Here is a 57,671-nt window from a genome sequence, read left to right on the forward strand (position 1 = left end):
AAGGTAATGTTTATTTAGCTGGTCCAATCCAATTAGTTGATCGACCAAAACATGATGAATTTAGTGATTTCCATTTAGATCCAAGTGAAACACGTGAATTATTTAAAGAATTAGGATGGAAAACAGTTGTAGGTTTCCAAACGAGAAACCCGGTTCATCGTGCGCATGAATATATTCAAAAAATAGCACTTGAATCAGTGGATGGATTATTATTAAATCCTTTAGTTGGTGAAACGAAGTCTGATGATATATCAGCTGAAATAAGAATGGAAAGTTATCAAGTTATCTTGAAACATTATTACCCAGAAGAAAGAACACGTCTTGTTATTTATCCAGCAGCAATGAGATATGCTGGCCCACGTGAAGCCATTTTACATGCATTAGTACGTAAGAATTATGGCTGTACACACTTTATCGTCGGTCGTGACCATGCAGGTGTAGGTGACTACTATGGTACATATGACGCACAAGAATTAATTTCACAATATGAAGATGAAATTGGTATTCAAATCTTTAAATTTGAACATGCATTCTTCTGTACAGTTTGTGACAATATGACAACAGCTAAGACATGTCCACATGACAAATCAAATCATGTACATTTAAGTGGAACAAAAGTGAGAGAGAAACTTCGTAACGGTGAACAATTACCAAAAGAATTCTCAAGACCAGAAGTAGCAGACGTATTAATTAAAGGTTTAAGACAAAATTAATTTCTTTAGGAGTGGAATAATGAGCGCGTCAACAAATATTACATGGCATGATTCTGAAGTAACAAAAGCACAAAGACAAGAACGTAACGGTCATAAAAGTGTTGTGATTTGGTTTACTGGTTTATCAGGATCAGGTAAATCAACAATATCTGTAGCATTAGAAAAAGCATTATTTGAACAAAATATCACGTCATATCGTTTAGATGGAGATAACATTCGTCATGGATTAAACTAAAACCTTGGATTCAGTCCAGAAGACCGAAAAGAAAATATCCGTCGTATCGGTGAAGTCGGTAAATTAATGGTAGATGCTGGTGTAGTTACAATGACAGCATTCATCTCACCATATGAAGAAGACCGTAATACAGTTAGAGATATCCTTGAAGATGGTGAATTCATCGAAGTCTTCACTAAATGTAGTTTAGACGAGTGTGAATCAAGAGATCCAAAAGGACTGTATAAGAAAGCAAGAAGCGGTGAAATTAAAGAATTCACTGGCATTAATGCACCATATGAAGAACCATCAAACCCTGAAATAGTCATCGATACAGAAAACGAAAGTGTAGAAGAATCTGTAGAGAAAATCGTTGCATACTTAAAAGAAAATCAATATTTATAAAGAAGTAAGCTCACAACGCTAGTGTTGTGAGCTTTTTGTTTTGTGGTGGAGTGCTTATATATTTAATTGGATAAGTGGATTTCTTTTTGATTATAAATAACCTTAATAAAGCAAATTAAGGTTAAGAACATTATTATTGAAACAGAAAAATATACTAATGAATAATTTCCGTTCCTAAATAATATACCATAGAGTGACATGCCAGCTGGCGTTAATATGTTGACTAATGCTTGGTTAATTGAAAATACTCTACCTTTATATTTATCATCAACTTCTCTTTGCAGATAAATTGAATAAGGAATATTGTTTAATGAAATAGAAAAAACCAATATACCATATATTATAATCATGATAATTAAAGCTTTTGTTGTTCCAATGTTTAATAAAGTTATAATACCTATTGAAAACATAACTATAATTTGTATTACAATTGAAACTATGTAAGAAATATATATTTTTTGTTTAATTGGTTTGATTGAAAAGACAATTGTAGATAGTAACATAATTAAAGGTAAAGTCATTTCTAAAAATCCAAATTGATAAGCTTCTAATTTGAAATATTGTATAGCTATTATAGGAATCCCAACAATAATTGATACTGCTAAAAAATTAGCAATCATAGAGGTTATTATAAAATATAATAAAATTTTCTTAGTCTTTAAATAATTTAATCCCTCTTTAAATAGCAATTTTGAGCTTTTGTTTTCTATATCTGAGCTTCTACTTTTTATTGATAAAAATAATATGCATAATAATGCTATAGTTTCAGTTAAAATATTCAATAATGAAATATTTTTGATGGAAATAATTGTTATTAATAAGCCTCCTATAACAGGTGCAATTATAGTAGAGAATAATTGGATCATCTGACGTAATGATACGATTCTTTCTATATCCTTATCCAAAATCGTTGATAAATTACTGGAAATAATTAATTTTACTCCCCCGTCTGCAAATGAAATAATCCCCATTACAATAATCACAATAAATATGCTAGTTTCATAAAATAGAAAAAATAATATTAGGCTAAATATACTCATAATTTGAAAGAAAAGTATCATTTTTTTATTATTTATTCTATCGCTAATTGTCCCAATAATTGGGCTGCTGATGGTTTTGATAATTGCTACTATAGCTAAACTAAATCCAAATAACTCACTAGAGTGGGTTATAAAAAGGATGTAGAAAGAACAAGCAAAAGCAAAAATTTCAGAACCGAAAGACGAAATAAAATAGAAAAGTAGTAAATTGATTTTTTAGGCATATCAATAAACTTCCTAAATTAAAGGCTATTCAGAATATTCAGAATATAGATATATTATACATTAAAGGTAAAAAAAGTAAAATAATGAATGGCAAAGCTCACAACGCCGGCTAGTGTTGTGAGCTTTTTGATTTGTGGTGGAGTGCTTATAAACAAGTTTGGTGAGAAGTTTTCATAAGAGCGTCAATATTTACAATTTTTATGAGTTTTGTAAATATGCCCCCCGTTATTAGCAGTTCTGGGTAAAGGTGCAAATACTGGAGCCAATAAATATAACAAAAGCGCGGGGTATGCATTGCTACCTCGCGCTTTTGCTTATTTGTCTTCTTGACTTGGTATTGGGAAATACTTATATATCTCTCCAGTTTTAATAGCGTTACTGATATTTGCTAACCATTCATAAAATACTTTTGATTCTTCTAATTGTGTATGAATGGTGATTGCTTCTTCTTTAGTTTCTTCATCGACATCATCTGTGTCTATGATTTTTTGTATCAAGATTTCTGCGTCTTTAACAGAATCCATATTAATAGAAATTTCTCGATCCCATTTTTTTGAGAAAAAGTTATTAAAGAAGATAAAGAAGTCTTTTTCAGCGATGAAATGTTGTTTTCTACTTCCTCTTGTAAATTGTTGTTTGACGAGATCAAATTCTTGTAGTTTCTTAACACCAGCACTCATGCTTGGTTTGCTCATTTGAAGTTGTTCCCGCATTTCATCTAGTGTCATACTACCTTCAAATACCATCGTCCCGTATAAATTTCCGACACTTCGATTAATACCATATAAATCCATCGTTTCTCCAATACCGTTAATCACGATGTCTTTAGCTTGGTCTAGTTGTTTTTTGTAGTTATCTGAACGTACCACTACATACACCTCCAATAGTTACTTAATTGTACCATGAATCCTTTTACATTGTAGTTGCTTTTCCATTACTTGTCTATTTGAAATACATGTTAAAAACAAATCATAAATGGACTTTGGAAATTTGACGCCTTTCATAATTCTATGCTAACATAAAATCTGTAAAGTTCGTTAAATAAAAAATTAACAAAGTTAACGGAGGTATTTTGAATGGGATATATAGAGCATTTATCTAGACGTCAATTTATAAATGGTGAGTGGGTAGAAGCTTCTAATAAAGCGACTCGCGACATTGTGAATCCATATAATCAAGAAGTTGTGATTTCAGTAGCAGAAGGTACAGAAGAAGATGCTGAAAAAGCAATTTTAGCAGCTAGACAGTCATTTGAAGCTGGTGAATGGTCAGGTGAAACGACTGAAAATAGAAGTCGTAAAGTTAGAGCCATTGCAGATTTAATTAAAGAACATAAAGAAGAACTAGCGGAACTTGAAACATTAGATACTGGTAAGACATTAGAAGAATCATATGCAGATATGGATGATATTCATAATGTATTTATGTATTTTGCAGGTTTAGCAGGACATGATGGTGGTGAAATTATTGATTCCCCAATACCTCATTCAGAAAGTAAATTAGTAAAAGAACCTGTAGGCGTTGTAACGCAAATTACACCTTGGAATTATCCGCTACTTCAAGCTTCATGGAAAATAGCACCTGCTCTTGTAACAGGTTGTTCGTTAGTTATGAAACCAAGTGAGATTACGCCATTAACTACAATTCGTGTATTTGAATTAATGGAACAAGTTGGATTTCCTAACGGTGTCATCAACCTTGTACTAGGTAAAGGTTCTGAAGTTGGTGAAGTATTAGCATCTCATAAAGAAGTCGATCTCGTTTCATTTACAGGTGGTATTCAAACAGGTAAGCATATTATGAAACGAGCAGCAGACAATGTAACGAATATTGCTTTAGAACTAGGTGGCAAGAATCCTAATATTATTTTCGATGATGCAGATTTTGATTTAGCGATTGATCAAGCATTAAATGGTGGCTATTTCCATGCCGGTCAAGTTTGTTCAGCAGGATCACGAATTATCGTCCAAAACGATATTAAAGATAAATTTGAAAAAGCTTTAGTTGAACGTGTTAATAAAATTAAAATCGGTAATGGATTTGATGAAACAACTGAGATGGGGCCGTTAATTTCAGGAGAACATCGCGATAAAGTTGAAAAATATATAGAAGTTGCGAAAGAAGAAGGTACGACAATTGCTGCTGGTGGTAAACGACCAGACAGAGCAGACTTACAAGATGGTTTCTTCTTTGAACCAACTGTCATTACAAACTGTGATACATCTATGAGAATTGTACAAGAAGAAGTATTTGGACCTGTCGTAACAATTGAAGGATTCTCTAATGAACAAGAAGCGATTGAATTAGCGAATGATTCTATTTATGGACTCGCAGGCGGCGTATTTACACAAGATATCGCTAAAGCTAATCGTGTGGCTAATAAATTGAAAATGGGTACAGTTTGGATTAATGACTTCCATCCATATTTTGCACAAGCACCATGGGGTGGATATAAACAATCTGGTATTGGTAGAGAGTTAGGTAAAGAAGGCTTAGAAGAATATTTAATTTCTAAACATATTTATACAAATATTCAACCTGAGCCAGTGAATTGGTTTAGTAAATAAATACAACAAAGAAGAACGAGTATATAGGAGGATTTTGAGATGAAGCAATCTTATGATTATATAATTATTGGAGGCGGAAGTGCCGGATCTGTATTAGGTAATCGTTTAAGTGAAGATAAAGATAAGACCGTATTAGTATTAGAAGCGGGTAGAAGTGACTATCCATGGGATTTATTAATTCAAATGCCAGCAGCACTAATGTATCCATCGGGTAATCGTTTCTATGACTGGAAATATGAAACAGATGGCGAACCTCATATGGGCGGTAGAAAAGTAGCACATACAAGAGGTAAAGTACTTGGTGGTTCAAGTTCAATCAATGGTATGATTTATCAACGAGGTAACCCAATGGACTATGAAGGTTGGGGAGAACCTGAAGGCATGGAAACATGGAAGTTTGCGAATTGTTTACCATACTTTAAACGATTAGAAAAAACTTTTGGAGCAGATAAATCAGATCAATATCGTGGTCATAATGGTCCGATTAAATTAAGAAGAGGACCAGCAACAAATCCGTTATTCCAAGCTTTCTTTGAAGCGGGTGTTCAAGCTGGATACAATAAGACACCTGATGTAAATGGATTTAGACAAGAAGGGTTTGGACCATTTGATAGCCAAATTCATAATGGTCGACGTGTTTCAGCATCAATTGCTTATTTAAGACCAGCTATGAAACGTAAGAATTTAACTGTTCAAACAAGAGCTTTTGTTACAGAAATCAATTATGAAGGTAGACGAGCAACTGGCGTAACATTCAAGAAAAATGGTAAGACACATACAGTTGCTGCAGGAGAAGTTATTCTATCAGGTGGAGCATTCAATACACCACAATTGCTTCAACTTTCTGGAATTGGTGACTCTGAACATTTAAATTCATTAGGTATAGAGACACGTGTACACTTGCCAGGTGTAGGTGAAAACTTCGAAGACCACTTAGAAGTATATGTACAACATGCATCTTCTAAACCAGTATCTGAGCAACCAAGTTTAAATAAATTTAGAATGCCTTTTATCGGATTACAATGGATCTTCGGTAGAAAAGGACCAGCAGCAAGTAACCACTTTGAAGGTGGCGGATTTGTAAGATCTAATGATAAAGTAGATTATCCAAACTTAATGTTCCACTTCTTACCATTAGCAGTACGTTATGATGGACAAAAAGCAAATACGAAACATGGTTTCCAAGTACATATCGGACCAATGTATTCTAACTCTAGAGGTAGCTTAAAAATTAAATCTGAAGATCCATTTGAAAAACCTAAATTTGTCTTTAATTACTTATCTACAAAAGAAGACGAACAAGAATGGGTAGAAGCAATTAGAGTTGCAAGAAATATCTTGAAACAACCAGCTTTAGCACCATATAACGATGGAGAAATATCTCCAGGACCTTCAGTACAAACAGATGAAGAAATTTTAGAGTGGGTTAAAAAAGATGCAGAAACAGCACTTCACCCATCATGTAGTGCAAAAATGGGACCAGCATCAGATCCAATGGCTGTAGTTGACCCATTAACAATGAAAGTACACGGTATGGAGAACTTGAGAGTAGTCGATGCATCAGCAATGCCACGTACAACAAACGGTAATATCCACGCACCAGTATTGATGCTAGCAGAAAAAGTAGCAGACATCATTCGTGGTAAAAAACCATTAGAACCAGAAGAAATAGATTACTATAAACACGGCGTTCACCCTAAAGACGCAGGTATTATGAAATAATAGGAGAAGAATGAAGGCTGAGACAGCAATTGTCTCAGCCTTTAGTTGTTATATGGGGGATGCGCTAACTACCATAATTCTGAATAATGGTAATAAGAGAGCTCTAACTACCATAATTCTGAAAAGTGGTAATAAGAACGTGCTAACTACCATAATTCCGAATAATGGTAATAAGAGAGCTCTAACTACCATAATTCTGAAAAGTGGTAATAAGAACGTGCTAACTACCATAATTCCGAATAATGGTAATAAGAGGGGGGTCTAAGGGACATTATTCCGAATTGTGTCCCTAACAGTGTGTCTTACGGACATTTCCCAGAATTCTGTCCCTAATTGTTATTTATTTAAGTGTCTATATAATGTTGCTCTGCTAATGTTTGTCGCTTCTTTAATTTCTTCTAAAGTATATTTCTTAGAATGGTACATTTCGATGGCATTTTTTAAATTAAGATCATTTCGTTTTGGTCTTCCGATAGTCTTACCTGCTATTTTGGCTTTTGCGATACCAGACTTAGTTCTGAATTTAATCATATCGCTTTGAAATTGATTAATTAGATTTAAAATTTTATTAAAATTCATTTGTTCATACTGACTAATTGTTATTTGAGCATTAATTATATGAATGTCCACATTGATTTCCTGGGCAATTGTAATGAGTTCTTCTAATTGATATGAGGTATCTGCAAGAATACATAAATCAGTTATGTATAATTTATCCCCACTTTGTAATTTACTATAAAATAATGTATTTAATTCTTTTCTGATTTCAGTTTGTGCATGAGATTCTTCAATAATTGTTAACGAAAATTTGCTTAACTTTGAATGTTGTTCAGCGATTGTATCATATAATTCGATTGGTCTAATATAACCATAATTCATAAATTTCACCTCAATAGTTTCATAAATGTATACATATGAAACTCTTTTGTTTATAATAGCACTATTGAAAATATATAAAATAGGAGTATGTATAATGATTAAATCTTATATAGAAGAATGGCTTTCTAATCCAGGCAAAAATTTACTAGCTGGTATTGTTGTAGCGCTAGCACTTATACCTGAAGCCATTGCATTTTCTATAATTGCAGGTGTAGATCCAATGGTAGGATTGTACGCTGCTTTTATTATTGCTACGACAACTTCAATAGTAGGTGGTAGACCTGTTATGATATCTGGAGCTGCTGGAGCTGTTGCGCTTATTGTAACACCTTTAGTAAGAGAACATGGTGTCGATTATTTATTTGCAGCAACGATACTCATGGGTATTATACAGTTATTATTAGGAATTCTCAAAATTGGTAGACTCATGAAGTTTATACCAAGGTCAGTCATGATTGGATTTGTAAATGCCTTAGCGATTATGATTTTTATGTCTCAACTTGAGCATATATTTGGTATTTCAATAAGTACATATATTTATATAGCTATTACATTACTCATTGTTTATATTGTACCAAAATATTTCAAAGCCATTCCTGCACCACTTATCGCAATCATTTTATTAACAACACTATATATGGTAACAGGTTCTAATGTAAGAACAGTTGGCGATTTAGGTACGATAACAAGAGCATTTCCGAATTTCTTAATACCACAAGTTCCTTTTAACTTAGAAACATTAGCTATCATTTTGCCGTATTCTTTATCAATGGCAATTGTAGGATTAGTAGAAAGTTTATTAACAGCTAAAATTGTTGATGAAGCAACAGATTCTCATAGTAATAAAAATAAAGAATCTAGAGGTCAAGGTATTGCCAATATCATCGCAGGTCTATTTGGAGGAATGGGTGGCTGTGCTATGATTGGTCAATCTGTTATTAATGTAAAATCAGGTGCAACAAGTAGATTATCAACATTTACAGCGGGTGTCTTCTTAATCATTCTCATCCTATTATTAGGAGATGTAGTTGTACAAATTCCTATGCCAATTTTAGCGGGTATTATGGTGATGGTATCTATTAGTACATTTGATTGGAAATCATTTAAGTACGTTAAACAAGCGCCAAGAACAGATGCTGTCGTTATGATTTTGACAGTAGTCATCGTGTTGTTTACACATAACTTAGCTATAGGCGTTATTGTCGGCGTCATATTTAGTTCTTTATTCTTTGCTACTAAAATATCAAATGTTCATGTACATCAAACAATAGAAAACCATTTTTACAAATATGCATTCACTGGGCAAATATTCTTTGTTTCAATCGATTCAATGATGAATCAGTTAGACTTTTCTATTGAAAATAGTCAGATTGAATTAGACTTTACACATGCTCATTTATGGGATGACTCAGCAGTCAATGCAATCGATTCAATGGTAAAAAAATTCGAAGATAAAAACAATACAGTATTTGTTAAACAATTAAATACAGATAGCAGAAAAATTATTTCCGAATTAAGTCAGCTCAATGAAACGCATTTAACATAAGAAAACAACAAAACAAACCAGTATAAATTCACCATAAAATGGATTTATACTGGTTTTTTATATAAATTATCTTGGTTAAACTTAACATGTACCGCCTTCCCAAATAGTAACGGGGAATATATATTCTTTTAAAGTGTCTTTGTTTTGAATTATGTTTTATCTCGTTTTAAAAAGTATTTAATTCTTTATTAGATAATCAGCTGATGTAAAGAAACGATTAAACCTGTATACTTAAAGCAAATTAAACTTAAATTCTCTAAAGTTGAGGTGTATAAAATGAGTGCAAAAAAATTAACGCTTGAAGAACAGAAAGAGATTGAAATATATGTATTAAAAGTGCGCGATAAATATTTGGAAGAGGAAAATAAGAAAGACAAAAAAGCTTTCAAAAATGCTACATGTAAAACAATTTATGATTTAAAAGGTGATTATCCAGTTAAACAACTGCTACAAATATTCGGAATGCCAAAATCGAATTATTATAATTGGTTGAATCGTGAACCATCAAAAAGAGATATAGAAAACGAAGAATTGAAGAAAGACATTTTAGATATATATCATAAATCTAATGAGACATACGGATATAGACGTATTTATCATTACATTAGAGAAGAATTAGGAAAACCAGTCAATCATAAGAGAATTCAACGTTTAATGAATGAACTTGGTTTAAAAGGTCAATCACATGAAAATAAGAAAGAATAAAGGTACAGGAAGACTGAGAAATTTTATTTAACCCCAATATAAAAAAGGCTCGGACACTAATGAATTGTCCAAGCCTTTTGTTATGTTATTAATTCTTATTGACTGATGCGTCATAGATTGAATCTACTGCGTCTTGTAATCCGCTATTAAATTCTTCTTCTGATTGTCCTGCGAATAGGTCAGTTACTAATGCACGTGAGAAACTTGCGATAAGTCCGTCATTTTCTTTAAGTAATTCATTTGCTTTTTCTCTTGAGTAACCGCCTGATAATGCAACGACACGAACAACGTTAGGGTGTTCGATTAATGATTTATATTGGTTTGGTTTTGTTGGAATTGTTAATTTCAACATAACGTATTGATCGTCGTTTAATTTATCTAATTCTTTCGCGATTTCTTCTTTTAAGATATCTTCAATTTCTTCTTTATCTTTAGCATTAATGTTCACTTCTGGTTCGATAATTGGAACTAATCCTGCTTCGATAATTTGTTTACCAATTTCAAATTGTTGTTCTACAACTTTAGCAATAGCTTCTTGGTTTGCTTCAAGAATGTTTGAACGCATTTTTGTACCGAATACATTACGTTCTTTTGCACGTTGTAATAACTCATCTAAACCAGGAATGACTTTCATTAACTGAACGCCATTTTCTTCATCTGCTAAACCTTTGTCTACTTTTAAGAAAGGAACAATACCTTTTGAAGCTAAGTAGTCAGAAGTATATTGACCTTCAACTTCACGGTCCATTGTTTGTTCAAATAAAATAGCACCTAATATTTTTTCAGAAGTAAAGGCTGGAGATGTTACGATACGTGTTCTCATTTCATGAACAAGTGTAAACATTTCATCTTCGTTGCTGTATTGATTCTCATCAATACCATAATCTTTAAGAGCTTTTGGAGTACTACCACCACTTTGATCTAGTGCAGCTATAAAACCTTTACCATTTTTTATTTTTTCAAATTGTTCTTGGTTCATTTTTTCCACTCCTTTAGATATTTTCAATTATAGTATGATGATTTTTACCATTTATCGCAAGTTATTCAACTTTTAATGATTTTTTAAGAGAGAAAATGTTCAATAAATATGTCGAATTTAAGAAGATTGACGCATGATTATTTCATAAAAAGGTTATACGCATTATGATGTACATTAGGGAGGATTCTCAATGAATAAAAAATCAGCAATATTATTAATAGGTGGCTTAGCTATTGTAGCTTTAGCGGTCGCAGCTTTATTATTATTTTCAACTCAAAAAAGTACATACTACGGGTATATGGAGAATAGTACAACTGCAGAAAAAGTAGTCAGTGAGAAAAATAATGAAGTTACAGAAAATATTAAAATCGAATCAACAAGTGATTTCAAACCTAAAAAAGGTGATTTTGTAAAATTAATTTCAAACGATAATGGCAAAACATTTTATAAAAAAGAAGTCGTCAAACATGATGACATACCACATGGTTTAATGATGAAAATACATGATATGGAAATGTAAGAAATATAAAGTCTGAGACAAATGGTAATGTCTCGGACTTTTACTATTTTATTTAAGAGATACATATAGTAAAATTACATTTAACTTCTATAGAATGTGGGTGGTTAAAGTAATGTTAATCAGAAATAAACAAGAATCAGATGTTGAAGCGATTGCTAAGGTTCATTATGAGTCTTGGTTGACGACATATAGAGGGATTGTCCCGGATAGTTATTTGGATCAATTAACGTTAGCGTCATATATTGAAAGACACCATAAATTTAATGCGCCGTGTATAGTTGCAGAGGTTGATGGAGAAGTGATTGGATTTCTAATGTATGGTAAAGACAAAGATGAAGATACAAGTGATACATGTGGTGAAATTATGGTCATTTACTTACTTGAAGCATATCAACACCAAGGAATAGGCACACGTTTGATGCAAGAAGCGGAAGAACAAATGAAGGATAAATATGATGAATTAAGTCTTTGGGTTTTTGAAGATAATCATCCTACGATTAAATTTTATGAAAAACATGGCTTTAAAAAAGATGGTAAATCTGAAATAAGCGATGTTAGTAAAGAATTAAAAGAAATAAGAATGATGAAAAGAATATGATACATATGGAATTGTGTTTTACGTGAAACGGGCAGATGTTTGATCATTTGCTCGTTTGTTTTTTTAGAAATATTAATTACTTATTCAATTTATTTAGGTTTTCAGAATAGATTTTTAAACAAATCAAAAATTATTCTAAAAAATATGATTAGTATTATTATACTAGGGTAACATATCAAGAAAGGAGGAATTAAATATGAGTAAAATAACAGATTCATTCTTAAATGCTTTAGATAGCATTATAGCATTCATACCAAACTTAATTAGTGCAATTATCTTATTAATTGTCGCTTGGTTAATTGCAGTAATTGTTAAAACAGTTATTGTGAAAGGTTTAAACGCAGTTGGTTTTGAAAAATGGTTAGAGAAAAAGGGGTTAACTGAATCAGGAAGTGGCAAATCAGGGTCTGAAGGCTTAATTCAGACATTTGGTAAATTAGCTTACTTCATTATCTTCTTACTATTCTTACCATCAGTGTTTGATGCATTAAATATGACTTCTGTATCAACACCGATTAAGAACATGATGGGTAGTGTATTAGACTTCTTACCTAGAATTATTGTTGCGATTGTTATATTAGTTGTTGGTTTATTCATCGCAAAAGTATTAGGTACATTAGTTAAAAACTTATTAACAAATTTAAATGTTAGTAAATATAATCACTATGTAAACTTTGGTGAGAATAAAGAAAGTATTGATATTCCTTCAGCTGCAGGCTGGGTAATTTCAACAATCATTGGTTTATTCTTTGTTGTTGAATCATTAAATACAGTTAATTTAGAAGTGTTAAATACAATTGGTGAAGCAATTATTGGATACTTACCATTAGTAATTTCAGCAGCAATTATCTTATTAATTGGTTTCATTGGTGGTAACTTACTATCTAAATTAATTAAAAAATCTACAGGTAACGTATTTGTATCTGAAATCGTTAAATATTTATTAATCATCGTTTCAGTATTTATGACATTAGATCAATTAAACTTTGCTCAAAGCATTGTTAATGTAGCATTCTTACTAATCTTAGGTGCTGTAGCAGTAGCATTTGCTATCTCATTCGGTATCGGTGGTAAGTCATTTGCAGAAAAAACATTATCAAAAATTGAACGTAAAGCTGAATCAAATGACAAATAAAAGATGATTAGAAAAAGCTGAGACATCCGTGTCTCAGCTTTTTTGTGTGGATATATATTGAGTGAGTGAAGGTAAGAGATGAGGCAAGTCATGGCTTAATGTGTGAATAAAGCCAAGAGATCGTTGAAGTCATGGCTTAATGTGTGAATAAAGCCAAGAGATCGTTCAAGTCATGGCTTAAGTGCTGAATAAAGCCAAGAGTTCCATTAAAGTATGTAAGCATACTTTAAATCTTCACCTTTAATGTAGCATTTCTTCTTGGTATTTTTCATAAGTTGCATTATTTTAATAATCAATTTCAAATCCTAAATCTTGAATCATGTCATAATCCATTTGATTTGGTTGACCACCAGTAATTAAATAATCTCCAACAAAAATAGAATTCGCAACCATGAGTGATAATGATTGAAGCGATCTTAAATTTACTTCGCGTCCACCAGCAATACGTATTTCTTTTGTAGGATTAATGAGTCTAAACATACATAGAATTCTAATGCATTTCATAGGTGTTAAGTCATCCATACTGCCAAATTTCGTATCTTTTATAGGGTGTAAGAAATTGACTGGAATACTATCAGCATCTAATTGATTTAATGTAAAAGCCATATCGATAATATCTTCGTCAGATTCCCCCATACCACAAATCACGCCAGAACATGGAGAAATATTCTTTTCCTTCATTATATTTATTGTATTTACACGATCATCAAAACTATGTGTTGTCACAACTTCATCATGAAAATTAGCACTAGTATTAATATTATGATTATATCGGTCTACACCACTGTTTTTAAGGGACTCAGCTTGTTGTTCATTTGTTAATCCGAGACAAGCACAAATCTTAAGTTGAGGATGATTTCTTTTAATTTGTTCAACAGAATCAGTAATGTGAGAAATCTCTTTATCGCTAGGACCACGACCACTCATAACAATACAGTATGTTCCAATTTTATTTTCAGAAGCTACTTTGGCACCATCAACGATTTGATTCTCTGGAATAAGTGCATATCGTTGAGATTTTTGTTTAACATCTCTTGATTGCCCGCAGTAACCACAGTCTTCAGGGCAAATACCACTTTTAGCATTTAAAATCATATTCAGTTTTACTTTCTTACCATAATAATGATGGCGAACTTTATAAGCTTCTTGAACAAGTGTTAATGTATCGATTGATTCATCTTGATAAATTTTTAAAGCTTCATCGTATGTTAAGTGATGCCCATTAATGATGTTATTTCCTAAAGTCATTAAAATTCCCCCTCTATAATTATTAATAGAATACTAATAATATTCTAGATTGTAAACCATAATAAATAAAAGGTTAACAATTAATGCTTAATTGTTAAAATATGGTAGAAATTACAATGAACTAGTGATACCATATATATTGAAAGATTTAAATTATACATAGGGGAGATAAAATGAAGGGGTTTAAATCAGTCATTATATATAGTAGTTTAGCTTTATTGCTTGTAGGATGCGGAAACGAAGAAAGTTCAACAAGTAAAAATAATGAACATAATCAATCAGAACAACAAACAAAAAAACATGAAAATGCAAAGTTGCCAACTGTTGTATTTGAATCTGATTTAACAAATGAAAAATTATCAAAGTCAGAAATACATAAAAGTATTCAACGTTATTTAGATACAAATGAAAGTATTTATAAAGTGACAACAATGATTGAAGAAAAAGTATGGGACGAACAACCTTTAACGAAGAGAGAAGCAGATCAATTAGAAGAAGGTAGAAAACTTTTAGAAAAGAATGACCAGAACTTCTCAAATTATATTGAAAATAATACACTTCCAAAAGGTTATCAAAAAGAAACAATTAGAATCAGTCAGTACTTTACAAGTTATAATCAAACAATTAAAAATTTAGACCAACAAGTACAAAAAAATAGTAGATAAAGCAGAAAAAGGTACCATCTCAACAAAAGATATCGTACCAGATAGTCAAAATGTAAATGGTAGACAACAAGCAAAAATAGAAAAATTCCTTAAACAAATCAATGTGAAGACGAATGCGTTTAAAATGTAAAAGGTTATTTTGAAAGATGGTGGTTGTATGCAGAAGCGATTATTAGAGAATCAAACACTAATAAGAGGAGCAAGCTTGTTTTTAATCTTTGTAATTGGAGCACTTCTATATTCATTTATGTCAGTTCCGAAAATGCTTATTTTCATGGTTCCATTGTTTTATATCAATGGCGCTATTTTGTGATTGGTTAAGAGGTGTGAAAGAAGCCAAGAACATCAAATATTTTATGACCTACAGAGTAATTATAATCTTAATAGGTGTTGTATTATTGGTTCAATATTTTTTAAGTATTTATCGAGAAGAAGTAAAGTATTTATATTTGTTTGGATGGCTAATAATATCATTCATCGCTGACATTATTGAAAATAAATATTTTATAAAACCAAACAATATGAACACGAATTTGGATAAAAACTAAAAGGTTATTTTGAAAGATGGTGGTTGTATGATGAAACAATTAATCAAGAATAGAGAATTATTAACGGTGGTATTTGTATTTCTAATTATCGCCTTAAGTTTATTATTAGGTTTATTTCTAAGTATTGAACAAATATTTATTTGTTTATTTCCAATTTTTATTATTTTTCTTTTATTTAGAGATTGGTTGAGAGGACGAGAGAAAGCAAAGGATTTCAAGAAATTTATGATATTTAGAATAGTTGTAATGATAATATTTTTGGTAATAATGTCATTATACATATTGAGTACGTATCAGAATAATCAATTTACGAATCCGTTATATATTTTTGGTTGGTTTATTATTATAACCATCGCTGACATTATTGAAAATAAATATTTTATAAAAAAAGAATCAGGTAAATAACATTTAAGAAACTCAAAAGGCTGGGACAGTTTGATCTGTCTCAGCCTTTTAAGTATTTTAATATTTCGTCTTTAATTGTTCTTTTTCAATATCAGATATAAATGCATGATCTATCGCTTTAATATTAATGTCTTTCATTTCAGCTATTGATAATAACTGATGGTTGTACAAGAGTTGATATTCTTGGTTTAAGTTTGTATTCGAAACTGTTCTATTATCTGTATTAATATTAAATGGAATGCCTTGCTCTATAAGCTTTCTAATATTAAGTTCTTCTATTGATTGGATTGCTTTTGTTTGTAAGTTGCTCGTCGGACAAATTTCTAATAATGCGTTGTGCTGTTTAATGTATGATAATGCTTGATTGTCTTGAATTGCTGCAACGCCATGTCCTATTCTTCGTGCACCGAGTTCGATTCCTTCTATTATATTATGTATACATCCACATTCACCGGCATGCAATGTTAAGTGGTGGCCAGAATCTGTAGTATATTGAATGGCTTCTTGTATGACTTTTGTTGGAAATGCTTCTTCAGGACCTGCAAAATCAAAACCTACGATGTGGCGATTGGTTGTATTTAATTGATCTATTGATTTAAAAAGGTCAATGTTTGTTTGGTTGTCATGATGTCGCATGCCACAAATTAGCAAATTGACTTTAATATCACATGTATGTTCAGCTTCGATTGCTCCGTTGTTAACGGCTTCTAAAATTTCTTCAATATTTAATCCTTTATCTGTATGGAAAAGTGGCGCAAATCGTATTTCTATGTATTTAATGTTGTCATGATGTGCTTGTTGCGCGACATCGACAACAGCTTTCTCTAAACTATCTTTTGTTTGTAAAACTTTTAAAATGGTGTCGAAAGATTTTAAGTAGTCATCTAAGCTTTCGCAATTTTGGTCTACTTGAATATCTTCTAAATTAATAGATACATGTTGTTCTCGTGCGAGTTGCTGGATTAATTCGATACTAACAGAACCGTCTAAATGACAGTGTAACTCTGTTTTTGCTACTTCGTTTACTGTAGACATTGGGAATATCCTTTCTTTATCTATTGGTATGATTTTAAATATAGTTATATATTATAAACAATTTCAGAAATATCTGGTAGTATTTAGCGTAAATGTGTAGATTTTGTGAGAAAGTTTATGAAAATATTATTTTTTTATATGAAAATTCTTGGTTTCGAAATATTAAAAATGCTATATTTATAGAATATTTTTAAAAATTATAGTTTGAAAATTTAGTACACACATATTAAGAAGAGCCAGACATGAATAATAATTTAAAAAGAGCGTTAACGTCAAGACAAATGCAAATGATTGCTATTTTAATTAGTCATATGAATTTTAGAAAGAGAGAACAAATTAAAGATCATCCATTTAAGATGCCATTCGCGCCGGTCAGTAATATAATCACAATCATTATGATTGTATTAGTTGTCATTGGCATGTTGTTCAATGCTGAAACAAGAATTTCAGTCATGATTGTTTCGACTTTTTTGATAGGCAAAAATATTTCTTGAGAAATATGGCTGTGATAACATTGCATTAAAAAGAATATTAAGGAAGTGTAAGTATGTCTAATCAATCTGCTTTATTAGTTATGGATATGCAAAATGGTATTGTTGGTAGTTTACCTAATTCGAGTGAAATTATCGATAAAAATAAAAAGGCTATCGAAAGTGCTAGGAAACATCAAATTCCAGTCATTTTTGTGAGAGTAGCTTTTTCGAAAGGATTTCATGAAGTGTCGCCTCACAACAAATCATTTTCACGAATTAAAGCAAGTGGACAACAAATGAGTGTGAATGATGCCTCAACTCAAATTATAGACGAACTTGCACCAAATGAAGATGAAGTCGTTGTTACAAAACATCGCTTTAGTGCTTTTACAGGTAGTAATTTAGAAGTGTTATTGCGTGGTATGCAAGTTGATCACCTTATTTTAACAGGTGTTGTAACGAGTGGTGTTGTGTTATCTACTTTAGTTGAAGCGGCAGATAAAGACTTTGAATTAACGGTCTTATCAGATGCGATGACAGACAGAGATATTGAAACACATCAATTTCTAATTGATAAAATTTTTCCTAGGTATGCGGCAGTAACTGAGACATTAGAATAGTCAAATACAATCGTATAGATAGGAGATAATTTTTATGCGTCAAGTTTCGAGTGAGGAAACCTTTAATACGAAACTATATCCTCCAATGATTTTAGGGTCAATATTGAATCCTATCAACTCTTCTATGTTAGCTGTTGCACTTATACCAATAGCACAAGCTTTTAATATACCTTTTTATCAAACAACATGGCTTGTGTCATCGTTATATTTAGCAACGAGTATTGGTCAACCGGTGATAGGTAAACTTATAGATATATTTGGCCCTAGAGGGTTATTTTTATTTGCTACTAGTTTAGTAGGTGTAGCAAGTTTGATTGCGATTTTTACACCATCTTTTTATGGATTAGTATTAGCAAGATTTCTTATAGGTATTGGTACTTGTGCAGGTTATCCTTCAGCAATGTATTTAATCAGTTATGAGGGTAAGCGTACAGGTAAAGATAGTCCAAGTAAAATATTAACAATGTTATCGATATCCAATCAGACGATTTCTGTTATTGGTCCAACAATCGGTGGTTTGTTAATTCACAGTGGCGGTTGGCAAGCAATATTCTTAGTTAATGTTCCGCTTTCCATTCTGTCATTCTTATTTGGATTCTTATATTATCCAAAAGTTGAAAGTACGAAAAAATTAAATGCATTAAAAGAACAGATAGACTTTATAGGTATAACGTTGTTTACCATTACTTTAACAACATGGATGATTTTCTTTATGGAGCCAGATCAATCCATTTTTTATCTATTTATGTACTGAACCCAAAAATCTAAACCTTAATTAGTATATTATTTCAAAGGTTTGTCTCCTGTAATTTTTGGGAGATAAGCCTTTTAATTTTGATTTGATTCTTTCGTTATTATAAAAATCGATATATCGATGAATAGCTTGTTCAAGGTCCTGAAAATCTTTAAATTCTTGGCCATAATACATTTCTTGTTTAAGTAACCCAAAAAAGTTTTCCATAACTGAATTATCTAGACAATTACCTTTTCTAGACATACTTTGAAATATTTTATGGTCTTTTAATAATCTAGTGTATTGTGAATGTTGATAATGCCAGCCTTGATCTGAATGAATCGTTAAACGATGATCTAGGTTTGGACGACGCTTTATCATTTCTTTTAATGGATTGATGACTATATCTAATGTAGGACGACTTGAGATTTTAAAGCTGATAATCTCTGAACTATATAAGTCCATAAAAGGTGATAAATATAATTTCTGACCATTCATTAATTTGAACTCTGTAATATCTGTTACGACTTTTTGAAATGGGAGACTTGTTTTAAATCTACGATTTAATATATTTTGAGCTACTTTACCAACTTTACCTTTAAAGGAACGATACTTACGACCTCTATTTCTTAGTGCTTGTGTAACACGACGATAACCATAGGTATGGTTTGATTCTTCACATATTTCTTTTATTACTTGAATCAATGTTTCATCTTTATCAGCTTTACTAAATTTATTTATCCAATAATAGTATACAGATTTAGCTATTTGAGCGACTTTAAATAAGATACTTAATCGTATATTATATGTTTCATTTAGTTCCTTAATGACCTTTACTATTTCTGATTTTTGCTTCCGTAAATGTCGGTCAAGGCTTGTAACTTTTTTTGATAAGCTATACCTGCCTTTAACGTCTCATTTTCATTTCTAAGTCTTTCAAGTTCTTCACGTTCATTTTCATTTAAAGGTAAATTTTTATTATCTGATTTAGATCGTTTTTTAGTCATAGTGTGAGATCGTCCCTTTTGTTTATTATCTATATCAAGACGACACTTTTCATCAAATTGATGTTGCCAATTGGCAATGATAATAGGATTAATAATTCTAAAGTGATTCGCAGTATCTTGATAAGACAACATATTTTCTTGTCTAAATTTTAAAACAGATAATTTAAATTCGCTAGTATAAACAGTATTTCTACTTTTTATTTCTAAACCTTCTTCTCCAAACTCTTTATATTGATTGACCCAAATCCGAAGGACAGACCAACTTGAAATACCATATTTTAAAGCAATTGTTCTATAACTTTGATGTCCTTCTAAATATTCTTTTACAAGTTTTAGTTTGAATTTAAATTCATATTTTTTCCTCATTAGAATGCACCCCAATATTTTGATTTGTTTAGTTCAAATATTTGGGTTCACATCAGATTTAGCTATTTGAGCGACTTTAAATAAGATACTTAATCGTATATTATATGTTTCATTTAGTTCCTTAATGACCTTTACTATTTCTGATTTTTGCTTCCGTAAATGTCGGTCAAGGCTTGTAACTTTTTTTGATAAGCTATACCTGCCTTTAACGTCTCATTTTCATTTCTAAGTCTTTCAAGTTCTTCACGTTCATTTTCATTTAAAGGTAAATTTTTATTATCTGATTCAGATCGTTTTTTAGTCATAGTGTGAGATCGTCCCTTTTGTTTATTATCTATATCAAGACGACACTTTTCATCAAATTGATGTTGCCAATTGGCAATGATAATAGGATTAATAATTCTAAAGTGATTCGCAGTATCTTGATAAGACAACATATTTTCTTGTCTAAATTTTAAAACAGATAATTTAAATTCGCTAGTATAAACAGTATTTCTACTTTTTATTTCTAAACCTTCTTCTCCAAACTCTTTATATTGATTGACCCAAATCCGAAGGACAGACCAACTTGAAATACCATATTTTAAAGCAATTGTTCTATAACTTTGATGTCCTTCTAAATATTCTTTTACAAGTTTTAGTTTGAATTTAAATTCATATTTTTTCCTCATTAGAATGCACCCCAATATTTTGATTTGTTTAGTTCAAATATTTGGGTTCACATCAGAGATGAGCCAAGTCGTGGCTTAAGTGTCTAATAAAGCCAAGAGATAGCCTAAGTTATACTTCATACCTATATAATCCCCCAACTTTCACACAACTCACATATCTTATTGCCATTATCACCACCATCCAATACCAACCATTCACAAGTGTAAAATTTCAAATTGACTAATCTTGAGTACGATGATAGGAATAATAAAAGACTCTTATCAAGAGTGGCTGAGGGATGTGCCCTATGAAGCCCAGCAACCTTCTATTTGGAAAGGTGCTAATTCACATAAAGTTTGTCTAAACTTTTGAAGATGAGAGGAGGTTTATCTAACTTTCTCTAATTTTTTAGAGGAAGTTTTTTTATTTTTAATTTTATATCGGAAAGAGGCGTCTATACATATGAGCAAATTCGTAAAGTTCGTTAGTTTTATCGGTATTATTTTATTATTAGCTGCGTGTGGAAAGTCTAGTGGAAGTGAAAATACAAAGATTACGGTTGCTGCTTCTCCGGCTCCGCATGGTGATGTCGTTGAACATGCGAAAGAAAAAATGAAAGAAAAAGGTTATGACTTAGAAGTTAAAACAGTGAATGATTATAAAGTACCTAACAAGTTATTAGATAATGATGCAAATCTATTTCAACATGTGCCTTACTTAAAAGCTGAAAAAGCAACACATGGATATAAAATTGAAGAGGTAGGAAAAGTTTTCACAACGCCAATGGGAGTTTATAGTAAAAAACATAAAGATTTGAAACACTTGCCAGATGGCGCAACAATTTATGTGTCTAACAACCCAGCTGAAGAAGGAAGGTTTTTATCATTCTTTGTTAATGAAGGATTGATTAAAATAGATCCAAAGGTGAAAATTGAAGATGCTAAATTTGATGATATTATAGAAAATAAAAAGAATTTGAACTTTAATAACAAACAAGGTGCAGAATTTTTACCTAAAACATATAACAGTGGTGAAGGCGATTTAGTCATTATGAATTCAAACTATGCAATTGATAACGGATTGAATCCAGTGAAAGATTCGATAGCAATTGAAGATAAGTCATCACCATTTGCGAATATATTAGCTGTAAAAGAAGGACATAAAAATGATAAGAAATTCCAAGAACTTCTGAAAGTTCTTCAGTCTAAAGAAATGAAGAAATATATTAAAGATGAATATGGCGATAATGTTATTCCATATGAAAAGTAATCATGCAATGAACCCAGGCATATGTCTGGGTTTTAATTTTATATATTTGTGTATTTATTCACAATGAAATAATATTATAAATCTTTAAAATATATGTTGTAAGCGTTTCCTGTTTGTGCTATATTCAACTTATTAATAAATAGAGTCATCATATGACCACATGAATTAGAAGGGAAATTAATTAAGAAAGTTGGATATTTATGAAAGAAAAAAGAACTAATATAAGATGGTTTTTTGCAATTGCATTCTTTATTATAGGGATTATCGCATATATGGATCGTTCAAACATCTCTATTATCGCTGGACCTATGATGGAAGATTTAAATATGAACAAAGCTCAATTCGGGCTATTAGCTTCATTCTTCTCACTTGGTTATGCATTAATGCAAGTACCTTCAGGGATATTAGCTGAAAAGTTTGGTCCTAAGAAAATGTTAACAATCGCATTATTATGGTGGAGTGCTTTCACAATTCTTACAGGTATTGTGAAAAATCATGGCTTACTATACTTAGTACGTTTCTTATTTGGTGTAGGTGAAGCGCCTATGTACCCATCAAATGCTGTATTTAATAGTTACTGGTTTAATAAGAATGAAAAAGGTCGTGCATCTTCTGCTTTATTAGCAGGTTCATACTTCGGACCAGTAATCGCACCAATTGTTACAATCGCAATTATGAATGCGTTTGGTTGGCAAGCAGTATTCTATATTTTCGGTTTAATCGGTATTGTAATTGCGATCTTATGGGTGATTATCGCTAAAGATTTACCAGAACAACATAAAATGGTAAATGAAGCAGAAAAAAGATTTATTATGGAAACACGTGACGTTGTAGATACAGGTAAAAAAACTGCACCTTGGAATGTATTCTTCAAACGTTTCAGTTTCTATGCAATTGCAGCACAATATTTCGTTGTACAATTTGTCATTACATTATTCTTAATTTGGTTACCAACATATATTCACGAAGAATATCATGTAGAATTTAAACAAATGGGCTTTATCGCTGGTGCACCTTGGTTAGCAATGTTTATTTTGATTATGCTAGGTGGTACAATTTCAGATAAAATTTTATCTACAGGTAAATCTAAATTTGTTGCACGTGGTGTAATCGCAATTTCTGGATTTGTTGTATTCTGTATATCACTATACTTTGCGTTAGCTACAGATAACTTATATATGAATATTTTCTGGTTATCTTTATGTCTTGGTGGTGTAGGTTTATCAATGGGTATGAGCTGGGCAACTGCTACAGACTTAGGACGTAACTTCTCTGGTACAGTTTCAGGTTGGATGAACTTATGGGGCAATATTGGTGCATTATTAAGTCCAATTTTAGCTGGTTTACTAGCAGATAAAATTGGTTGGACAATGACACTACAATTAATGATGGTTCCAGTAGTATTCGCAATCATCATGTGGTTCTTTATTAAACCTGACAATCCTTTAGTAAAAGAAGAAAATGTATAATATTTTAAGGTTCTAAGGCACATTATGTGCTTTAGATTCTTTTTTTATAACGAAAAGTTTAGGTTACCCTAATTAAAATGTTTACAAATTAAATGAATAGGTATATCCTCTTGATATAGAGGTGTTAGACATGGGCAAAAGTTTAGAAGAAATTAATAGTACGTCTCTTTTGATGTTGAAGCAAATGCTTTTAGAAAGTTCCTAATGTATTTAGGTCCTGGTTTGCTTGTAGCAGTCGGATATATGGATCCGGGTAACTGGATTACTTCTATGTCTGGTGGGGCTCAGTACGGTTATATATTATTATTTGTGATTTTAATATCTAGTTTATCTGCTATGCTATTACAAAGTATGTGTGCAAGATTAGGTATAGCAAGTGGGATGGATTTAGCACAAGTTACGGAGCATATGACTAATAAATCTTTAGGCGTATTTGCATGGATTTTAGCAGAATTAGCTATTATAGCAACTGATATTGCTGAAGTAATTGGTAGTGCGATTGCTTTAAATTTACTATTTAACATTCCATTAACTTTAGGGGTAACGATCACAGTATTAGATGTTTTACTTTTACTTTTAATTATTAAACTCGGATTTAGAAAAATAGAAGCAATTGTCGGTGTACTTATATTTACAGTTCTTATTATCTTTATGTTTGAAGTGTATCTTTCTTCACCGGATGCTGGCTCGTTAATGGCAGGATTTTTACCAAGTTCTGAAATTGTTACGAATAAAGGCGCTTTATATATTGCGTTAGGTATTATTGGTGCAACGATTATGCCACATAACTTATATTTACATTCATCAATCGTTCAGTCTAGAAATTATGAAAGAACAGATAAAGGTAAAAAAAGTGCAATTAAATATGCAACAATCGATTCTAATATTCAATTAGCAATTGCGTTTATTATTAACTGTTTATTATTAGTATTAGGCGCAGCATTATTCTTTGGTAGTCATGAAGCTTTAGGAAGATTCTTTGATTTATATGATGCTTTAAGTCACTCTCATGTAGGCGGTGCAATAGGTGGCGCTGTTATGAGTACATTGTTTGCCATAGCATTATTAGCTTCTGGCCAAAATTCTACAATAACAGGTACATTATCAGGACAAATTGTTATGGAAGGTTTCTTGAAAATTAAACTTAAACCATGGGTACGTAGAATCATTACAAGAGTTATCGCAGTTATACCAGTATTTCTATGTTTATGGTTATATGGATCAAGCGATACAAAAATAGAAGATTTATTAATTTTCACACAAGTATTTTTAAGTTTAGGTTTACCATTTAGTATTATTCCATTAATTATGGCAACAAGTAATCCAAACATCATGGGTAATCAATTCGTCAATAAAAGATGGGTTAATATAATATCTTGGATACTCGCAGTTGTTTTAAGTGTGCTGAATATCTATTTAATTGTAGAAACAATATCAGAATTTATGTAGATAATAAAAAGCCAAGGCTGGGACATAATGTAATGTCTCAGCCTGTTTTAGTATCTTGGCAGTAGATGACTGAATTGAAATGCGCTTGTATCAAGCTTTTTCAACTCTAGTCATCCTTGCCGGGGCGGGACTACGAAATCTTTTTTTACAAATCCCTTTTTCTCTGCGTCTATTAATAATTTGATGGGACCTGTCGAATTAAGTGTGATTAACCTTTGTGCCATTTCATCAGGTGGTGTGTCTAATGCTCTAATGACCCAACCTTGTATCATGCCTGCATATGCCGACGCAACGTATTCAGCGACAATATCTTTATCTAATATCATGTCATTTTGAACGCCTGTATCTTCAAAAAAGATAATATATCTTTGATGAATATGATTTTTAAGTAAAATATAGAAATTAGGATAGTGTTTGAACATCGTTTGATAGAAATACGCGTTATGGGATATATGGCTAAAGATATTATTAGCGATATAGAATTGTGATTCGCTAATGCTATGATGTTTTAAATAAAATTTATAAGGCTCTCCGAATAGTAGTTGAAAGTAACTGGATATCGTATGAGATGTTAATACTTCAATTGATGGATAATGTCTATAAAATGTTGAACGATTGATGTCAGCTTCTTCACATAACTGTTTAACTGTTATGGATTGAATGCTCGTTGTATTTAAACATGTTAATAATGCATTCTGAATTTTGTTTCTGGATTGTTTTTGTTTCTTGTCCAAATTGTTCACCTTCTTATGAATGCAACATAATTTGAAAATGTGTTGCTTTTCTCATTTTACACACATTGTTTTTTAAAGTCGAACATTTTTATAATAATAATATGAAAAATATTGGAGGAGAATAAATTGAAACAAGATGCCGAAATGTTGAAAGAAACGTTGTTAAATAATAAACAAAATAGAGTAACTGACGACCAATTTGATTTAAATGCAGCTTTAGAAGAAATTCTTAATTCAGTTGGTTATACGACCGCAGATAGTGGTGGTAACGTTACATTCTATGGTAAAGATCCAGTGTTACCAAGTACATTACGAATTGCCGGTTTAGCAGGGTTAGGTTTGGCGGCTAAATCAGTTGCTTTAGCGCATTTATGGCAAGTCCGAGGCGGCAAAGGACAAGACATTCATGTCGATATTAGAAAAGCATTAAAAAGATTATCACCTTTTTACGAACGAAAATGGGAAACATTAAATGGATTTCCTGCAAAAGGTCAAGAAGATCCACATACACCATTTAGATTTAATTTTTATGAAACGAAAGATAGTAGATGGGTAATGCCATTAAACCCTTATCCAAATGCTAAAGAACATGTATTGGATTTATTAGATTGTCGCGGAACGAAAGAAGCGGTACTAAAGCGATAAAACAGTGGAATGGTAAAGAACTAGAAGAAGCGGGTTCTAAAAAAGGTGTCGTGATGCCGCTCGTACGCTCTGTTGAAGAGTTTGTTGAAGAAGAACAGTTTAAATATATTGCAGAATCAGAACTCATTGAAATTAAGAAAATAGGAGAATCTGAACCGATACCATTCACTGAGAACCCAGAACAACCATTAAGTGGTATAAGAGCACTAGGAATGGGACATGTTATAGCAGGAGCAGGACTCGGTAGAGGTTTAACATTACACGGAGCAGACGTACTCAATGTTTGGAGACCAACTGAGTTAGAAGTAGAAACTATGTATTTAACTTCTAATGTCGGAATGCGTTCAACTTATTTAGATATTACAAATCAACAGTCACATAGAGATAAATTTGATGAATTATTAAGTGATGCAGATATATTCTTCATTAATAAAAGACATGGATTTATGGAAAAATATAATGTGACAGCTGAAGCTTTAGCAGAGAAGAAACCAGGTATCATACATGCGTCTGTTAATTTACATGGACATGCTGGACCATGGTCAGATAGAAATGAAATGGATTTGATCAGACGGCAGGAAGTGTCACAGGTGTCATGAGTTTAGAAGGAACAGATGAACAACCCGCATTGCCACCGATTGTTGTTGTAAATGATTATGTTATTTCATGGTTGTTAGAACTCGGTACAATTAAAGCATTAGATAGACGAGCAGTAGAAGGCGGTAGTTATAGTGTATCTGTATCATTAAGTAAAGTGTCTGCGTATTTAATGTCTTTAGGTATAATTGATAAAGCATATGCACAAGAAGTAGCAAATAGTAATGAAGAACATCGTGCCGTAGCACCAGAACAATTTGAAGCAGAAACACCACTTGGAACATATGTAGGTGTGACAGATCAAGTAGAAATGAGTGAAACACCAGGACACTACGATACAGTCTTGATGGTCAGAGGCTCAGATAAACCAGCTTGGAAGTAGAAATTGGTGGAATTTAGTTTGATTGAGGTGTCGTTAAGGACAGAATTCTGAGAAATGTCTCTAAGAGGTGTTGTTAGGGACAGAATTCTGAGAAATGTCCGTAAGAGGTGCTGTTAGGGACAGAATTCCGAGAAATGTCCGTAAGAGTGGGTGTTAGGGACAGAATTCTGAGAAATGTCTCTAATCGAGCGCCCACCTAATTACCAGAATTCAGAATAATGGTAGTTAGCTCAACATAATCACACAAAAAAATAAGCATATCACTTTTCTGAGTTTCTCAGATTAGTGATATGCTTATTCATTTATATATAGAGTTCTTCAGCTACAAATAGCTTCTATTCTTTGCTTGCACTTACTTTAATATCTGAAGGTCCGGCTAATAATGGTTTCACACTTTTAATAAATTGTTGGAAGTGCTCGCTATTATTATGTGCTTCTATAGCTTCTTGGTTTTCCCAAATTTCATACATTAAATAAGTATTGTCTGACTCAGTTGATTTGAAATGTTCGTAACCGATGTTTCCTGTTTCTTGTCTTGATGATGCTACTAAATCTTTAATCAATGCTTCATATTGTTCAACTGCTTGTGCTTGAACTTCAAACTTCGCATTTATGATTAACATAAGATAACCTCTTTCTCTCTATCAATTTGATTTCTATATTTGAATCATGACAGAAAGCGATAGAATTGTAAATTTTGAAATCTTGGAATTGAAAATTTTATTTGGTTCTTAATTTTGAGTGTCTTATTCCATACGTGAAGTACATGATAATTCCTAAAATAAACCATATAATAAATGCTATCCAAGTTGTTCGTGTTAAGTTTGTCATCAAGTATAAACAGATGATAAAGGATACGATTGGTAATACAGGATATAAAGGTACATTAAAGCCTTCTGATGGTAATGTACGATTTCTTCTTAAGAACAGAACGCCTATTGAAACGGTACAAAATGCAAATAATGTACCGATATTAATTAATGAAGCGAGTTCTGATAAAGGTACAAGACCTGATACGATTCCCATAGATAATGTGAGAATGACAGTATTTTGTACGGGTGTTTGTTTTTGATTCGTTTTAGAGAAGACTTTTGGTAGTAAACCATCTCTACTCATCGCGAATATTAAACGCGTTCCACCATAAGACATGACAAAGATAACAGTTGTCATACCAACGATTGCACCAAGTGACAGGAATCCAGCAATCCAATTTTGATTAATGGATTGTAATGCATAAGCAACTGGCGCACCGACACCTTCTAAATTTTGATAAGGTACGACACCTGTGAGTACAGCTGAAACAATAATGTATAAAATCGTACAAATCGTTAATGCACCAATAATCCGATTGGCATGTTCTTTTGAGGATTTTTAACTTCTTCAGCAGCAGATGATACTGCATCAAATCCAATATACGCAAAAAACACCATTGAAGCACCTGTTAACACACCATTGAAACCAAATGGTAAGAACGGACTCCAATTATCAGGTTTAACGTAAAAAATACCTACTATTATAAAGAGTAGAACAACCATTATTTTAACAATAACCATAATATTATTGATGCGCGTAGATTCTTTTACGCCAATTATTAATAATGCGCCAATAATCAAAATGATAATAAATGCTGGTAAATCAAAATAATGACCACTAGATGGGTCATATGAACCAGATAAAGCTTTTACGACATGGATATTCATACCAGATAATAAGTTAACAACATATGAAGACCAGCCACTTGCGACTGCTGCTATTGCTAAGCCATATTCAAGTAATAATGCCCAACCTAATATCCAAGCAATACCTTCACCAAAAACATAATAACTATATGTATAGTCACTACCAGCTTGTGGAATTTTTGATGAAAATTCAGAATAACATAAAGCTGCTAAACCACAGCCGATTGCAGCGATAATAAATGAAATCATAATTCCAGGTCCAGTTATTGTTGAAGAGATTTCACCAGGCAAGATGAAAATACCACTACCAACAACAGCTCCGACTCCAAGCATGGTTAAATCAAAAGCGCCGAGTGTTTTTTTAGTTTTTTATTTGATTGAGAAGAAAGGAGTTCTTTCTTCTTGAAAAATTGATTCATGTTGCACCTCCGGCAGACAATTATACAGAGATTTGTCTAAAAATTCTATATGTTTAAATAATTCAATTTGTGTAATTTTGTTTTAAAAAAGAATTATTATGTATTTAATTTGAAAATTTAGTGAATTATAAATAAAATATGATAAAAGTTATAAAAAATTAAATTACGAACAGACTGTTTGACTCACTTCATAATCACGTTTAATATTTACAAGCGTAAAGTAAGTAATTACTTTTTATAAATGAGGAGGATAATCCATGAAAAATGAACAAATTGTATTAGCTAAAAGAACTGAAGGTATCCCTCAAGATGATGTATTTCGTTATGAAGAAATAGAAGTGAAAGAACCAAATAATGAAGAAGTATTATTAAAATCAATATATGTTTCTGTAGATCCATACATGAGAGGACGTATGAATGATACTAAAAGTTATACGCAGTCATATGAATTAGACAAACCATTTAACGGCCATATCGTTGCAGAAGTCATTCAATCAAATGCTTCTGACCTTAAAGAAGGCGATATTGTAACAGGTATTTTACCTTGGCAAAAATATATAACAATCAATGAAAAATATGTTACTAAAATTCCATCAACCGAAGTACCGTTATACCTATATTTAAGTGTACTCGGTATGCCTGGTATGACAGTTTATCAAGGACTCTTGAAAATTGGTAAACCTCAAGAAGGCGAAACAGTTGTTGTTTCAGCTGCGTCTGGTGCGGTTGGCTCTGTCGTAGGACAAATTGCTAAGTTGAAAGGCGCGCACGTAGTAGGTATTGCAGGCGGATCAGAGAAAGTAAATTACTTAACTGAAACACTAGGCTTTGACGAAGGTATAGATTATAAGAAAGATGACTTTGCTGAAGCATTAGAAAAGGCAGTGCCAAATGGTATTGATGTATATTTTGAAAATGTTGGCGGTGCACTTTCAGACGAAGTGTTTAAACATTTAAATAAATTTGCACGTATACCAGTTTGTGGTGCAATTTCTTCATATAATCTTAAAGGCGAAGATATTGGACCACGTATTCAACAAACATTGATTAAAAGCCAAGCATTGATGCAAGGATTCATAGTTGCACAATTTAATGAAGATGTTAAAGAAGCAAGTGAACAGTTAGCGCAATGGGTACAAGAAGGGAAAATTAAATCCGAAGTTACAATAGATGAAGGATTTGATCAAATCCCAAATGCATTCCGTAAGTTATTTACAGGCGATAATTTTGGTAAACAAGTTATAAAAGTAGCTGAATAAATAAGGTTAAATCAGTTTAGGGTGAACATATCCTAAACTGATTTTTTTGTGCGCTCATTTAGACGAGTACAATCTGTCAAAAAATGACAAAAATATCCATTTATATATTCCTAAAATTTTGACTAGATGGTATAATTTTGAATTGATAATGATAACGATTATCATTATCAACTTTAAATTACGGGAGAGATGAATATGACAACACAACACGAGCACAACAAGAATCGTTCAACAATCAAGAAGCAACATCATTTTTCTATTAGAAAATTGTCGGGAGGGATAGCTTCTATTGCTATTGGTGCGACTTTATTTTTAGGAGCAGGTCAAACAGCTAATGCAATGGAAGATAAAGTTGATACAGTAAATGAAGCAACGACTGCTACAGACGATAATCAAAGTGAACCAGTTGCGTCAGACGATGCTACAGCTACTGAAAAAGCAGAAGCACCAGCTGCAGAAAATACAGATGATGAAGCTACTCCTAATACTGATGTAGCTGAAGAAAATGAAGTGACTGAAGCGGGAGATACAAACTCAGCACCAGATTCTGAAGAAACACCAGCTTTAAATAAAGAAACGTCAGTAACTAAAGACGAGGAAACATTAACTTCATCTAAAGAATCGAATGAATCAGAAGACAAAGTAGCAACTGAAGAAACAGCTACTGCTCAACCAACACGTTCAACTGCAACAACTGCAGCGACTACTGATAAAGGGAAAAGTACTGTATCTGAAGAAAACGAAGCGCATGACTTTGGATTTATTGTTAAGAAAGAAGCAGAAGATGCAAAATCAGTAATGGATGATTATTTAGAACATCCTTCAAAAGTAAGCCATGAAAATGGAAAAACATATGTGAATTTCACATTATTACACCCTAACTGGTGGAAAATGTTTGAATTATATAATGGTGATGAAAAACTTAATATGACAACATTAGAAGAAAATGATGAAAAGCGTGTTGTTAAAGTTGAAGTACCATCAGGCGTTTCAGAACTTACATCAAAAGTACATATCGTTGTACCATTTATTAACTATGACAACAAATATACAACACGCGTTATTTTTGATGAAGCAGTTCCAGAAGCACCTAAAGTAGAAACAGAATCACCGAAAGAGGAGACACCAAAAGCAGAACCGGAAGCTCCAAAAGAAGAAACACCAAGTGAAGATACAGAAGATCAAGATGAGAATTTAGTATCTGCAAATAAAGAAGGACAAGACTTCGGTTTCATTGTGAAAAAAGAAAAAGAAGATGCAAGATCAGTTTCAGATCGTTATTTTGAACATCCTTCAATAATAAGTCATGAAAATGGAAAAACATTTGTTACTTTTACATTGAAACGTCCTGATTTTTGGAAGAAGTTTGAATTATATAATGGTGATGAAAAACTAAATACTACAATTATAGAAGATACTGAAGAGAAACGTGTTGTTAAGGTTGAAGTACCTACAGGTGTATCAGCACTTACACCTAAATTACATTTATATCTCCCTTATGGTGATACCTATGATTACGATATTACAACACGCGTCGTTTTTGATAAAGCTATTCCAGATGGATCTCAAGTAGCTCCAGAAGCACCAAAATCCGATGCAGAGACTCCAAAAGCAGTTCCAGAAGCACCTAAAACTGATACGGAAACACCAAAAGCGGATCAAGAGCAAACTTCTAAATTAAGAGAAGATATTAAAAATAAAGAAATCCATAATAAGACAGTTGATGGTGAAAAACGACCAATTAACTTTAAAGTAATTAATCCTAAAGATAATTCAGAAATATTCTATTATGCTGCTATGATTAAAGATCCAGCAAATATTGTTTTTGATGGAGATCGACCTATTTTAGAATTACGTGTAGATGCACCTTCTACATGGTTAGAATTTGACTTATTTGATGGCGATAAAAAATTAGACTACGACGTTGTTTCATATGATACTGAAAATGAAGTAGCAACTATTATAGTTAAAGTTAATGAGAACACGAAAGAATTAAACGTAAAAGGAACTGCACTTGCACTAGGTAGTAAGACTGAACATGAGCTTGGTCATATCGTATTTGATAAACCAATTACTAAAGATGCTTCTAATTATGCAACAGCAGATGATTATAAGAAACAAAAAGATAGAGAGAAATATGATAAAGCTATTACTTTAGAAGATAAAGTGCGTGAGCTTGAGAAATTAATTGATAAAGTTTCTGATGATGAAAAACCACAACTTCAAGAAGAATTAAAAGGACTTAAAGATAAATTAGCTAGAGAATTAGAAACTGCGGTTACAGAATTTGAAAAAGCACTAGTTACGAATGTAGATACTTCAAACGCAGAAGATAGAAACTTTAAAGTTTTACACAGTTCTAAAGAGGATCAATCTCATATGGACTTTGAAGTAGAACACCCAGCTAAATTAGTTGAATATAATGGTAAGAAGATGTTAGCCGTTACATTAAAACATGATTCAATGTGGAAAGATTTCCAAGTAGAAGGTGAAGATGGATATAAACGTCCTATTACAATTAGTAAAGATAGTGAAAAAGATACAAGAACAATCTTATTCCCTGTTGTAGAAGGTAAAGATTTCTATAATGCAATCATTAAAATTCATTTAATAACACCACATATTGAATATGAAGGATCATACCATGTAAGAATTAAGGACTTAGGAGATGCAGCTGAAACAGCAACGCCAGAACCAACACCAAGTACAGAACCAGCACCTGCACCAACGTCAGAACCAAGTCCAGCTCCAGATAATAAACAAGAGCCGGCAAAAGATCAGCCATCAACAGCAACACCAGATCAAAAACCAGCTCCAACAACTGATCAAAAACAAGAACCAACAGTTAAACCAGATCAAAAACCAGAGCCTGTTGTTAATGTAAGCACTAAACCAACAACTGAGCCAGCAAAAGATCAAGTTAAAACAAATAAAGAAGAACAAAAATCAGTTGAGCCAGTAGCAAGCAAAGATAAAGTTGAACCAGCAAAACAAGAAGGAAGTAAAGAAAAAGCAGAAACTGAATCAACAAAACAAGAATCAAGTAAAGAAAAAGCAACAACTGAACAACCAAAAGAACAAGCTAAGAAACAAGAAAATAAAAATGAACTACCAAATACAGGTGAGCTTGATAATACACAATATGCATTATTTGGATCACTTATTGCAGGATTAGGTTCATTATTCTTCATTGGTAGAAGAAAAACAAAAAATAGTAAATAAAAATGAGACATAAATAATAGTCTAGTATCATTCCAACAAAGTCATTCATGTGATTTTGTTGGCATTTTTTATGAGCAGTTGTGATGGGAAGTGCAAATAAGGAGTCCAGTAATTACACTTCGGCCGAGTTTTGTAATTAAGGGGGTTCATAGTAACACTTCGTTCGAGTTTTGTAATTATGGAGGTTCATAGTAACACTTCGGCAGAGTTTTGTAATTATAGGGGTCCATAGTAACACTTCGGCAGAGTTTTGTAATTATAGTCGTCCATAGTAACACTTCGACAGAGTTTTGTAACTAACGCCCTCGTTACGAACAAGTTTGGGCGAAAGTGTTCACAAGAGCCCCGTTATGAACAAGTTTGGGCGAAAGTGTTCACAAGAAACTACAACACCGGCAATAATCCACAACACCCGTAGCACCCATAGCACCCATAGAACCTGCAACAACCCTCATCACACTCATTCCCCATATCCTTCCTCATTCTCCATATCTTTCTCCTATAAATTCATCTTGTATATTAATGATATGAGGAGGATAATAATGTTTAAATATAGAAAATGAGGTGCATAAATTGTCAGCAAATAAAGCATATAAACAATTACTACTAGGAATGTTATCACTATTTATTGTCATGGCAATTGGGCGATTTTCGTACACGCCTATTTTACCTTTTATGCAAAAGGCGACTCATTTAACAAACGAAAATGCTGGTTTACTGGCTACGGTCAATTACTTAGGATATTTAATTGGTGCGATGATTCCGACCTTTTTAATTTTTAAAAGTAAAGTAGTAGATTTAAAAATTTACTTAATAATCAATATTATCTCTGTTCTATTGATGGGTGTTACGCAAGGTTTTCTTGTATGGAATATTTTAAGATTCATTGCTGGCATTACAAGTGGTACTGTATTTGTGTTAGCTTCAAATGTTGTGCTCGAGTCTTTAAATAAAGGTGGTAAATCTCATTTATCTGGATTCTTATATAGTGGTGTAGGGATTGGTATATTTTCAAGTAGTATATTTATTCAAATTTATACGGATTATAATACTTGGGCATCAACATGGGTTATCTTAGGTATCGCTTCATTGATACTAGGCTTAATTGTTATATGCTTTATGAAAGAAATTGAAGAACCAGTTAACTTAGAACAAAAGACAATACATATAAATGGTCAAAATAGCGCATTATATACAAAATGGTTTATGGTATGTTTCTCAATTGCTTATTTATTAGAAGGTGCAGGATATATTGTCACAGGTACATTCTTAGTTGCGATTGTTGAATCTATTCCTGACTTAAAAGAGTATGCAGCACTTAGTTGGATGTTTGTTGGTATGGCAGCAATACCTTCATGTGTATTATGGTCTATTTTAGGCAATAAAATTGGATTTATTAAAGCAATATATTTAGCGTTCATTCTTCAAATTATAGGCGTGATTTTACCAGTGTTTTCGCATAATATTATAAGCTTAATCATTAGTTCATGTCTGTTTGGTGGGACATTCCTAGGATTAACGACTTTATTTATGTCGCGTGGTCAGCTCATGAGTGCTATCTCAGGAAGAAATTTAGTCGCTTTACTAACATTTATCTATAGTCTCGGACAAGTTGTAGCACCTTACTTTGCAGGTATTCTTATCGGAAGTTCTAATAACTATATTGGCGCATTGATATTTGCCTCTTCATTATTAATACTCGCTCTTGTCGCAATATTTATGAGCATAAGACCATATCAACCTAAAAGTTAGAGTAGTGCAAATATACATTTTTATAAAGCGTTTACATTTTTGAAAGAATGATTTATAATTAAAACTGGTTATAACCAGTTGGAATAGGAATGATTGAGATGTTAAAAAATACACATTTATATTATCAAGTTTATGCAAAAATTAAAGATAAGATTATTTCAGGTGAATACAAAGAAGGAGACAAGTTACCTTCAGAACGAAAGCTTTGCGATGAATACGAAGTTAGCAGAATAACGATTAGAGAAGCGCTAGATAACTTAGAAGCAGAAAGTTTAATTCAAAGAGAGCATGGTAAAGGGTCTTTTGTATTAGGTAATCAATATAATCAGAAGATGAACAATCTATATAGCTTCAAAGATGAAGTTGAAAAAAGCGGCGACAAAGCAAGTACAAAGGTAATAAGTATTCAAAGAGTAAAGCCTAGTATTTATATTCAAGAAAAAATGCAGCTCAAATCATTTCAAGAAGTGTATGAACTTAAAAGGTTAAGATTAGCCAATGATAAACCGTTAGTATTTGAGACTAGCTACTTACCTTTAAAGAATTGCGAAGGGTTAGATCGATTTGATTTTAATGAAGTATCATTATACGAAACATTAAATACGCATTACCAAATTCAAATCAATCATGCTTATGAAACATTAACAGCAAAAAATATAACTAAAGAACAAGCGCAACATTTAGAAAAACATGTTAATGATCCATGTATGTTTATAGAAAGATATAGTTTTGTAAATGATGAGATTATTGAGTACACAGAGAGTGTTGCAAGCGGTAAAGACTATAAGTACACAGTAGACTTAATATAGTCTTTATATATACAAACTGGTTATGACAACATTACCAATATTGGAGGGGAAAGTATTGTTAAACACAACGGACACATATTCGGAGATTAAACAACAACCTGAAATGTGGCAATTAACAGAAGAAATTATTAAAGATATTAAATCAGATTTTGATGAATTTATTAAAGATATAGAGAAAAATGCAACTGGGAAGTTAAAGGTACTATTTACGGGTGCAGGGTCATCAGCGTATGTCGGAGATATTTTAAGAACAGCAATTGATACGAAACATCTGCCTAAGTGGGATTTTGAATCTGTACCAACGACACACTTTGTTACGAGTCCTGAAGCGTATATAGATTCAGAAACGACGTATTTAATTGTGTCATTTGCTAGATCTGGTAATAGTCCTGAAACGAAAGCCACGATTGATTTAATCGAGCAATTATCAGATAACGTACATCATCTATTTATCACAAATAATAAAAGTGGTTATTTAGCAACAGAAGAAAGTTTAAAACATGTTTTTAAAGTGATTCTGCCTAAACAAACAAATGATAAATCGCTAGCAATGACATCAAGCTTTTCTTCAATGCTTGTAGCAGGTTATTTATTATTTAATGGATCGATTACGAATGGCTTTTATGATACTGCAGACTCGCTATTTGATTATTTGGAAGAACTAGCAGATCAAACATTACAAAAATCATTTGAAAAAGTATTTTACGTAGGAACTGGTTTGTTAGGTGAACTTACTAAAGAAGTTAGCTTAAAATTAAACGAACTAACAGGCGGTCATGTTGAGATTGCTAGAGAAACGACATTAGGGTTTAGACATGGTCCTAAAGCAGGACTAAAGAAAGGGTCTATTTTTATATTGCTTAGAAGTAATGAAATGTATAAACGTGACTATGAAAGTGATTTGTTGCATGAAGTAAATAAAGTTAAAGATAAGTATCAGTTGCTTGTCTTAGATGGTCAATCTTCAGAAGAAAGTACACAAATACCGAATATTGAGGATTATAACGACTTTGAAATAGGGCTGATTTATTTAATGTTTGGTCAATTACTAGCAAGCAAAAAATCTATAGAACTTGGCTTGAATCCTGATAATCCGAGTCCAGATGGCTTTATCAATCGTGTTGTTAAAGGGGTAACAATATATTCATATAGCTAAAGGGTGAGAAGAATGATTTTGACCAATACATTAAATCCATCTATCGATATCAGCTATCAAGTTGAAAGTCTTGAAATTGGGGCGGTGCATAGACCAACGTAAATGATTAAAAATGCTGGCGGTAAAGGTATAAATGTAACGAAAGTTCTAGATGATTTAGGTGCAGACGTGATAGCTACAGGTTATTTAGGTGGAACGAATGGACAGTGGATTCAAACACAACTCGAACAAAGAAATATTCAGCTTCAATTCATAGATATAGAAGATAATACAAGACAGTGTATTGCCATTAACGATGGTGAACATCAAACGGAAATTCTTGAAGGTGGACCTGAAGTATCAGAAGCATCGCAAGCGTTGTATCTTAAACAATTGGAGGATATTGCGCATCAGTACAAAGTTGTAACCATCAGTGGAAGCACACCTAAGTTAATGAATCAGTCAAAGACTGCATATATGATTAAAATTTTAAATACATTAACGAATAGTTACAACATTGTCGATATAGATGGACAATCGTTAAAAGGAATTTTAGGACAGAATGCTCATATTTATGCGATAAAGCCTAACCAATCAGAATTTGAAGACTTAGTTAATCAGAAGGGGTTAAGTCACCAAGACATTATCAAGATTCTTAAAACAAATCAGTTGTTTAAAGATGTGGACGTATTTGTAACGCTTGGTTCTGAAGGTGCGATTATTAAATTGAAAGAGACGATTTACAAAGCAACTTTACCAAACATAAATGCGGTTAATCCTGTAGGTTCAGGAGATGCTACTGTAGCAGGTATCGCTTATAGTATGAAGCATGATTTAGATCCTGTAACGACAATTCAAACAGCTTTAGCGTGTGGTACATCAAATGCGATGAAGGCTGCAACGGGAAAAATCATTCAACAAGAAGTGGATGATTTAATCAAAAAAGTGGGAGTGGAGAAATTAGGATGACAAATAAAGATATTAATAAACTCGTCGATGACAAAGGGATATTCGCTGCAATTGCTGTTGACCAAAGAGGGGCACTCAAAAGATTACTAGGTGAACAAGGAACGGATGACAACGTTGCATTATTTAAAAAGCTTGTATCTGAAACACTTTCGCCAAGTGGTTCTAGTATTCTATTAGACCCTGAATATGGTAAAGATGGCATACAAGCTAAGGCTAAAGATGCTGGATTAATTTTAGCTTATGAACAAACTGGATACGATAAATCAGTAGTCGGTAGAATACCAAGATTAGTTGAAGGTATGTCTGTTAAACAATTAAAAGAGATGGGTGCTGACGGTATTAAATTACTCATCTATTATGACGTCGATGAGCCGGATGATATTAATGATGTAAAGAAAGATTTAGTGCAACAAGTTGGACAAGAAACGGTCGAAGAGAATATTCCATTCCTATTAGAAATCTTAACTTATGATGATCAAATAGGTGATGAAAAAGGTCGATCGTATGCTCAAGTTAGACCACATAAAGTGATAGAGGCGATGAAAGCTTTTAATGATGAAAAGTATAACGTCGATGTACTTAAAGTTGAAACACCCGTTAATATGAACTATGTCGAAAGTTTTGCAGAAGACTATGTCTTTAGTAAAGATGAAGCGGCATCATATTTTAAAGAACAAGACAGCGCAACTTCAATACCTTACATATATTTAAGTGGGGGATTAACTTCACAACAATTTAAAGATACACTTGTCTTCGCACATGAAAATGGTGCGCATTTCAATGGTGTATTGTGTGGACGTGCAACATGGCAAGGTGAAACTGTTGTACTCAAAGAACAAGGTCAAGAAGCTGCTAAAGAATGGTTGAACAGTGAAGGCATTCATAATTTAAAAACGCTCAATGACATCATACAGAAGACAGCAACTCCAATAAGATAAACAAAGAACAGGTGGTGTAAAGATGCATAAATTTGAAATTAACACTGATTTCTTATTAGACGATAAACCTATTCAAATACTGTCTGGTGCCATTCATTATTTTAGAGTTCCTAAAGATGACTGGTATCATTCGTTATACAATTTGAAAGCACTCGGTTTTAATACAGTTGAAACCTATATTCCGTGGAATTATCACGAACCTCGGGAAGAACATTTTGAATTTGGTGGCGAAAAAGATATTCAACACTTTATTCAATTGGTTGAAGAATTAGGTCTGTATGTGATTATAAGGCCATCTCCATTTATATGTGCTGAATGGGAATTTGGTGGTTTACCTTCATGGTTGCTCAATTACAAAGACATGAGAATCCGTTCGTCAGACCAACGATTTATCGATAAAGTAGACCGATATTATACACAATTATTTAAAATTTTAAAGCCGTTACAAATTGATCATAATGGACCGATTATCATGATGCAGATTGAAAATGAATATGGCTCATTCGGTGAAGATAAATCATATTTAAATATGATTAAAGATTTAATGATTAAACATGGTACAACAGTGCCGCTATTTACTTCTGATGGTGGATGGGCACAAACGTTGAGAGCGGGCAGTATGGCTGAAGATAATATTTTACCAACCGCTAACTTTGGATCTAAGACGGATTTAAACTTTCAAAATTTAAAATCATTCCATGAAGAATTTCAGAAAAAATGGCCACTCATGTGTATGGAATTTTGGGATGGTTGGTTTAATAGATGGGGCGATGACATTATTAAACGAGAAAGTGATGATTTAGTTGCCGAAGTAAGAACTTGCGTTCAACAAGGACATATCAATTTATACATGTTTCATGGTGGTACGAATTATGGATTTTGGAACGGTTGTTCAGCTAGAGGTACGGTAGATTTACCTCAAATTACTTCTTATGACTATGATGCACCACTTAATGAAATGGGCAATCCGACTCAAAAGTATTATGATTTGCAGAAAATGCTTAAAGAAGAAATACCACATATCGAGCAATCAGAACCTTTAATAAAAGATTTTATTGAATTGGATCACATTCAACTACAAGATAAAGTCAGTTTGTTTAATGTTCTAGATGAAATATCGTATAAGACGACTGCTAAATATCCAGAGACGATGGAAGAAGCGGGTGATGGACTTGGTTACATGCTTTATCGTACGAAAATACACAAAGATTCACCAGTTGAAAAATTTAGAATTGTTGATGCACGAGATAGAGTAAAGATGTATATCGATGGTGAACATGTTTATACGGCATATCAACAAGAAATCGGGGATGCTTTTGAAGTTGATTTACATTCAGAAGAACCTCAAATCGATATACTCGTTGAAAATATGGGGCGTGTAAATTATGGATATAAATTGCTTGCGAGTACACAAAGAAAAGGGTTAGGACAAGGTTTAATGCAAGATTTGCACTTTGTTCAAGACTATGAACAATTCCATATTCAATTACAGCAACTAAAAAAAGAGCATTTTGAAAAGGAATGATTAAAAATACTCCTGCATTTTACAGGTATGTGTTTACGTTAAATGAAGCAAACAATACGCATATTGATGTAAGCGCTTTCTCGAAGGGCGTGGTATTAGTGAATGGCGTGAACATAGGTAGATATTGGAATGTTGGACCAACAGCATCCTTATATATATCAAAAGCACTGCTTCATGAAGGGGAAAACGAAATTATTATTTTTGATACTGAGGGGACATATAACCAAGAAATTAATTTGGTGAAAGAACCAAAATTTATTCAAAAAAAAGGGAGAGATTTAAATGACAATTATAGCGAATAGAATTGATGGTAGGCTGATTCACGGGCAAGTAGCAAATTTGTGGACGACAAAACTAGATATTACAAGACTTATGGTTATTGATGATGTTGTCGCAGAAAGTACAGTAGATAAAAGTGGACTTAAATTAGCAACGCCAGCTGGTGTTAAATTAAGTGTATTACCTGTTAAAAAGGCAGCAGATAACATACTAAATGGTAAATATGACTCTCAAAGATTAATGGTGATTGCCAAAGGACCTGATCAATTTTTAGAACTTGTAAACTACGGTGTAAAAATTGATGAGTTAAATGTTGGTAATATGTCTCAAACGAATGAAACAAGATCAATTAAACGTTCGATTAATGTTACGGATAAAGATATTGAAACATTTAAAGAACTTAATAACAAAGGTATTCGAATTATTTCGCAAATGGTTCCAAATGATAATAGTGAAGATTTCATGTCATTGATTAAATAATATTTAAACAAAAAGGGGTTTTTAATTATGGAAATATTATGGTGGCAAGTACTGCTTTTAACATTATATGCGGGTTATCAAATATGGGATGAGCTTCATCTTTATTCTTCAATAAGCCAACCCGTATTCGCAGGTTTAATTGCAGGGGTAATAATGGGAGATGTAACAACTGGTTTAATTATCGGTGGTAGCATGCAGTTAACAATTTTAGGGGTTGGTACATTCGGAGGTGCATCTAGAATTGATGCCAACTCAGGTACAATTTTAGCGGTAGCTTTCTCAGTTGCATTAGGTATGCAACCGACGCAAGCAATTGCTACATTAGCCGTACCTGTTGCGAGTTTGATGATTCAAACAGATATTCTAGCTCGATTTACAAATACATTCTTTGCACATCGTATAGACGCTAAAATCGAACAAATGGATTATAAAGGAATTGAACGTTATTATATTGCAGGTATTATTCCATGGGCATTATCAAGAATGATTCCAGTATTCTTAGCATTAGCTTTTGGTGGTTCTGTCGTTAAAACAGTTGTGAATTACTTGAACGCTGACATGAAGTGGCTTGGAGATGGATTAACAACTGCAGGAGCTGTACTACCAGCAGTCGGTTTTGCAATCTTATTAAGATACTTACCTATTAAGAAACATTATATGTATTTCATTTTAGGATTTGTATTAACAGCGTTATTAGCTACAGTATTTGATGGTATGAGTGGTTTAGGTACAGCTGTATCAGGACTTGATAAGAAATTTGATGCGGTATTCAATCCTCTACCTATGTTAGCCATTGCGTTAATCGGTTTTTCATTTGCTGCAATGGAATACAAACGTACTTCTTTAGCAAAACCAGTACAATCTGGAGAAATGAATACTTCTAATTCTCAAAATGATGATGAAGGGGAGATTGAAGATGACGAACTATAATCAAAATGTTGATCCTAAAGAACAAAATGTCACAACAGAAGGTCAGTATAAATTAACTAAAAAAGATTTTAGACAAATTAATAGAAGAAGTTTATTAGGCTTCCAAGCCGGATGGAACTATGAACGTATGCAAGGATCTGGCTATTTATATATTATGCTTCCACAATTACGTAAAATTTATGGTGACGATACACCAGAACTAAAAGAAATGATGCATACACATGCTCAATTCTTCAATACGAGTAACTTTTTCAATACAATTGTGACGAGTATTGATGTCGCGATGGAAGAACAAGAACAAATTAAATCTAAAGAATCTGTAAGTGGTATGAAAGTAGGTTTAATGGGACCATTCGCCGCAGTAGGTGATTCTATATTCGGTTCATTAATTCCAACAATATTTGGGGCGTTAGCTGCCAATATGGCGATTAACGGAAATCCTTTTGGTGCTTTTATATGGTTAGCAGCACAAATTGCTGTTATGGTCTTCAGATGGAAACAATTAGAATTTGCATACAAAGAGGGTATATCATTAGTAACAACGATGCAACATAAGCTCGAATCCTTAACAAATGCCGCTACATTACTCGGGGTATTTATGGTCGGAGCACTCGTCGCCACGATGGTTAAAGTTCAATTTGCTTGGGAACCAAAAATTGGTGATTTAACGGTTAATATTCAAAATAATGTCGATATGATCTTACCAAAATTATTACCACTAGCAATTGTATTAGGTGTTTATTGGTTATTAGGCAAAAAACATATGAATTCAACACGTGCAATCTTTATCGTTATCATTGTAACGGTTATATTATCTGCATTAGGCGTATTAGCAAAAATTTAATCAATAGGAGTTTTCACGATGGGAAAATTAATTTTAGCAAGTCATGGTTCAATGTGTGAAGGTTTAAAAGAAAGTGTCGAAATGATATTAGGACCACAAGATAATATTGAAACTGTTGCACTTTTGCTAGATGAAGGACAAGAAGAATTTGAAAAGAAATTTCTAGCAGCAATCAATGATTAAGAAGTAACTGTATTTACAGATTTACTAGGCGGTACACCAGCCAATGTCATTTCTAAAACTTTAATGACTGGAAAAAAGTTTGATTTATATGCCGGAATGAATTTACCTATGGTTATAGCATATTTAAATGGTGAAATGCTCAATCAAGAAGCGGACATCATTAATGAAACACAAAAAAGTATCGTAAAAGTAAATGATTTACTACAAGACTTAGACGAAGATGATGAATAACGATTAAAATTAGTCAATAAATGCTGCTATCCTTTATAATAAAGTAAAGATAAAAATGAGGGATGCATAATGAAAAATGAAAAAATATATGACATGCCAGTATCAAGTGTTTATCCACATTACGTCACAAAAGCTGAGAAAAAAGTAAAACAAAAGCAGACGTAGATGAAATCATCATTTGGTTAACAGGTTATAGTCAAGAATCATTAGAACAGCAATTAGAGTATAAAACTGATTTTAGAACATTTTTTGAAGAAACACCAAATATGAATCCAAATCGTAAACTGATCAAAGGCGTCATATGTGGCATAAGAGTTGAAGAAATCGAAGAACCACTTATGCAAGAAATTAGATACTTAGACAAATTAATAGATGAGTTAGCGAGAGGAAAGAAAAAAGAAAACATATTTAGGTGAATATAAAGTAAAAGCATGGGGCAATCTCCCATGCTTTTTTTAATGATATGCTATCCAAAGTGTCCATTGATCTTTTTCTATTATCGGAGAATGGTCTACTACATATATAGGAAATTGTGCTACAAATGATTTTAATTCTTGATCTGATAATTCAAATAGAATACTACGACCTTTTCTTGATAAATAATCATGCTGTAAGGATTCTATCGTTGCATATGATTGTCTAATTTCATTAATTTTTAAAGTTTCAACATTATTAAATCCAACATCATATAATGCCTTTGTAACATCTGCTTCTGAATGTCTTCTCTTTGAATCAAAATCCCGAAGTCTTGGAAAGTGCTCATATAAATATCCGCGTAGATTGTTTGAAGAAGCGGGAATCGCTAAATCTTCAATAGTTCGATCTTGAATGACAAATATGCTGTTATCTTTTAGAATACGCTTTGTTTCTAAAAAAGCTTTTTGTAAATCTTGAATATGATGAATGAGTGCTCTTGAAAGTATAAAATTCTGTGACTGGTTGGCTAAGTGATTATTGAATATATCTCCAACTTCAAATTGTATATGACTATTATAAGATTGTTCTTTAGCTGATGAGATCATTACTTCAGATTGGTCTATACCTAAGACATGCTTGAATCCAAATTTACTTAATTGATTTGTGTAAATGCCGCCGCCACACCCGATGTCTAGTGCATTATTCTTATCAATATTAGATTGCTTGATGATGCTACTTATCAAAGTTACCCAATTATAATCAACCTTTCGTCCACTATACATATACTTATTATGCTTATCATGAAAAATATTATTCAAAATATCATCCCCTTTCCTTACACCATACACCTAAATGGATAGTTGTAATAATACACATAACTTATGAATAGCTATAACAAGGAGTTAATTTCAATATGATAAAATAAAATTAATATGAATACGGAGTGATGAGAATGGAGACTTGGGATTTATATGATGAAAATAGGCAGTTATTAAATGAAACGATGACAAGAGGAAATGTAGTACCTGCTAATCGATATCATCTTGTGATTCACGTCTGTATTATTAATAAACAAGGACAATTACTAATACAAAAAAGAAGAGATAACAAACAAGGATGGCCAGGTAAGTGGGATTTTTCAGCAGGAGGTAGCGCTGTTCAAGGTGATACAAATAGAGATGCAGCAGAACTAGAAACATATGAAGAACTAGGTATTAAATTAGACTTATCTAATCGAAGACCACATTTCACAATTAATTTTGACGACGGATATGATGATTTTTTCATAGTTCATCAAGAGATAAATATAGAAAAACTAAACTTTCCAACAGAAGAAGTACAAGAAGTAAAATGGGTTACAAAAGATGAATTATTAGAGATGATTAAAGAAGGTTTATTTATTCCGTATAGGAATAGTCTTATAGAATTTATATTTGAAATGAATATCGGTTTAGGATCAATACGTGAGTAAAGAAACAGTTTAACTGTTTCTTTTTTTTTGTGTAAATTTTATTATATAAATAAAATATTCAAAATAGTCAGACTCTATTTTGAAACATGTTTAAGTTTATGGCAATAAATTTTGGATATTTTATATTTGAACATGTTAAATCTTGATAAATATTGATAATAATATATATTTTGATGTATAAATCAAATCATATAAATACTATTAATTGGTTTAATTTATTTTATTTACTCCTTAAATGTAATTTTATAACAGTTGGAAAACCTTATATAAATATAGCTACATTGTATAATATTAGTTTTGGTGTCAAAAAATATGGTGCAAAATTAAAATTATATAGTAATATTAAGTTGTATTTAAATAATTTGAGAGGAGTAAAATATGAGAGAAAAGAGAAGATACTCGATACGCAAATTCACGGTAGGAGCAGGATCTGTTTTAATAGGTTTAACGCTGTACTCGGGATTAAATACAGTAGAAGCAAGCGAAAATAATTATGAAACATCTATCAAGATTTCGGATAATGCATCAGATGATTCTGATGATAGTGATCAGGACAGTGATGCAATACAGGAAAGTAGTTTGAATTCTGAACAACAACAATCTACTTTAAAATCAACTGAACAAGATTCGAAAGTCAATGTTACTAGTAATAATACGGGAAATGAATTAAATGAATCAGAAGTACAAGAACCAACTTCAGAACAAGAGAATAGTAATAGTTCTAATGTTGCAGAAGATTCATCTGAAGTAATAAATAATGAAGAAGTAACAAATGATCAAGGGGAAGCTACATATGACGGTCAACCGTCTCAAGAGCATCCAGTAAGTAATAATGAATCAAAAGATACAAATAATCAAAATTCAGGCGAAACAACGGTAGATCAAACTGAACAAGGGACTGAATCAGAAGAATCTTCAACTGATGATCAAAATGTAGAAGACAATACTAAAGATGACATTGATCAATCAAATAATGGACGTCCCCCAGAAAATAGTGAGAATGAAGAAAATGCTACAGAAGTAGACGGCAGTGAGAATGTGGAAGATACAACATCAGAAGATAAAGGTGAAATTACTGACGATGTTTCTGAAGCAGATGAAGACAGCGCATCAAACTCTGAGGAAACATCTGAAGATGATACAGCTACAAAAGATGATTTAGAAGATAATTCAGAGAAAAAAGACAGTGATAATGCTGAAGAACCAAGTAATGAAAAAGATACTACAAAAGATGACGTAGATGCAAATAAAGATACAGATAAAGATGTTGCATCTGATAATGAAATCAAAGAAGATGAGTCTGAAAAAAATACAGACGAAAAGGTAGAAACATCAAAAGATGAGTCTCTACCTAAAGGTATAACGAATAATACACAAACCGAAGCTTCAAATAAGAGAATGGTGAGTGTTAGTCCTTATGCAGCAATAAATATACTTGGTGGTTTGGACTTAGACGCATCCCACAATGATGGGAAGTTACAATTAAAATTAGAGGGAACACCACTTATAAATGTTGGTTTAGGTTCTAGTTATCCAACGTATCAGTTGCCCCCTCAATTTAGAGCATTAATGTCTAATCCTAATTTTAGAAATGCAGTGAGAATTGATTACGACTTGCCTCCTACATTATTGGTAGGACCAAGAAGAACAGGATCAATTACAGGTAACAATCTAAATATTGATCCAAATACAGGTATAATATATGGTCAAGCACCGAGATTAGCCTCATTATCTTTGGCTAGTAGAATTACGTATACTTTAACTTTAGATTTAAATGCACTAACAGCTGGTGGTATTTTACCAGAATCTGATCAACCAGGAAGACATGAATATAACTTTAGATCAGCAGTTGGATCAGGACTTATAAATGTTGATTTATTAGCAAGTAGTGGTGATTCTGATTCAATAATTATTGAAGATGACGCAGATGCAGATGCCGATGCTGACGCCGATGCGGATGCCGACGCTGACTCAGATGCTGACGCAGATGCCGATGCGGATGCTGACGCTGACTCAGATGCAGATAGCGATTCGGATGCAGATCGCGATTCAGATGCAGATAGTGACTCGGACGCAACTTCTAATGTCGATAATGACGCTGGCAGTGGTTATGATTCAGATGCAAATGATAACTTAGTTGATGTTAGTGACTTAGATGGAGATTCTGGTTTAGCTACAAACAATAATGAATATAGCCAAGATCTAAGAAATGTTAATTCGGCTAATAGTAATGTTTCTACTTCTGTTACAAGTACTGACTCAGAAAGTCAAGTTACTGATAGCGAGAAAAATGATGATAAATTACCGGATACGGGAGAAGAAAAATCTAACAATGGTACTTTATTTGCAACATTATTAGCAGGATTGGGATCAATTATCTTATTCAGTAGAAGAAGAAATAAAAAGAAAGAGTAATGATTGCTGATTCTTGATTGAGGCCAGGACAACTTAGTTTGTCCTGGCCTCAATTTTTATTACAATTGAATTTATAGTTACATATAATCTAAACCTATGATTGCTATTATCCATTAAAATTTAGGGGTGTTTATATAATGAAATACACAATAAAAGAAATTTCTAATATTCTTAATTCACCTATACTAGATCCTTCAGGTAAAGAAGAACAAATTATTACTAATTTTGAATATCAAGGTATACATATAAATAATACAGAAACAGCTTTCTTTTTAATTAGTTCAAATTCATGGTCAAAGTTTCTTGGAAGAGAAAGTAAATTAACAGATGGTAATAAACAAATTAATAAAAACATTAAAAATATCGGTCTTATCATAACCGAAGAATACATAGAAGGACTTAATTTCAAAATTCCTCAAATCATAGTTGAAGATAGTATTGAAGCACTACAAACATTGGCTGTAACAATTAGAGACAATTATAAGAATCCGATTGTAGCTATTACAGGATCAATGGGGAAAAGTTCTACAAGGCTTATGGTTGCGCAAGCTTTGAAAAATTATAAAGTATTAGAAAATAGAGGTAATAGTAATACGAGAAGTGTAGTTTTATTGCAAATGTGCAAATTAGCAAGTAATCCTGATTTTGCAATATTTGAAGTTTCGTTAAATGCTTTAAATAATAGAGGCAATTTTTCATTAATATTAAAACCAGATATAGCTATTGTAACGGGAATAGGTTCTGCGCATTTATCGACTATAAGTAGTGAGGTTGATATAGCAAACTTTAAAAGTAGAATTTTTTATGGTTTGAAAGATTCAGGTATAGCAATCATTAATCAAGGTACAATGCATTCAGATATTTTAATAGAAAATGCACAGAAAGCAACAGATAATATCATGACTTATGATCTGGAGCAGAAAAAAGGTACTATAGAAATTTTAGAATACTCAATTAAGAAAGGTTACGCAGATATTAATTTAAAAGTTAAAGAAGAGAACATTAATTTTGAATTATCATCTTTAAGTATAGGAATGATTGAAAATTCATTAGCTGTGGTCCTGTGCCTAATGAATTTAAAAGTAGATTTAGCAAGTTGTTTAAACCATTTAAAGGAATTTAAATCATTCAAAAGAGTACTCGAAATAAAAGAAGTAGAATCGCGAAATAATACCATTACTTTGATTGATGATACACATAATGCGTCTTTACCAGCAATGATTAATGCAATTGAAGCATTTAACAGTCAATGTAAGTATTTCTCAGGTAATAAAATTATAGCTATTGGTAAAATAAGTGACTTAGGTGCTCAATCAAAAGAAATTCATAAAAAGTTAATTACATATATCGAAGAGTCAAAAGCAGATTATGTATTATGTTTAGACGATGAAACGAGAGTAATTGTAAATAATACAAAGAATAAAAATATAACATGGTATAACGATCCTGATTTATTGTTGAAAGATTTATTATACATGGCTAACAAAGATTCATTGATTTTACTAAAATCATCAGTTACTGATACTCAGTTTCCTAAAATTGCTCAAAAGTTACCTATAGAACTTAAAAAATTTAATGCAGATTTGTCAGAGAATGATTATCCTACAGGTAAAAAGTTCAATCAATACGCATATCTAAAAATTTCAAATGAAACTGATCAAATAATTGAAACATACAATGCTGAAAATTCTTCAACAATAAGTGGAATTGCGCCAGTACTTTATTACATTTATGCAAAAGGTAAAAATATTGAGAATAAAAATGTACAATTAAAAAAATGGCCAACTAATAAAGGGCGTTACATAGAAGGTGCTTCATTTTCAGTGAATGATGTTATTAATGCGATGTCGGATTCTCCTCATCCTTCACTCATTTATCAATTATCAGATTTATTATTTGATAAAGAAAAGGATAGATTAAAGGTTATAAATGAGTTTGTTCATAATTATAAATTGTCAAAATCTGCAGTCGTTAATTTAACAGGTAGGTATAGAAAAAAAGAAAGACAATGCTTCACTATTTATGATTTATACAACTTATATATTAAACATAAAAATATTTTATTAAGTAACAATCATAAATTTGTTTTCGGAGATCAATACAAACATGGAATTATTAATAAAGGTGATTATACGTTAATTTATACTTCAGATACCAATGATAAATAATATGAAAATATTTAAAGGTTATTGAATAGAATTGCTATAATAGTATAAAAGCACAAATAATGGGGGATTAACTATGAATTTAAGTAAAGATATAGATAGAATTCTTGAGATGCATAAAACATATCCTAAACATGATGTTAGCTTTGTAAGTACAGGCAATCAGTACCAAAAGGCAATCGTAAGAGTTTTTAAGAATCCAAATAATATTAAAAGAAATATTTTAAAGTTAGCGCAAGAATTTCGAAAGAAAACTGGAAAGAGTGCTAATTGGGTAAAGCTTGATTTTGTTATAGAAGAAGAAGCGATAGATTTTGACTTATTAAAAGACAATTTAATTAATACAAGAAGAAACTATGTTGATTATGGAATAGCATTAGATGACAAATGGGAATATGCTTTTTTATCTGATGAAATTAATGCTAATGCTTTTGTTAGACCTTCAAAAGATAAAAAATCATTCATTTTATCTGAAAACAATATTAATAATTATTTGAAAAAGTATAAAGGTATTAAAGTACGTTATAGTCATCAACAATACGAAGGTGAACGTGTACGTAAATTTTATACAAAAGGTTATATTATAGAGGATAATGATGTGTTTGCTCTTGATGAGCGAGGTTATACAAAAGGTCTAAGAGAAATAGACAACTTAAGTAATGAAATCGATATGATGATTGAACATAGTACACATTATTTAAGTAACGAAATTGGAGAAGATGGCAAGTACCATTACGGGTATTTTCCACATTTCGATAAAAATATAGCATTTTACAATAACTTAAGACATTCATCATCAACATATGATGTGAACCCAAATATTTGAACTAAACAAATCAAAATATTGGGGTGCATTCTAATGAGGAAAAAATATGAATTTAAATTCAAACTAAAACTTGTAAAAGAATATTTAGAAGGACATCAAAGTTATAGAACAATTGCTTTAAAATATGGTATTTCAAGTTGGTCTGTCCTTCGGATTTGGGTCAATCAATATAAAGAGTTTGGAGAAGAAGGTTTAGAAATAAAAAGTAGAAATACTGTTTATACTAGCGAATTTAAATTATCTGTTTTAAAATTTAGACAAGAAAATATGTTGTCTTATCAAGATACTGCGAATCACTTTAGAATTATTAATCCTATTATCATTGCCAATTGGCAACATCAATTTGATGAAAAGTGTCGTCTTGATATAGATAATAAACAAAAGGGACGATCTCACACTATGACTAAAAAACGATCTGAATCAGATAATAAAAATTTACCTTTAAATGAAAATGAACGTGAAGAACTTGAAAGACTTAGAAATGAAAATGAGACGTTAAAGGCAGGTATAGCTTATCAAAAAAAGTTACAAGCCTTGACCGACATTTACGGAAGCAAAAATCAGAAATAGTAAAGGTCATTAAGGAACTAAATGAAACATATAATATACGATTAAGTATCTTATTTAAAGTCGCTCAAATAGCTAAATCTGTATACTATTATTGGATAAATAAATTTAGTAAAGCTGATAAAGATGAAACATTGATTCAAGTAATAAAAGAAATATGTGAAGAATCAAACCATACCTATGGTTATCGTCGTGTTACACAAGCACTAAGAAATAGAGGTCTTATCGTAAATCATAAAAAAGTACTAAGAATTATGAAAGAACATAATCTAACTTGTACAAAGTTCACACATAGAGGTCGTAAGTATCGTTCCTTTAAAGGTAAAGTTGGTAAAGTAGCTCAAAATATATTAAATCGTAGATTTAAAACAAGTCTCCCATTTCAAAAAGTCGTAACAGATATTACAGAGTTCAAATTAATGAATGGTCAGAAATTATATTTATCACCTTTTATGGACTTATATAGTTCAGAGATTATCAGCTTTAAAATCTCAAGTCGTCCTACATTAGATATAGTCATCAATCCATTAAAAGAAATGATAAAGCGTCGTCCAAACCTAGATCATCGTTTAACGATTCATTCAGATCAAGGCTGGCATTATCAACATTCACAATACACTAGATTATTAAAAGACCATAAAATATTTCAGAGTATGTCTAGAAAAGGTAATTGTCTAGATAATTCAGTTATGGAAAACTTTTTTGGGTTACTTAAACAAGAAATGTATTATGGCCAAGAATTTAAAGATTTTCAGGACCTTGAACAAGCTATTCATCGATATATCGATTTTTATAATAACGAAAGAATCAAATCAAAATTAAAAGGCTTATCTCCCAAAAATTACAGGAGACAAACCTTTGAAATAATATACTAATTAAGGTTTAGATTTTTGGGTTCAGTACAATATGCTTTAATAGAAGGCTTAACATATTTAAATGAAGATATCACAATTGCAGAAAAAGCTATAGATTATTTAATCAATCATTATTTATATGAAACTGATGGCTTAGGTCATATATTTGACGATACTAAAAATGTAAATGAAATTAAATTAGGTCAGAATGCAGCGTTTATATTCGCAATTTGTGAATATTTAAAACATAATCCAAATAAAAAAGAATATCTTGAAGCTGCATAAAAAGTGGCACGTGGTATTGAAACAATGATAGGCGAAGATGCTAAAACAGTACATGTTATTAACTACCCTGAATTAACTGTAAAGGAACAATATAGAATTATATATTACGACGGAGAAGCGGCATTAGCTTTATTAAGGTTATACCAAATAGATCATAATGAAAAATGGTTAAATATCGTTAAAAATTTATTTGAACGTTTTATTCAAAAAGATTATTGGAAGTACCACGATCATTGGTTAGGTTATTGTACAAATGAACTTGTACAAATCGATCCACAAGAAAAATATTTTAAATTCGGTATACAGAATGTGTCTAGCTATTTAGATTATATGTACCAAAGAGAAACCACTTTCCCAACATTTTTAGAAATGTTAATGGCTACATATCACTTAGTTGAATATGCTAAAGAATCAGGTTATGAATCTTTAGTTGAACAGCATCTAGATGAAAAGAAATTTATAGATACCATTCATAAACGTGCAAATTATCAAAGAACAGGATTTTTCTATCCAGAAGTTGCGATGTATTTTAAGAATCCTTCGAGGATACTTCATTCATTCTTTATTAAACACCATGGCTATAGAGTAAGAATTGATGACATTGAACATTACTTATCTGGATATGTACAATATCAGAAAGTTTTTAAAGGATAAATATCACAACACTATCTCTAATCATCATATTGATATCACATTTTGAATGTTATAAAATATTGTAAAAATGACAATTTTTGTATAAAGGAATGGTTAGGGATATGGTGATTTCAGCTGATGGTATTATTGCTAAGATGAAAAATCAAAAGATTAACTATGATAAGGTTATGCGTAAAATGATTTCTGAATGGGAACGTTCCGAAACAAGACCTTCTATTTTAATTCATAGTTGTTGTGCGCCTTGTAGTACTTATACGTTAGAGTTATTAACACAATATGCGGATGTTGCGATTTATTTTGCGAATCCAAATATTCATCCGAAAAGTGAATATGAGCGTAGGGCGAAAGTTCAAGAAACGTTTGTTGAACAGTTTAACGAGCGTACAAATTCTAATGTTAAATATATTGAAGCAGCCTATGAACCACATAAATTTATGAAAATGGTTAAAAGCAAGGATTTAGCTGATGAAAATGAAGGTGGGCTAAGATGTACGGCTTGTTTCGAAATGCGTTTAGAACTCGTGGCAGAAGCGGCAGCTAATCTTGGATATGATTATTTCGCGAGTGCTTTAACGTTGTCACCTAAGAAAAATGCACAATTGATTAACGAACTTGGTATGGATGTTCAAGATTTATATCATGTTTATTATTTACCGAGTGATTTTAAGAAGAATAAGGGGTATGAAAGATCGATTAAAATGTGCAATGAGTATGAAATTTTTAGACAATGCTATTGTGGTTGTGTGTTTGCAGCTATGAAACAAGGTATAGATTTTAAAGAAGTGAATAAACAGGCTAAAGCTTATTTAGAATCATGTAATAAAAGTTGCATGTAATTTTATTTGCAATCCTAAGGTAAAACAGATATGTTGTAAGAGTATATAAGTTAAATAATTTTAAACCACTGGAAGTGCCTTTATAAAGGCTGAGATTAAAGTGATACCTTTAAAATTCCTTGAACCTGATCCAGCTTATACTGGCGTAGGAAAGTGGCGTATTGATTTTAAGGTACTCATGACGCTATTTTCTTAATGAAAATAGCGTTTTTTTAATTATAAGGAGGATTTATAAATGAAATTTACAGATAGAGTATTCAATAGAGTTGAACCGATTTGGCAATCTTATATGGAACATCCTTTTATTATAGGATTAGGTGATGGCACGTTAGATCAAGAAAAATTTAAACATTGGTTGAAACAAGATTATATATATTTAATAGAATATGCGAGACTATTTTCAATCGGTGCAGCTAAATCAACAGACTTAAAAATGATGGCGACTTATGCTGATTTAGCGAATGGCACATTAAATACTGAAATGTCATTACATCGAGGCTATGCTAAGCAATTTGGTATATCAGAAGCGGAATTAGAAGAGACAGAACCAGCTCAAACGACTGTTGGTTATACGAGTTATATGTTGAATATGGCACAACAAGGTGGTATAGAGAATGTTATTGCGGCTATTTTGACATGTACTTGGAGTTATAATTATATAGGTTTAAAATTAGCTAAAATTAAAGGAGCATCGGACCATCCTTTATATGGAGAATGGATCAATATGTATGCTTCAGATGAATTTAGTCAGTACAAAGAAGATTGTATTCAGTTGATGGATCAAGTTGCAGAAGGTAAGACAGAAGCGGAATTACAACGCTTGGAAGACATTATTGTTAAAACAAGCTACTATGAATATATGTTCTGGGATATGGCTGAACATTTAGAAACATGGCCAGTACCGGTTAAATAAAAAAAGGACAGAAGCATGCACGACGCTTCTGTCTTTTTTAATACTATAATTTGCCTTCGTAGGCTTTTATTAAAGTTTCTACATCGAATTTCTTCATTTTAAGGAATGCTTTTGTAACGTTACTCATTTGTTCTGGTGTGCCTTCTTCTGCCATTTGATCCATGATTTTTGGGACAATTTGCCAAGAGACACCGAATTGATCTTTAACCCATCCGCATTGTTCGGCTTCTGGTACAGCAGATAATTTATCCCAATAATAATCAATTTCTTGTTGGTCTTCTAAAAATAGCATTAATGAAATACCTTCATTTAAGTTGAATTCATGTTTATGTTCACTATCAAGAGCGACAAAATATTGATCTTCTAATTTAAATTCTGCGTGTGCAAGTGTATCTGGCTTATCTGGCTCCATGCCTTCTGGGGAATAAAATTTACTTATATCACCACTATTTTTAAATACGCTTGTATAGTAGTTTATCGCTTCTTCAGCTCTACCAACATTATCATTAATGAACATAAATGATGGTCTAATACGATTATCAAATGGTTGATCGGTGATGAGCAGTTGCCATGAAACGCCAAACTGATCTTCCAACCAGCCGTATTTTTCACTAAAGTCATAAGCACCAAGTTCCATCATAATTTTCCCGTTATGTGCGAGTGCAGTCCAAACTTTGTCGATTAATGCTGCTTCAGATTGATTGAAAAGTACTGTAAATGATATGGAAGGATTTTTTGTGAAATAAGGACCAGCATTGATTGCCATAAATTTATAACCAAAAATATTAAAAGTGAGTTGTTTTGCATCTCCGGATTGTGAATCTGTAAACGTTACATCTGAAATGATTTCTGATTCTGGAAAAGTTTGCATATAATAATCGACGGCTTCTTGAGCTTCGTTATCGAACCATAAATGCGGAACAATTCTTTGATTATTCATTTCTTCATCTCCTCAATCCTTTTTACTTATTATACACATCGTTATAAATATAAACATTTAGTTCATTTGTAAATATAAAAATAATTTTAGACAATAGGACTTTAGGACTACCTAAATATCATTTAGTAATTTACTTAAAAGTGCTATCATGGTAATTATAAATAAAAACTAGGAGTGTGACTATGAAGCTAACAAGAAAAGGTAAAGTAACAATTATTATTGCAGCTATCACCTTATAAGCTCGTTAGTGTTCCGTGTGATATGGCAGTAAATATTCCTGGATATAGTAGTCATGATAAAGTCGCACATGCATATGCATACGGTGGATCTAAAACAGCAAATTTTCAAAACGTATAAAATTAATTTAAAAAGCTAACATATGAATGTTTCAATATACTTAATATGAAATGGGGTTATTTTAGTGACTTTAATTAATGAAGTGAAGATTGAACAAAATATGAATCACCTTATTCAAAATCACGGTATTCAACTATTAAATTATATGAGTGATTGTGAAAGAGAAGAAAAAGCATTACTTTCAGCGTTTGAGAAAGTGGATAGTCATATTATTAAAGCATCTCTAGAATTGTTGAAGCAAAATAATCTTATCAGTGTTAGAACTGAAGAGATTATGCCGCCCAACATCTATTATCATCTTACGAAAGATGGCGAGTTGATTTTGCAGATGATTTATAAGTTTGAATCATTAAACTTTGATTAGGGTATATGAAAATAAATAGCTGTTGTTTTGAACTTTGATTAATTTTTAATACAATAACACATAGGAGGGATCGTCATGAATAAAGATTGGCAATCACAATTACCTATAGATGATATTAAAGAGCTCATACCAGTAAGTGGTGGAGATGTAAATGAAGCATATAGAATTGAAAGACAGAGTGGAACGGATTTTCTACTTGTTCAACATAATAGAAGCGAAGATTTTTACGCTGCCGAAATTGCTGGTTTAGAAGCATTTGAAGAAGCGGGTGTTACGGCACCTGTTGTTAAAGGTTACGGTCAAATTAATGGAGATGCGTATTTAATACTGAGTTATCTTGAAGAAGGTCGCCGAGGTAGTCAAAGTGAACTCGGCAAACTGGTAGCGAAATTGCATAGTCATTATCAAC

At 32.0% G+C, this 57,671-nt stretch carries 53 protein-coding genes, 7 pseudogenes and 2 riboswitches (2 of these 62 cut by a window edge); of the genes and pseudogenes, 46 read left to right on the plus strand and 14 right to left on the minus strand.

Annotated elements, in window-relative coordinates:
* On the plus strand, positions 1–713 hold the 3' portion of the coding sequence (gene sat / locus MUA60_RS01290; protein ID WP_262649257.1) for a sulfate adenylyltransferase. 466 nt of this gene lie to the left of the window's left edge; 713 of the gene's 1,179 nt are visible here — the last part of the coding sequence; its start codon lies beyond the left edge, outside the window; its stop codon occupies positions 711–713.
* A 19-nt stretch (positions 714–732) separates the two neighbouring features.
* Positions 733–1,332 (plus strand): annotated as a pseudogene (cysC, locus tag MUA60_RS01295) (adenylyl-sulfate kinase).
* A gap of 62 nt (positions 1,333–1,394) precedes the next feature.
* Here the strand turns inward: cysC and MUA60_RS01300 are convergent.
* Together MUA60_RS01300 and cudC are read right to left on the minus strand one after the other, a co-directional pair.
* On the minus strand, positions 1,395–2,585 hold the full coding sequence (locus MUA60_RS01300) for an MFS transporter (RefSeq protein WP_316964797.1): 1,191 nt from the start codon (positions 2,583–2,585) through the stop codon (positions 1,395–1,397).
* Between the two features lie 326 nt (positions 2,586–2,911).
* Positions 2,912–3,466 carry a choline uptake/conversion transcriptional regulator CudC gene (gene cudC, locus MUA60_RS01305; RefSeq protein WP_262649259.1) on the minus strand — a complete coding sequence of 185 codons (555 nt, stop codon included), beginning with the start codon at positions 3,464–3,466 and terminating at the stop codon, positions 2,912–2,914.
* 207 nt (positions 3,467–3,673) lie between these two features.
* On the opposite strand from cudC, the gene betB reads away from it, so the two are divergent.
* Together betB and betA are read left to right on the plus strand one after the other, a co-directional pair.
* Positions 3,674–5,164 (plus strand): betaine-aldehyde dehydrogenase, encoded by a 1,491-nt coding sequence (betB, locus tag MUA60_RS01310; protein ID WP_262649261.1) that lies wholly within the window; start codon positions 3,674–3,676, stop codon positions 5,162–5,164.
* A 39-nt stretch (positions 5,165–5,203) separates the two neighbouring features.
* A complete protein-coding gene (betA, locus tag MUA60_RS01315) occupies positions 5,204–6,886 on the plus strand; it encodes a choline dehydrogenase (protein ID WP_262649262.1) in 1,683 nt (560 codons plus the stop codon).
* A 336-nt stretch (positions 6,887–7,222) separates the two neighbouring features.
* On the opposite strand, the gene MUA60_RS01320 is transcribed toward betA, so the two are convergent.
* Entirely contained in the window at positions 7,223–7,765 is a 543-nt protein-coding gene (locus MUA60_RS01320) for a recombinase family protein (RefSeq protein ID WP_262649263.1), read from the minus strand.
* A 94-nt stretch (positions 7,766–7,859) separates the two neighbouring features.
* Between MUA60_RS01320 and MUA60_RS01325 the strand changes: the two genes are divergently transcribed.
* Both MUA60_RS01325 and MUA60_RS01330 read left to right on the plus strand, forming a co-directional pair.
* A complete protein-coding gene (locus MUA60_RS01325) occupies positions 7,860–9,311 on the plus strand; it encodes a SulP family inorganic anion transporter (RefSeq protein WP_262649265.1) in 1,452 nt (483 codons plus the stop codon).
* 276 nt (positions 9,312–9,587) lie between these two features.
* Positions 9,588–10,016, plus strand: coding sequence for an IS3 family transposase (locus tag MUA60_RS01330; protein WP_262649266.1), 429 nt, complete (start codon positions 9,588–9,590; stop codon positions 10,014–10,016).
* A gap of 88 nt (positions 10,017–10,104) precedes the next feature.
* On the opposite strand, the gene MUA60_RS01335 is transcribed toward MUA60_RS01330, so the two are convergent.
* Positions 10,105–10,995, minus strand: a complete 891-nt coding sequence (locus tag MUA60_RS01335) for a fructose bisphosphate aldolase (protein WP_262642405.1) — start codon at positions 10,993–10,995, stop codon at positions 10,105–10,107.
* A 190-nt stretch (positions 10,996–11,185) separates the two neighbouring features.
* Here MUA60_RS01335 and MUA60_RS01340 point away from each other — a divergent pair, with 190 nt between their 5' ends.
* The 3 genes from MUA60_RS01340 to MUA60_RS01350 all read left to right on the plus strand — a co-directional run bounded on the left by MUA60_RS01340 (position 11,186) and on the right by MUA60_RS01350 (position 13,248).
* Complete coding sequence (locus tag MUA60_RS01340) at positions 11,186–11,515, plus strand: DUF4889 domain-containing protein (RefSeq protein ID WP_025907313.1); 330 nt, start codon at positions 11,186–11,188, stop codon at positions 11,513–11,515.
* 112 nt (positions 11,516–11,627) lie between these two features.
* Entirely contained in the window at positions 11,628–12,113 is a 486-nt protein-coding gene (locus MUA60_RS01345; RefSeq protein WP_262649268.1) for a GNAT family N-acetyltransferase, read from the plus strand.
* A gap of 196 nt (positions 12,114–12,309) precedes the next feature.
* Complete coding sequence (locus MUA60_RS01350; protein ID WP_262649270.1) at positions 12,310–13,248, plus strand: mechanosensitive ion channel; 939 nt, start codon at positions 12,310–12,312, stop codon at positions 13,246–13,248.
* A gap of 285 nt (positions 13,249–13,533) precedes the next feature.
* On the opposite strand, the gene bioB is transcribed toward MUA60_RS01350, so the two are convergent.
* Positions 13,534–14,496 (minus strand): biotin synthase BioB, encoded by a 963-nt coding sequence (gene bioB, locus MUA60_RS01355; RefSeq protein WP_262649272.1) that lies wholly within the window; start codon positions 14,494–14,496, stop codon positions 13,534–13,536.
* A gap of 173 nt (positions 14,497–14,669) precedes the next feature.
* On the opposite strand from bioB, the gene MUA60_RS01360 reads away from it, so the two are divergent.
* Both MUA60_RS01360 and MUA60_RS01365 read left to right on the plus strand, forming a co-directional pair.
* Positions 14,670–15,161, plus strand: a complete 492-nt coding sequence (locus MUA60_RS01360) for an NDxxF motif lipoprotein (RefSeq protein ID WP_262649274.1) — start codon at positions 14,670–14,672, stop codon at positions 15,159–15,161.
* A 578-nt stretch (positions 15,162–15,739) separates the two neighbouring features.
* The gene (locus MUA60_RS01365; RefSeq protein ID WP_262649275.1) at positions 15,740–16,114 is read left to right on the plus strand and encodes a hypothetical protein; all 375 of its coding nucleotides are present in this window, start codon (positions 15,740–15,742) and stop codon (positions 16,112–16,114) included.
* 57 nt (positions 16,115–16,171) lie between these two features.
* On the opposite strand, the gene add is transcribed toward MUA60_RS01365, so the two are convergent.
* Positions 16,172–17,149 carry an adenosine deaminase gene (add, locus tag MUA60_RS01370; RefSeq protein ID WP_262649276.1) on the minus strand — a complete coding sequence of 326 codons (978 nt, stop codon included), beginning with the start codon at positions 17,147–17,149 and terminating at the stop codon, positions 16,172–16,174.
* 242 nt (positions 17,150–17,391) lie between these two features.
* Here add and MUA60_RS01375 point away from each other — a divergent pair, with 242 nt between their 5' ends.
* Genes MUA60_RS01375 through MUA60_RS01385 form a run of 3 tightly spaced genes read left to right on the plus strand, consistent with a single transcriptional unit; the run spans position 17,392 to position 18,996 of the window.
* Complete coding sequence (locus tag MUA60_RS01375) at positions 17,392–17,643, plus strand: hypothetical protein (protein ID WP_394812731.1); 252 nt, start codon at positions 17,392–17,394, stop codon at positions 17,641–17,643.
* A gap of 53 nt (positions 17,644–17,696) precedes the next feature.
* On the plus strand, positions 17,697–18,242 hold the full coding sequence (locus MUA60_RS01380; RefSeq protein ID WP_262649277.1) for a cysteine hydrolase family protein: 546 nt from the start codon (positions 17,697–17,699) through the stop codon (positions 18,240–18,242).
* A gap of 34 nt (positions 18,243–18,276) precedes the next feature.
* The gene (locus tag MUA60_RS01385) at positions 18,277–18,996 is read left to right on the plus strand and encodes an MFS transporter (RefSeq protein WP_262649278.1); all 720 of its coding nucleotides are present in this window, start codon (positions 18,277–18,279) and stop codon (positions 18,994–18,996) included.
* A gap of 21 nt (positions 18,997–19,017) precedes the next feature.
* On the opposite strand, the gene MUA60_RS01390 is transcribed toward MUA60_RS01385, so the two are convergent.
* The 3 genes from MUA60_RS01390 to MUA60_RS01400 form a co-directional block, all read right to left on the minus strand.
* The gene (locus tag MUA60_RS01390) at positions 19,018–19,680 is read right to left on the minus strand and encodes an IS3 family transposase (protein ID WP_262649279.1); all 663 of its coding nucleotides are present in this window, start codon (positions 19,678–19,680) and stop codon (positions 19,018–19,020) included.
* 131 nt (positions 19,681–19,811) lie between these two features.
* The gene (locus MUA60_RS01395; RefSeq protein WP_262648361.1) at positions 19,812–20,348 is read right to left on the minus strand and encodes a transposase; all 537 of its coding nucleotides are present in this window, start codon (positions 20,346–20,348) and stop codon (positions 19,812–19,814) included.
* Between the two features lie 134 nt (positions 20,349–20,482).
* Entirely contained in the window at positions 20,483–21,019 is a 537-nt protein-coding gene (locus MUA60_RS01400; RefSeq protein ID WP_262647822.1) for a transposase, read from the minus strand.
* Between the two features lie 255 nt (positions 21,020–21,274).
* A riboswitch (SAM riboswitch) is annotated at positions 21,275–21,380 on the plus strand.
* Positions 21,381–21,461: 81 nt separating this feature from the next.
* Between MUA60_RS01400 and MUA60_RS01405 the strand changes: the two genes are divergently transcribed.
* From MUA60_RS01405 to MUA60_RS01415, 3 genes and pseudogenes are all read left to right on the plus strand, one after another.
* On the plus strand, positions 21,462–22,268 hold the full coding sequence (locus MUA60_RS01405; protein WP_262649281.1) for a MetQ/NlpA family ABC transporter substrate-binding protein: 807 nt from the start codon (positions 21,462–21,464) through the stop codon (positions 22,266–22,268).
* Between the two features lie 200 nt (positions 22,269–22,468).
* Positions 22,469–23,737 (plus strand): pyruvate MFS transporter, encoded by a 1,269-nt coding sequence (locus tag MUA60_RS01410; RefSeq protein WP_262649282.1) that lies wholly within the window; start codon positions 22,469–22,471, stop codon positions 23,735–23,737.
* Between the two features lie 130 nt (positions 23,738–23,867).
* A pseudogene (locus MUA60_RS01415) lies at positions 23,868–25,186 on the plus strand (Nramp family divalent metal transporter).
* Between the two features lie 110 nt (positions 25,187–25,296).
* Here MUA60_RS01415 and MUA60_RS01420 read toward each other — a convergent pair.
* On the minus strand, positions 25,297–25,920 hold the full coding sequence (locus MUA60_RS01420) for a TetR/AcrR family transcriptional regulator (protein WP_262649283.1): 624 nt from the start codon (positions 25,918–25,920) through the stop codon (positions 25,297–25,299).
* A gap of 126 nt (positions 25,921–26,046) precedes the next feature.
* Between MUA60_RS01420 and MUA60_RS01425 the strand changes: the two genes are divergently transcribed.
* The 3 genes from MUA60_RS01425 to MUA60_RS01435 are packed head-to-tail and all read left to right on the plus strand — an operon-like array spanning position 26,047 to position 27,544.
* Positions 26,047–26,565, plus strand: a complete 519-nt coding sequence (locus tag MUA60_RS01425) for a hypothetical protein (protein WP_262649285.1) — start codon at positions 26,047–26,049, stop codon at positions 26,563–26,565.
* The gene (locus MUA60_RS01430) at positions 26,529–27,164 is read left to right on the plus strand and encodes a CoA transferase (RefSeq protein WP_262649286.1); all 636 of its coding nucleotides are present in this window, start codon (positions 26,529–26,531) and stop codon (positions 27,162–27,164) included. Before MUA60_RS01425 ends, MUA60_RS01430 begins: the two co-directional genes overlap by 37 nt.
* On the plus strand, positions 27,161–27,544 hold the full coding sequence (locus MUA60_RS01435; protein WP_262649288.1) for a hypothetical protein: 384 nt from the start codon (positions 27,161–27,163) through the stop codon (positions 27,542–27,544). The genes MUA60_RS01430 and MUA60_RS01435 overlap by 4 nt, the downstream gene beginning before the upstream one ends.
* A 335-nt stretch (positions 27,545–27,879) precedes the next feature.
* Here the strand turns inward: MUA60_RS01435 and MUA60_RS01440 are convergent, their stop codons facing one another.
* Together MUA60_RS01440 and MUA60_RS01445 are read right to left on the minus strand one after the other, a co-directional pair.
* Entirely contained in the window at positions 27,880–28,167 is a 288-nt protein-coding gene (locus tag MUA60_RS01440) for a putative quinol monooxygenase (RefSeq protein ID WP_037590620.1), read from the minus strand.
* 97 nt (positions 28,168–28,264) lie between these two features.
* A pseudogene (locus MUA60_RS01445) lies at positions 28,265–29,642 on the minus strand (amino acid permease).
* 257 nt (positions 29,643–29,899) lie between these two features.
* Here MUA60_RS01445 and MUA60_RS01450 point away from each other — a divergent pair.
* From MUA60_RS01450 to MUA60_RS01515, 15 genes and pseudogenes are all read left to right on the plus strand, one after another.
* Entirely contained in the window at positions 29,900–30,901 is a 1,002-nt protein-coding gene (locus tag MUA60_RS01450; RefSeq protein ID WP_262649290.1) for an NADP-dependent oxidoreductase, read from the plus strand.
* Between the two features lie 195 nt (positions 30,902–31,096).
* Positions 31,097–34,123, plus strand: a complete 3,027-nt coding sequence (locus tag MUA60_RS01455; RefSeq protein WP_262649291.1) for an NEAT domain-containing protein — start codon at positions 31,097–31,099, stop codon at positions 34,121–34,123.
* A 573-nt stretch (positions 34,124–34,696) separates the two neighbouring features.
* Positions 34,697–35,875: a YbfB/YjiJ family MFS transporter gene (locus MUA60_RS01460; protein WP_262649292.1), complete on the plus strand. Its 1,179-nt coding sequence runs from the start codon at positions 34,697–34,699 to the stop codon at positions 35,873–35,875.
* 98 nt (positions 35,876–35,973) lie between these two features.
* Entirely contained in the window at positions 35,974–36,684 is a 711-nt protein-coding gene (locus MUA60_RS01465) for a GntR family transcriptional regulator (protein ID WP_025906953.1), read from the plus strand.
* Positions 36,685–36,739: 55 nt separating this feature from the next.
* Positions 36,740–37,840: an SIS domain-containing protein gene (locus tag MUA60_RS01470; protein WP_262649294.1), complete on the plus strand. Its 1,101-nt coding sequence runs from the start codon at positions 36,740–36,742 to the stop codon at positions 37,838–37,840.
* A gap of 102 nt (positions 37,841–37,942) precedes the next feature.
* Positions 37,943–38,788, plus strand: coding sequence for a 1-phosphofructokinase family hexose kinase (locus tag MUA60_RS01475; protein WP_262649295.1), 846 nt, complete (start codon positions 37,943–37,945; stop codon positions 38,786–38,788).
* Positions 38,785–39,726, plus strand: coding sequence for a tagatose 1,6-diphosphate aldolase (locus tag MUA60_RS01480; RefSeq protein ID WP_262649296.1), 942 nt, complete (start codon positions 38,785–38,787; stop codon positions 39,724–39,726). Before MUA60_RS01475 ends, MUA60_RS01480 begins: the two co-directional genes overlap by 4 nt.
* A gap of 22 nt (positions 39,727–39,748) precedes the next feature.
* Positions 39,749–41,553, plus strand: a pseudogene (locus MUA60_RS01485) (glycoside hydrolase family 35 protein).
* Positions 41,534–42,010: a PTS sugar transporter subunit IIB gene (locus MUA60_RS01490; RefSeq protein ID WP_025906948.1), complete on the plus strand. Its 477-nt coding sequence runs from the start codon at positions 41,534–41,536 to the stop codon at positions 42,008–42,010. Before MUA60_RS01485 ends, MUA60_RS01490 begins: the two are co-directional and overlap by 20 nt.
* 27 nt (positions 42,011–42,037) lie before the next feature.
* The gene (locus MUA60_RS01495) at positions 42,038–42,940 is read left to right on the plus strand and encodes a PTS mannose/fructose/sorbose/N-acetylgalactosamine transporter subunit IIC (RefSeq protein WP_262649297.1); all 903 of its coding nucleotides are present in this window, start codon (positions 42,038–42,040) and stop codon (positions 42,938–42,940) included.
* Entirely contained in the window at positions 42,927–43,784 is an 858-nt protein-coding gene (locus MUA60_RS01500; protein ID WP_262649298.1) for a PTS system mannose/fructose/sorbose family transporter subunit IID, read from the plus strand. The genes MUA60_RS01495 and MUA60_RS01500 overlap by 14 nt, the downstream gene beginning before the upstream one ends.
* A gap of 81 nt (positions 43,785–43,865) precedes the next feature.
* Positions 43,866–44,072 (plus strand): annotated as a pseudogene (locus MUA60_RS15490) (PTS sugar transporter subunit IIA); the annotation flags it as partial.
* A gap of 3 nt (positions 44,073–44,075) precedes the next feature.
* Complete coding sequence (locus MUA60_RS15495) at positions 44,076–44,198, plus strand: hypothetical protein (protein WP_394812748.1); 123 nt, start codon at positions 44,076–44,078, stop codon at positions 44,196–44,198.
* A 69-nt stretch (positions 44,199–44,267) separates the two neighbouring features.
* Entirely contained in the window at positions 44,268–44,363 is a 96-nt protein-coding gene (locus MUA60_RS01510; protein WP_262649299.1) for a DUF2200 domain-containing protein, read from the plus strand.
* A pseudogene (locus MUA60_RS01515) lies at positions 44,340–44,614 on the plus strand (DUF2200 family protein); the annotation flags it as partial. The gene MUA60_RS01510 and the pseudogene MUA60_RS01515, both read left to right, overlap by 24 nt.
* A gap of 39 nt (positions 44,615–44,653) precedes the next feature.
* Here MUA60_RS01515 and MUA60_RS01520 read toward each other — a convergent pair.
* On the minus strand, positions 44,654–45,433 hold the full coding sequence (locus MUA60_RS01520; protein WP_262649300.1) for a class I SAM-dependent methyltransferase: 780 nt from the start codon (positions 45,431–45,433) through the stop codon (positions 44,654–44,656).
* Between the two features lie 134 nt (positions 45,434–45,567).
* Here MUA60_RS01520 and MUA60_RS01525 point away from each other — a divergent pair, with 134 nt between their 5' ends.
* The 9 genes and pseudogenes from MUA60_RS01525 to tenA all read left to right on the plus strand — a co-directional run bounded on the left by MUA60_RS01525 (position 45,568) and on the right by tenA (position 55,601).
* The gene (locus MUA60_RS01525) at positions 45,568–46,086 is read left to right on the plus strand and encodes an NUDIX hydrolase (protein WP_262649301.1); all 519 of its coding nucleotides are present in this window, start codon (positions 45,568–45,570) and stop codon (positions 46,084–46,086) included.
* A 378-nt stretch (positions 46,087–46,464) separates the two neighbouring features.
* Complete coding sequence (locus tag MUA60_RS01530) at positions 46,465–48,501, plus strand: YSIRK-type signal peptide-containing protein (protein WP_262649304.1); 2,037 nt, start codon at positions 46,465–46,467, stop codon at positions 48,499–48,501.
* 137 nt (positions 48,502–48,638) lie between these two features.
* Positions 48,639–50,669 (plus strand): Mur ligase family protein, encoded by a 2,031-nt coding sequence (locus tag MUA60_RS01535; RefSeq protein ID WP_262649305.1) that lies wholly within the window; start codon positions 48,639–48,641, stop codon positions 50,667–50,669.
* A 73-nt stretch (positions 50,670–50,742) separates the two neighbouring features.
* A complete protein-coding gene (locus MUA60_RS01540) occupies positions 50,743–51,492 on the plus strand; it encodes a hypothetical protein (protein ID WP_262649307.1) in 750 nt (249 codons plus the stop codon).
* A 33-nt stretch (positions 51,493–51,525) separates the two neighbouring features.
* Positions 51,526–52,062 carry a transposase gene (locus MUA60_RS01545; RefSeq protein WP_262647822.1) on the plus strand — a complete coding sequence of 179 codons (537 nt, stop codon included), beginning with the start codon at positions 51,526–51,528 and terminating at the stop codon, positions 52,060–52,062.
* 8 nt (positions 52,063–52,070) lie between these two features.
* Positions 52,071–52,934: an IS3 family transposase gene (locus MUA60_RS01550; RefSeq protein WP_262650532.1), complete on the plus strand. Its 864-nt coding sequence runs from the start codon at positions 52,071–52,073 to the stop codon at positions 52,932–52,934.
* A gap of 21 nt (positions 52,935–52,955) precedes the next feature.
* Positions 52,956–53,852, plus strand: a pseudogene (locus MUA60_RS01555) (poly(glycerol-phosphate) alpha-glucosyltransferase); the annotation flags it as partial.
* A 104-nt stretch (positions 53,853–53,956) separates the two neighbouring features.
* On the plus strand, positions 53,957–54,688 hold the full coding sequence (locus MUA60_RS01560) for an epoxyqueuosine reductase QueH (RefSeq protein WP_262650560.1): 732 nt from the start codon (positions 53,957–53,959) through the stop codon (positions 54,686–54,688).
* Positions 54,689–54,748: 60 nt separating this feature from the next.
* Positions 54,749–54,857: riboswitch (TPP riboswitch) on the plus strand.
* A gap of 66 nt (positions 54,858–54,923) precedes the next feature.
* Positions 54,924–55,601, plus strand: a complete 678-nt coding sequence (tenA, locus tag MUA60_RS01565) for a thiaminase II (protein ID WP_239740126.1) — start codon at positions 54,924–54,926, stop codon at positions 55,599–55,601.
* A 43-nt stretch (positions 55,602–55,644) separates the two neighbouring features.
* Here the strand turns inward: tenA and MUA60_RS01570 are convergent, their stop codons facing one another.
* Positions 55,645–56,541 carry a VOC family protein gene (locus tag MUA60_RS01570; RefSeq protein WP_262649310.1) on the minus strand — a complete coding sequence of 299 codons (897 nt, stop codon included), beginning with the start codon at positions 56,539–56,541 and terminating at the stop codon, positions 55,645–55,647.
* A gap of 421 nt (positions 56,542–56,962) precedes the next feature.
* On the opposite strand from MUA60_RS01570, the gene MUA60_RS01575 reads away from it, so the two are divergent.
* Together MUA60_RS01575 and MUA60_RS01580 are read left to right on the plus strand one after the other, a co-directional pair.
* Positions 56,963–57,262, plus strand: coding sequence for a hypothetical protein (locus MUA60_RS01575; RefSeq protein WP_262649312.1), 300 nt, complete (start codon positions 56,963–56,965; stop codon positions 57,260–57,262).
* 75 nt (positions 57,263–57,337) lie between these two features.
* On the plus strand, positions 57,338–57,671 hold the start of the coding sequence (locus tag MUA60_RS01580) for a fructosamine kinase family protein (protein WP_262649313.1). It continues 527 nt past the right edge of the window; 334 of the gene's 861 nt are visible here — the first part of the coding sequence; its start codon is at positions 57,338–57,340; its stop codon lies off the right edge, out of view.

The organism is Mammaliicoccus sciuri, from assembly GCF_025561425.1.
Lineage (GTDB): Bacteria > Bacillota > Bacilli > Staphylococcales > Staphylococcaceae > Mammaliicoccus > Mammaliicoccus sciuri_A.

Excerpts from the sequence above, each read along its gene's own strand:
- betB (WP_262649261.1), top strand. The coding sequence starts at position 3,674 with ATGGGATATATAGAGCATTTATCTAGACGTCAATTTATAAATGGTGAG.
- betA (WP_262649262.1), top strand. The coding sequence starts at position 5,204 with ATGAAGCAATCTTATGATTATATAATTATTGGAGGCGGAAGTGCCGGA.
- MUA60_RS01320 (WP_262649263.1), bottom strand. The coding sequence starts at position 7,765 with ATGAATTATGGTTATATTAGACCAATCGAATTATATGATACAATCGCT.
- MUA60_RS01325 (WP_262649265.1), top strand. The coding sequence starts at position 7,860 with ATGATTAAATCTTATATAGAAGAATGGCTTTCTAATCCAGGCAAAAAT.
- MUA60_RS01330 (WP_262649266.1), top strand. The coding sequence starts at position 9,588 with ATGAGTGCAAAAAAATTAACGCTTGAAGAACAGAAAGAGATTGAAATA.
- MUA60_RS01335 (WP_262642405.1), bottom strand. The coding sequence starts at position 10,995 with ATGAACCAAGAACAATTTGAAAAAATAAAAAATGGTAAAGGTTTTATA.
- MUA60_RS01340 (WP_025907313.1), top strand. The coding sequence starts at position 11,186 with ATGAATAAAAAATCAGCAATATTATTAATAGGTGGCTTAGCTATTGTA.
- MUA60_RS01345 (WP_262649268.1), top strand. The coding sequence starts at position 11,628 with ATGTTAATCAGAAATAAACAAGAATCAGATGTTGAAGCGATTGCTAAG.
- MUA60_RS01350 (WP_262649270.1), top strand. The coding sequence starts at position 12,310 with ATGAGTAAAATAACAGATTCATTCTTAAATGCTTTAGATAGCATTATA.
- bioB (WP_262649272.1), bottom strand. The coding sequence starts at position 14,496 with ATGACTTTAGGAAATAACATCATTAATGGGCATCACTTAACATACGAT.
- MUA60_RS01360 (WP_262649274.1), top strand. The coding sequence starts at position 14,670 with ATGAAGGGGTTTAAATCAGTCATTATATATAGTAGTTTAGCTTTATTG.
- MUA60_RS01365 (WP_262649275.1), top strand. The coding sequence starts at position 15,740 with ATGAAACAATTAATCAAGAATAGAGAATTATTAACGGTGGTATTTGTA.
- add (WP_262649276.1), bottom strand. The coding sequence starts at position 17,149 with ATGTCTACAGTAAACGAAGTAGCAAAAACAGAGTTACACTGTCATTTA.
- MUA60_RS01375 (WP_394812731.1), top strand. The coding sequence starts at position 17,392 with ATGAATAATAATTTAAAAAGAGCGTTAACGTCAAGACAAATGCAAATG.
- MUA60_RS01380 (WP_262649277.1), top strand. The coding sequence starts at position 17,697 with ATGTCTAATCAATCTGCTTTATTAGTTATGGATATGCAAAATGGTATT.
- MUA60_RS01385 (WP_262649278.1), top strand. The coding sequence starts at position 18,277 with ATGCGTCAAGTTTCGAGTGAGGAAACCTTTAATACGAAACTATATCCT.
- MUA60_RS01395 (WP_262648361.1), bottom strand. The coding sequence starts at position 20,348 with ATGAGGAAAAAATATGAATTTAAATTCAAACTAAAACTTGTAAAAGAA.
- MUA60_RS01400 (WP_262647822.1), bottom strand. The coding sequence starts at position 21,019 with ATGAGGAAAAAATATGAATTTAAATTCAAACTAAAACTTGTAAAAGAA.
- MUA60_RS01405 (WP_262649281.1), top strand. The coding sequence starts at position 21,462 with ATGAGCAAATTCGTAAAGTTCGTTAGTTTTATCGGTATTATTTTATTA.
- MUA60_RS01410 (WP_262649282.1), top strand. The coding sequence starts at position 22,469 with ATGAAAGAAAAAAGAACTAATATAAGATGGTTTTTTGCAATTGCATTC.
- MUA60_RS01435 (WP_262649288.1), top strand. The coding sequence starts at position 27,161 with ATGAGTTTAGAAGGAACAGATGAACAACCCGCATTGCCACCGATTGTT.
- MUA60_RS01440 (WP_037590620.1), bottom strand. The coding sequence starts at position 28,167 with ATGTTAATCATAAATGCGAAGTTTGAAGTTCAAGCACAAGCAGTTGAA.
- MUA60_RS01450 (WP_262649290.1), top strand. The coding sequence starts at position 29,900 with ATGAAAAATGAACAAATTGTATTAGCTAAAAGAACTGAAGGTATCCCT.
- MUA60_RS01455 (WP_262649291.1), top strand. The coding sequence starts at position 31,097 with ATGACAACACAACACGAGCACAACAAGAATCGTTCAACAATCAAGAAG.
- MUA60_RS01465 (WP_025906953.1), top strand. The coding sequence starts at position 35,974 with ATGTTAAAAAATACACATTTATATTATCAAGTTTATGCAAAAATTAAA.
- MUA60_RS01475 (WP_262649295.1), top strand. The coding sequence starts at position 37,943 with ATGATTAAAAATGCTGGCGGTAAAGGTATAAATGTAACGAAAGTTCTA.
- MUA60_RS01480 (WP_262649296.1), top strand. The coding sequence starts at position 38,785 with ATGACAAATAAAGATATTAATAAACTCGTCGATGACAAAGGGATATTC.
- MUA60_RS01490 (WP_025906948.1), top strand. The coding sequence starts at position 41,534 with ATGACAATTATAGCGAATAGAATTGATGGTAGGCTGATTCACGGGCAA.
- MUA60_RS01495 (WP_262649297.1), top strand. The coding sequence starts at position 42,038 with ATGGAAATATTATGGTGGCAAGTACTGCTTTTAACATTATATGCGGGT.
- MUA60_RS01500 (WP_262649298.1), top strand. The coding sequence starts at position 42,927 with ATGACGAACTATAATCAAAATGTTGATCCTAAAGAACAAAATGTCACA.
- MUA60_RS15495 (WP_394812748.1), top strand. The coding sequence starts at position 44,076 with ATGGTTATAGCATATTTAAATGGTGAAATGCTCAATCAAGAAGCGGAC.
- MUA60_RS01510 (WP_262649299.1), top strand. The coding sequence starts at position 44,268 with ATGAAAAATGAAAAAATATATGACATGCCAGTATCAAGTGTTTATCCA.
- MUA60_RS01525 (WP_262649301.1), top strand. The coding sequence starts at position 45,568 with ATGGAGACTTGGGATTTATATGATGAAAATAGGCAGTTATTAAATGAA.
- MUA60_RS01530 (WP_262649304.1), top strand. The coding sequence starts at position 46,465 with ATGAGAGAAAAGAGAAGATACTCGATACGCAAATTCACGGTAGGAGCA.
- MUA60_RS01535 (WP_262649305.1), top strand. The coding sequence starts at position 48,639 with ATGAAATACACAATAAAAGAAATTTCTAATATTCTTAATTCACCTATA.
- MUA60_RS01540 (WP_262649307.1), top strand. The coding sequence starts at position 50,743 with ATGAATTTAAGTAAAGATATAGATAGAATTCTTGAGATGCATAAAACA.
- MUA60_RS01545 (WP_262647822.1), top strand. The coding sequence starts at position 51,526 with ATGAGGAAAAAATATGAATTTAAATTCAAACTAAAACTTGTAAAAGAA.
- tenA (WP_239740126.1), top strand. The coding sequence starts at position 54,924 with ATGAAATTTACAGATAGAGTATTCAATAGAGTTGAACCGATTTGGCAA.
- MUA60_RS01570 (WP_262649310.1), bottom strand. The coding sequence starts at position 56,541 with ATGAATAATCAAAGAATTGTTCCGCATTTATGGTTCGATAACGAAGCT.